This window comes from Streptomyces sp. CNH189, assembly GCF_000527195.1.
The window spans coordinates 110,132-167,802 of record NZ_AZUS01000019.1 but is presented as its reverse complement, the minus strand read 5'-3'; the positions used below and the strand labels follow the sequence as shown (position 1 = coordinate 167,802).

The window sequence follows — 57,671 nt, the reverse complement described above, 5'->3', positions numbered from 1 at the left end:
GCAGCGGGAGCGCCACCTGGAAGAAGGTGCGCGCCTCGCCGGCGCCGTCCATCCGGGCGGCCTCCAGCAGCTCGGCGGGGATCGCCTCGGAGGCGAACACCCACATCAGGTACAGGCCGAACGGTGAGACCAGCGACGGGAGGATGACCGCCCAGGGGGTGTCGGTCAGGCCCATCTTGCTGAACATCAGGAAGGTGGGGACGGCGAGCGCCGTAGCGGGCACCGCCACCGCGCCGATGACCGTGGCGAAGACGCCACGCTTGCCGGGGAAGTCGAACTTCGCCAGCGCGTACCCGCCGAGCACCGCCAGCAGGGTGGCGCCGCCGGCGCCCAGCACCACGTACAGCAGGGTGTTGAGGAGCCAGCGCGTGAACACGCCGTCGTGGTAGGTGAACGTGTCCCGGATGTTGTCCCACAGCGCGAAGTCGTCCGCGAACCACAGGCCGCTCGAGTCGGCCAGACCCGCCTGGGTCTTGGTGGCGTTGACGACCAGCCAGATCAGCGGGACCACGGTGTAGAGGACCACCAGCGACGTCAGCGCGGTCAGCAGCTTGCTGCGCCGGGGGCGGCCAGGGCGGTGCTGCTTGGCGCGCCGCAGACGCGGGGCGCTCTTCACGCTGCCGGGGGCCGTGACGGCGGGTGCGGGGGTGGTGACAGGGGTGGTCATCGGGTCACGCTCCCTTGCGCATGCCGCGAAGCTGCACGACGTAGGCGACCACCATCGTGATCAGGCCCATGATGATGGCCACGGTCGCGGAGTAGTTGTGCTGCTGGCCGCTGAAGGACAGCGAGTACGTGTAGAAGTTCGGGGTGTAGTCCGTGGTGATGGCGTTGCGGGCCAGCGGACGCAGGATGCTCGGCTCGTTGAAGAGCTGGAAGCTGCCGATGACGGAGAAGATCGTCGCGATCACCAGCGCGCCGCGGATCGCGGGCAGTTTGATCGCGGTGACCACCCGCCACTGGCCGGCGCCGTCGATCTCCGCCGCCTCGTACAGGGAGTGCGGGACGACCCGCAGCGCCGAGTAGAAGATCAGCATGTTGTAGCCGACGAACTCCCAGGTCACGATGTTGCCGATGGAGGCCAGCACCAGGTCGGCGGAGAGCGGGTCGGGCAGCGACCAGCCGAAGGCCGAGTTGAAGTCGCTGACCAGGCCGTACTTGGTGCCGTACATGAAGCCCCACATCAGGGTGGCGACCACGGCGGGCACGGCGTACGGCAGGAAGATCGTGATGCGGAAGAAGCTTCTGCCGTAGAGCCGGCCGCTGTCCAGGGCCAGCGCCACCAGCAGGGCGATGCCCAGCATGATCGGCACCTGCACCACGAGGAACAGCGCCACCCGGCCCAGCGAGGCCCAGAACAGCTCGTCCTTGAGCGCCTGCTGGTAGTTGTCGAACCCGACGAAGGTGTTGCCGCCGATGAGCTGGTCGCGGAACAGGCTCAGGTAGACCGAGTAGGCGATCGGTGCGAGGAAGACCAGGGCGAAGACGGCCACGAACGGGCCGATGAACCCCCAGCCCTTCCAGGAGCGCCGGTCCCGTCTCGCCGGAGGCGGGGCCGGCCGCGGCTCTGCGGCCGCCAGCGGATGCAGCGTCGTCATGGTCGTTCCTCGCTCGTCTGCGTTCCGGTCACCAGCGGCTCGGCACCCGGCACGGAGCCGGGCGGCAGGTCGCCCGGCCGGATGTTTACGCAAACATCTCTCGCCGCGGAAACGCTCTGAGCTGTTATGTTTACGTAAACATCCGGTGGCGGCATGTCTACACTGCCCCGAGGACGACGGTCAAGGGTCCTTTTACGGACCGTGACGCGCGAGACAGGAAGGCGGCGGACACCGAGTGGAGACGGTCGACGAAGCGGCGGCGGACCCGAGCGGCCCGCCCGTCGCGACGGCGGGATCGGAAGCGGGAGCCGGGGCGGAGGCGGGTACGGCCGGCGCTCCCGCCCCCCGGCACCGCGCCCGGGTCCGCGCCACCGCCTCCATGGCGGACGTGGCCCGGCTCGCGGGGGTCTCGGCGCAGACCGTCTCCCGGGTGTCCAACGGCTACCCGGGGGTCACCGAGGAGACCCGCCGCCAGGTCCTCGCCGCGATGAAGGAGCTCGGCTACCGGCCCAACAGCGCCGCCCGCGCGCTGAAACGGGGCGAGTTCCGGACGATAGGCGTCATCACTTTCACCCTCGCCACCACGGGCAACGTGCGCACGCTGGAAGCGATCGCCACCTCCGCCGCGCGCGAGGGCTACGCGGTGACGCTGCTGCCGGTCGCCGTGCCCACCCAGGACGAGGTGCGCGGGGCGTTCTCCCGGCTGGAGGAGCTCGCGGTCGACGCCGTGATCGTCATCATGGAGGTCCACCTCCTCGACGCGGCGACGGTCCAACTGCCGCCGCACGTCCAGGTGGTGGTGGTCGACTCCGACGCCGGCGACCGCTACACGGTCGTCGACACCGACCAGCACGGCGGCACCCGCGACGCCGTACGGCACCTGCTCGGCCTCGGTCACCGCACGGTGTGGCACCTGGCCGGCCCCGAGGACTCCTTCGCCGCCCAGCGCCGCACCGACGCGTGGCGCGCCGCGCTCGCCGAGGCGGGCCGGGAGGCGCCGCCGCTGGTCCGGGGCGACTGGTCGGCGGAGTCCGGCTACCGGGCCGGCCTGGACCTCGCCGCCCGCGAGGAGTGCACGGCCGTCTTCGCCGCCAACGACCAGATGGCGCTGGGGCTGTTGCGGGCCCTGCACGAGCACGGCCGTCGCGTTCCAAAGGACGTGAGCGTCGTCGGCTTCGACGACATCCCCGAGGCCTCCTCCTTCCTCCCCCCGCTCACCACGCTGCACCAGGACTTCGCCGAGGTGGGACGGCTCTGCGTGCAGGCGGTCCTGCGCAAGATGCGCCAGGAGGGCCCGGAACGCGGCACCACCCTGGTCCCGGCCCGCCTGGTACACCGCGCGAGCACGGCACCGCCGCCAAGGGGCTGAGCGCGGAGCGCTGACGCCGTCGCCGCGGTGCGACGGCCGGCGCCGCCCGCCCGCCGCCGGGGTGCGTCGGACAGTGAGCGGCCCCTGCTTGCCGCAGCGGTGTGATCGGCAGCGAGTCGCCTCAGCCCGCCGCCGTGGAGCACGGGCCGCGATCCTGTTCCGCTCACCGCCGTGGCGGGACGGAGCGCGAGCCGCCCCTCGCCGTTGAGCGGGCGGACCGAACCGCCCCTACTGGTGCGCCTGTTGGTGTGTCAGACTCGGTGATCGTCAGGGCTTCGGTCACCCCACTCGTCAGGACGGACGCGCATGTCGACGGGCACATCCCCCACCCCGCCGCGGACCGACACCAGCAGGGCGCAGCCGGCGCGGGTCTACGACTGGCTGCTGGGCGGCAAGGACAACTACCCGGTCGACGAGGCCGTCGGGCGGAAACTGCCGGCCGAGGCGAAGGACGCGGCGCGGCAGAACCGCGCGTTCATGCACCGCGCCGCCGCCTGGCTCGCGGACCAGGGCGTCGACCAGTTCCTCGACATCGGCACCGGCATCCCCACCGAGCCGAACCTGCACCAGATCGTCCAGCGCGCGGTCCCCGCGGCGCGGATCGTATACGTCGACAACGACCCCATCGTGCTGCGTCACGCCGAGGCGCTGCTCGTCAGCAGCCCCGAGGGCACCACGGACTACCTCCAGGCCGACGTGCGCGAACCGGGCGAGATACTCCGCCACGCGCGCCACGTGCTCGATTTCTCACGCCCCGTGGCCCTGTCCCTGATCGCCCTCCTGCACTTCCTCCCCGACGACCTGGACCCGCGGGGCATCGTCCGGGAACTGGTGGACGCGTTGCCGCCGGGCAGCCACCTCGTGCTGTCGCACGCCGCGTCCGACCTGCACTCCGACCTGGCGCGGCAGGTCACCGAGGAGTACGCCCGGGCCGGCATCCGTCTCGGCTTCCGCACCCGCGACGAGGTGGCCCGCTTCTTCGACGGCCTGGACCTGGTCGAGCCCGGCCTGGTGACGGCCCCCGAGTGGTTCCGCACGGAGCCGGCACCGCCGGCCGAGGACAGCGGGATCTACGCGGCCGTGGCACGCGTCCGCTGATGCGCCGTCCGTACCCGCAGGGGGAGTGATGACCAGCAGGTTCACGGAGCTGGTCGTCGACTGCCACGACCCGCAGCGGCTCGCGGCCTTCTGGTGCGCCGTCCTGGGCTTCGAGGTGATCGACCGTGACGAGGACAAGGTCGAGATCGGCTCCTGGGTGCCGACCGTCGAAGAGGTCCGGGCCCGCCAGATGCCGCCCACCCTGGTCTTCGTCCGGGTGCCCGAGGGCAAGACGGTGAAGAACCGGCTCCACCTGGACGTCAGCCCGGTCGACGGCAGCACCGAGGACGAGGTGGCCCGGCTGCTCGCCCTCGGCGCCGCACGGGTGGACGTGGGCCAGGGCGCCGGCCGGAGCTGGGTGGTCATGGCCGACCCCGAGGGCAACGAGTTCGACGTCCTGCGCACCCTGGCCCCCGGCCGGTAGCCGACGACAGGCGGTGAAAGGTACCTACCCCGACGTCGGCCGGCGGTCACGAGCCGACCCCGCCCACGCCGTCGCACGCAGGGGTGGCGCCCCGCATTCCCCCAGCCGGGGTGACCTATCTCCCGCACGGGCCGGGCACCCGCCGTGCTAGTGTCGATCTCTGTTGTAGTCGCGCGGTCATCGAACCCGCAGGGCCGGTAGGACCGTCCCTGCGCCACACCGGCGCCTGCTGCGCAGCTGGATCTCACACGGATCACACGGAGAGGTGCACACTCCGCTCGCTGCTTCTCATGGGTCGCGCCCCCCACAGGCGAAACCGCCCCGCGGCCCTTCACCCCGGCTCGTTCTTGCAATTCCCCGCGTCCCACAGCGGCGGACATTCCTTGACACGCGCCACATCAAGGAAGGTTCTCCGTGACACAGGCACGCGCGAACGATCGAACGTCCCGGACCCGCACCGCAGGCAAGGGCGGCCGCCGAGGCGGCTTCGCCGGCGGCCGCGGCGGTGCGTCGCGGCCGTCCAAGGGCTCCGGCAACCGCAGGAGCGCGCCGACAGGCGAGTTCGCCCTCCCCGTGACGACCACCCCCGCCCTCCCCGCCGTGGAGGCGTTCGAGGAGCTGGCCCTCCCCGCCGAGATGCTGGCCGCCCTCGGCAGCGAAGGCGTGACGGCCCCGTTCCCCATCCAGGCGGCCACCCTGCCGAACTCCCTGGCCGGCCGTGACGTCCTCGGCCGTGGCCGCACCGGCTCGGGCAAGACGCTCGCCTTCGGCCTGCCGCTGCTGGCCCGCACCGCGGGCCGCCGTGCCGAGCCCCGCAGGCCGCTCGCCCTGGTCCTCGTCCCCACCCGGGAACTCGCCGGGCAGGTCACCGACGCGCTGACGCCGTACGCCCGCTCCGTGCGGCTGCGGCTGGCCACGGTGGTCGGCGGACTGTCGATCGGCAAGCAGGCGTCCGCGCTGCGGGCCGGCGCCGAGGTCGTCGTCGCGACGCCCGGACGGCTGAAGGACCTCGTCGACCGGGGCGACTGCATACTCGAAGAGGTCGCCATCACGGTGCTCGACGAGGCCGACCAGATGACCGACATGGGCTTCATGCCCCAGGTCACCAGGCTCCTCGACCAGGTGCGGCCCGACGGACAGCGCCTGCTGTTCTCGGCCACCCTCGACCGCAACGTCGACCAGCTGGTCCGGCGCTACCTCAGCGACCCGGTGGTCCACTCCGTCGACCCGTCCGCGGGCGCGGTGACCACCATGGAGCACCACGTGCTCCACGTCGACGACGCCGACAAGCGCCGGACGACCACCGAGATCGCGGCGCGCGACGGCCGGGTCATCATGTTCCTGGACACCAAGCACGCGGTGGACCGGCTGACCAAGCACCTGCTGAGCAACGGCGTGCGCGCCGCGGGCCTGCACGGCGGCAAGTCCCAGCCGCAGCGCACCCGGACGCTCACCCAGTTCAAGGACGGGCACGTCACCGTGCTGGTGGCGACCAACGTCGCGGCGCGCGGCATCCACGTCGACAACCTCGGCCTGGTCGTCAACGTCGATCCGCCCGGCGACCCCAAGGACTACCTGCACCGCGGCGGACGCACGGCCCGCGCCGGCGAGTCCGGCAGCGTGATCACCCTGGTCACGCGGGACCAGCGGCGCGACGTCAGCCGGCTGATGGCGCAGGCGGGCATCACCCCGCGCATCACCGAGATTCGGCCGGGCGACGAGGAGCTGAACCGCATCACCGGCGCCCGCACGCCGTCCGGCGTGCCCGTCGTGATCACGGTGCCGGTCGTGGAGCGGCCCCGCCGCGCCGCCTCCTCGTCCTCCCGCCGCCGCGGCCGGGGCGCCCAGGGAGGCCGTACCCAGGGCGGTGCGGCCCAGGGCGGCCGTCAGGTCACCGGCGGCAAGGCCCAGGGCACCACGGCGCAGACCGCGTCGGCGCAGGACCGCTCCGGCCGGCCCCGCCGCGCCGACGGCGCGCAGCGCCGCAGGGCCCGTACTACACCGGCCGCGGACCGCGCGGCCTAGGCCGCCGGGCCCGCCGGGCGCGCAGCCAGGCGTCCGGTGACCGACGGCGTGTCCTCCGATCGGCGACGTCCCGTGACGCGACGCGTCACGGGACGATGTGACGGCATGACGAGAAGGCGACATGGTGACCTGTCGGCACCGCTGTGCAGCGGTCCCCGGCCGCCCTGTCACCCCCGTATCCCCGTACCGACCGAAGTTCTCCGTGGGCCGCTCGCCCCGCTCACCCGCCAGGGTGGACGGCCCGTCCTTCTTCCCCTGTGAGGCACCATGCGCTGTGTCATCGCCCGCTACCCCTTCGACCTGACCAAGGCCGGAGTGCTGGAGTCGATGAAGGGCATCACCCCCGAGGCGATCACCGGTGAGTCCGTGACCATCGGCCGCCGCCGCTACCCGGCGAAGCAGGTCGGCCAGGTCATCACCCGGCAGGACCGCCGTGACTTCACCACCGGCGAGGTCGTGCGGGCCATGGCCCGGCTCGGCTTCACCTGCCACCCCCACCCCGACGCCGTGCCCCCGGCCCCGCGTGCTCTCTCCCCGCTGGAGGCGGCCTCGGAGATGCTGGGCAGCTCCGCCGACCCCCAGAGCCAGAGCCCCGGCGCCTGACCGGCCGGGCCCTTCGGGCACCGACCTTTAGGCGGGCGCCGAAGCGTTAGCGGGCTAGCGTGCCCGTATGAACGTCTTTCCGGCACCCGCCCGCCCATCCGCGCCCCCGGACGCCCCCGCCGCGACCGGGGGCGTGGTGTGACGCCGCTCGAGATGCTCGGCGTGTTCGCGGCCGGGATCGGCGCGGGCGCCCTGAACGCCGTCGTCGGCTCGGGCACGCTCGTGACGTTCCCCGTGCTGCTCGCCGCCGGCCTGTCACCCCTCACCGCGACCGTCTCCAACGCCCTCGGGCTCGTACCCGGAGCCGTCAGCGGAGCCATCGGTTACCGCCGCGAACTCGCGGGGCAGGGGCGGCGCGTACGCAGGCTGGGCGTCGGCGCGGCGCTCGGCGGGATCACGGGCGCCTGCCTGCTGCTCACCCTGCCGGCCGAGGCGTTCGAGACGATCGTGCCGTGCCTGGTGGGTCTGGCCCTCGTCCTCGTCGCCCTGCAGCCCCTGATCAGCCGCAGGGTGCGGGACCGCCGCCCCGCGGACCGCCCCGTCCGGCGGGACGGGGGATGGCCGCTGTCCGCCGGCCTGACCCTGGCCAGCGTCTACGGCGGGTACTTCGCCGCCGCCCAGGGCATCATCTACATCTCCCTGATGGGCCTGCTCCTCGACGAGCCGCTGCAACGCCTCAACGCCGTGAAGAACGTCCTCGTCGCCGTCGTCAACACGGTCGCCGCGACCCTCTTCCTCTTCGTCGCCGACTTCGACTGGACGGCCGTCGGCCTCATCGCGGCCGGTTCCGCGCTGGGCGGCCAGCTCGGGGCGATGACGGGCCGCCGCTTCCGCCCCGCCGTGCTGCGGGCCCTCGTCGTCGCGGTCGGCACCGTCGCCCTCGTCCAGCTCCTGCTGCGCTGACCCGGGGGCGCGTTCCGGCGTGCGCGACAGCTTCGTCACCACCCTTGTCAACGGAGGGGAGCTGCAGTTCCATCACGTTAGGAAACTTTCCTAACCATCGCCCGGACGGAGTCCCCCACATGACACCGGCACGTCCTCGCACACGCCCCGCCGCCCTCGCGGCGGCTCTCGCCAGTGCCCTGCTCCTCGTCCTGACCTCGGCGCTCCCCGCCGCCTCCGCACCGGCCCCCACCCGGTACGGTGCACAGGTGCCGATCACCAGCCGCGCAGCCACCCCCGTCGACACCCACGGACTGCTCAGGGTCTGCGGTACGAAACTCTGCGACCGGCACGGCACCCCGGTCCAGCTGCGCGGCATGAGTACGCACGGCACCCAGTGGTACGCCCAGTGCCTGACCGACGCCTCCCTCGACGCCCTCGCCCACGACTGGCGCGCCGACGTCCTGCGGGTGTCCACCTACGTGCAGGAGGGCGGCTACGAGACCGACCCCGCGCACTTCACCGCCCTCGCCGACCGCCTGGTCCGGCAGGCGAGCGACCGCGGCCTGTACGTGATCGTCGACTGGCACATGCTGGAGCCGGGCGACCCCATGGCCAACCTGGACCACGCCCGGACGTTCTTCACCGACATCGCGAGCCGTCACAAGGACCGCGTCAACGTCCTCTACGAGATCGCCAACGAGCCCAGCGGGGTGAGCTGGTCACGCATCAAGGAGTACGCGGAGCGGATCATCCCGGTCATCCGCGCCGCCGACCCCGACGCGCCCGTCCTCGTCGGCACCCGGGCGTGGTCCTCGTTCGGGGTCTCCGAGAGCGCCGACGAGTCCGAGGTCGTCAACGACCCGGTCGACGCCTCGAACATCATGTACACCTTCCACTTCTACGCCGCCTCGCACCGGGACGAGTACCTCGCGGCCCTGTCCCGTGCCGCCGACCGGATCCCCGTGTTCGTCACGGAGTTCGGCACCCAGAACTACGAGGGTGACGGCGCCGACGACTTCCCGATGGCCCGGCGCTACCTGGATCTGATGGCGCGGAAGCAGATCAGCTGGGTCAACTGGAACTTCTCCGACGACCACCGCTCCGGCGCCGTGTTCCAGCCGGGCACCTGCGCCGGCGACGGCCCGTGGACCGGCACGGCGCCGCTGAAGCCCGCCGGCGTCTGGATCCGCGACCGCATCAGGACCCCGGACGGCTCCCGAGGCGCATGACCGGCAGGCCGGCACCTGTCCATCGGGTGCCGGCCCGCCCCTCACGGGAGGATCGAGTCCACGTACCCGCCGTCGACCCGCACCGCCCCTCCGGTCGTCGCCGACGCCTGGTCGGAGGCGAGGTAGACGACCATGTTGGCGATCTCCTCCGGCTCGATCAGCCGCTGCAGCAGCGACTGCGGCCGGTGCTTCCGCATGAAGGCGCGCTGCGCCTCGTCCCACGGCAGGTCGCGGTCCACCAGCTCGTAGACGAAGTCCTCCACGCCGCCCGTGTGGGTGGGACCCGCGATCACCGAGTTCACCGTGACCCCGGTGCCCGCGGCCTGCTTGGCGAAGCCACGGCCCACGGCGAGCAGCGCGGTCTTGGACATGCCGTAGTGGATCATCTCGGCCGGGATGACGATCGCCGAATCGCTGGCGATGTTCTGCACCCGCCCCCAGCCGCGCTCGGTCATCTGGGGCAGGAAGAGGCGGATCAGCCGCACCGCCGCCAGCACGTTCACCTCGAAGTAGCGGCGCCACTCGTCGTCGCTGATCTCCAGCGGGTCGGCGGCACCGAACACCCCGAGGTTGTTGACCAGGATGTCGACCCGGGGCAGCGCCTCGGCGACCCGCGCGGCACCCTCCTCGGTGGTCACGTCCGCCGCGACCGGCACCACCTCCGCACCCGGCACCTCCCGCTCCAGCGCGGCCGCCCCCTCGCGCACCCGCTCCCGCGAGCGTCCGTTGACCGCGACCCGGGCCCCCGCCCACGCGAGCCCGGTGGCGATCGCCGCCCCGATGCCCTGGGTGGAACCCGTGACCAGCGCTGTACGGCCCTTGAGATCGATCTGCACGTCCTCACCTTTCCCTGCCCGGATACGACGGCCCGGCCCGCGGACCACCGTCCGCGCGGGCCGCGCCTCCGACCCGCCCCGACTTCCCCCCGGGCCCGCCGCCGAATCACCGCCGCGTCACCGCGCTTCGGTCGCCCCTCGGCGGGCACCCGCCTGTGCATCACCGCGCACGCCCGTCGGGCATACGCTGCACAAGGGGGAACCCGGTGAGACGGGAACCGGAAAGGCGGGAGACGACGTGACGGCCGACCACCCGGACGCGCACGAGGGCCGTACGGACGCGGGGACGGACGAGTCCCGCGCGGCCGGTGGCGATCTGCTCCGTGGGCTGGAGGTGGACGTCCGGCGTCCGGAGCGCCCCGTGCTCCTGGACGCGGACGGCACCCCCATCGAGACCTGGCGCGAGAACCACCCCTACGACCGGAAGGTCCGCAGGTCGGAGTACGAGCGCACGAAACGCGTGCTGCAGATCGAACTGCTGAAGATGCAGCGCTGGGTGAAGGACACCGGCCAGCGGATGGTCGTGGTGTGCGAGGGGCGGGACGCGGCCGGCAAGGGCGGCACCATCCAGCGGTTCATGGAACGCCTCAACCCACGTGGCGCCCGCGTGGTCGCCCTGGAGAAGCCGACCGAGCGAGAAGCGGGGCAGTGGTACTTCCAGCGCTACGTGGCCCATCTGCCGGCCCGCGGCGAGATCGTCTTCTTCGACCGCTCCTGGTACAACCGGGCCGGTGTCGAGCGGGTCATGGGTTTCTGCTCGGACGACGAGTACCGGCTGTTCCTGGAACAGACCCCGCTGTTCGAACGGCTGCTCACCGACGACGGCATCCTGCTGGTGAAGTTCTGGTTCTCGGTTTCCCGGGCCGAGCAGCGCACCCGCTTCGCCATCCGTCAGGTCGATCCGCTGCGGCGGTGGAAGCTGTCGCCGATGGACCTGGAATCACTGGACCGCTGGGACGACTACACCAAGGCCAAGGTGGAGATGTTCCGCGCCACCGACACCCCGCACGCGCCGTGGACGGTCGTGAAGAACAACGACAAGCGGCGCGGGCGGCTGGAGGCCATGCGCAGTCTCCTCGACCGCTGCGACTACCCGGCCAAGGACCACGGGGCGCTCGGCAAGCCGGACCCGCTGATCGTCGGCGCGGCCGACACTCTGCTGGAGGCCGGCGAGGAGCCCGCGGTCCTCTCGCCGACCCCCCTCGCGGGACCGGGCCACGGCCCGGGCAGCCACCCGGAGAACGGCCGGCGACGCCCGGATCTCTGACCCGAACGCCGCGCCGCCCCGGCCCGGGTGCTCACGGCATCGGTGCCCGCGCCGCCCGCTCACCGCCCCGGAGGCGTTCCGCCCCCGCAAGGGTGTGGGTGGCGCGGGCACGGCACGGAGGTGCCACCGGCGGCGTCACACCCGGAGGTCACCGCCCCGGCAGCGGTGCGCCCCGCCCGCTGAGGGAACGAAGGCGCCACCGAAGCGGCACACCCGCGCCCTGCGCTCACCGCTCCGGAGGCGGGACCGCCTCGGCAACGGTAGGGCCCGGGCGCTCACCGCACGGAGGTGCCACCGATGCGGCACCCGCGCTGTCCGCGCGCGGCCCCCGAGGCGTCCCGGAGCGGGGCGGTCGTCCGGGCCGCCGGTGGACGCCGTCCGGGCGTACGCCCCGAAAGCACCGCGACGACCCGGCACCTACCGTCCCCGGCCCCGGTCACCGCGCCCGGGCACGGTCGGCGCGGCGTCACCTCGCCGTATCGGCAGCATCACCTCGCCCGTGCCCGTCGCCTGCGCCCCGCCGGGGACGCACCGTGAACGGGCGGCGGTCCGTGCCGTAGGCGTCCCTGCCCGGCGGCGGCGAGCGCAGCGGCCGCTCACCGCCCGGGAGACGCCCCCGACCTCGCACCGTCACCCCAGCGGCAGCGCGGCGTTTCACCGCAGCGGCAGCGTCACCTCGCCCGCGCCCGTCGCCTCCGCGCCGCCCGGGACGCGTACCGTGAACGGGCGGTTCGTGCCGGAGGCCGTCACCCGCAGCCGGTCCCCGTCCCGCCGCACCCGGAACGTCGCGGCCGGCAGTCCCGCCGTGTCCGGCACGCTGACCTCCGCCGCGTAGTCGGACGCGGTCGGCGGGTGGACCAGCAGCACCGGCGCTTCCAGCCAGTCACCGTCCGGCCGGGAGTCGTCGTCGGCCAGCGGCAGCACGGCGCCCTCCCGGACGTACAGCGGCAGGCTGTCGTAGCCGTGGCGCTCGGTGCGCCAGCAGGGGCCCGCCACCCGCTCGCCGCTGAGCAGATGCGTCCAGGTGCCTTCGGGCAGGTACACCTCCACCTCGCCGTCGGCGCTGAACACGGGCGCGACCAGCAGGTCGGGGCCCAGCATGTACTGGCGGTCGAGCGGGCGGCACGACGGATCGCGCGGGAACTCCAGCATCATCGGCCGCATCATCGGCACGCCCGTCCGGTGCGCCTCGGCCGCCGCGCCGTACAGGTACGGCATCAGCCGGTGCTTGAGCAGCGTGAACCGCCGGGCGACGTCCACCGCCTCGTCGCCGAACTCCCACGGCACCCGGTACGACGTGGAGCCGTGCAGCCGGCTGTGCGAGGACAGCAGGCCGAAGGCCAGCCAGCGCTTGAAGACCTCCGGGTCGGGCGTGCCCTCGAACCCGCCGATGTCGTGGCTCCAGAAGCCGAAGCCGCTCAGCGACAGGGACAGCCCGCCCCGCAGCGACTCCGCCATCGCCTCGAAGGACGACCAGCAGTCCCCGCCCCAGTGCACCGGGTACTGCTGCCCGCCGGCGGTCGCCGACCGGGCGAACAGGACCGCCTCACCCTGCCCGCGCTCCTTCTCCAGCAGTTCGAACACCGTGCGGTTGTACAGGTGCGTGTAGTAGTTGTGCATCCGCTCGGGGTCCGAGCCGTCGTGCCAGACGACGTCCGTCGGGATGCGCTCGCCGAAGTCCGTCTTGAAGCAGTCCACGCCCTGGTCGAGCAGCGCCTTGAGCTTGGACCGGAACCAGGCGCGGGCGTCCGGGCTGGTGAAGTCGACCAGTCCCATGCCCGCCTGCCACAGGTCCCACTGCCACACGTCGCCGTCCGGCCGCCGCACCAGGTGCCCGAGCGCGGCGGCCTCGTCGAACAGCGGTGACTTCTGCGCGATGTACGGGTTGATCCACACGCTGATGCGCAGGCCCTTGTCCTTCAGCCGGGCCAGCATGCCCTCCGGGTCCGGGAAGACCTCCGGGTCCCACTCGAAGTCGCACCACTGGTACTCGCGCATCCAGAAGCAGTCGAAGTGGAACACCGACAGCGGGATGCCGCGCTCGGCCATGCCGTCGACGAACGAGGTCACGGTGGCCTCGTCGTAGGAGGTGGTGAACGAGGTGCTCAGCCACAGGCCGAACGACCAGGCCGGCGGCAGCGCCGGGCGGCCGGTCAGGGCCGTGTAGCGGCCGAGGACCTCCTTGGGCGTGGGGCCCGCGATCACGTAGTACTCGAGCGACTGGTCCTCGACGCTGAACTGCACCTGTCCGACGGACTCGGAGCCGACCTCGAAGGAGACGGCGCCCGGGTGGTTGACGAAGACGCCGTAGCCGCGCGAGGACAGGTAGAACGGAACGTTCTTGTAGGCCTGTTCGCTGCTGGTGCCGCCGTCGGCCTGCCACACGTCGACGGTCTGGCCGTTCTTGACGAACGGGGTGAAGCGTTCCCCCAGCCCGTAGACCTGCTCGCCGACGCCCAGGGACAGCCGGCTCAGCACGTGGTGCGCCCCGTCACCGGTGGTGGCGTACGCGGTGCTCTTGGCGCCGGCCCGGGTCAGCTCCCGTCCGTCCGCGTCGAGGAAGGTCAGCCCGAAGGCGCCGTCCGCGTCCAGGCGCAGGGTCAGCGGACCGCTGGTCAGCTCCGTGACCGCGCCGTCCCGGCGCACCTCGCCCGCGCCCTCGGCCTCTCCCGCCAGGGCGAAGTCGGGGCCGGGGCGGCGCTTGCCCGCGTGGTGGGTGACCCGGACGCCGACCACGCCCTCGGCGGGGGAGAAGCACTCGACCGTGACCAGCGGGGCGTTCAGGGTGTCGCCCCGGCGCGTCACCTTCTTCGTCGACGCAAAGCTGGTGAAGCGCTTCGATTCCGCGCTGACATCTCGCACCTCGGTGGCGTACGAGATCTGGACGCCGTCGCGGATGCGCCAGAAGCCGTCGGTGAATTTCATGGTCTTCCTCGGAATCGGGAGGGCAGGGGGAGGTGCGAGAGAAACCTCTGACCAGGAACTATGTCAGGATTCGCAGAACCTGTCACGCCCTGGCGCAGGCAGATCGTGTCGCTGGGGGGCTAGCGCGACGGGCTCGCGCTGGCGTATTAGTAACCAGGCAAAACAAATTACACCCCGGTGCAGCGTCAGACGAGACCCCGCCTGCGGCGGTCCGTTGTCGAAGCGCTTCACCAGTCATCCCACAGAGCCGCCGGCCCGGCCCACGCCGAGCCGGTCCCACACAGGGGCACCCACCGTGACAGCACATCCAACGGTTGCCGCACGTCCCGCGCGCGGACGCGCACGCAGAGCCGTCACCTCGCTGGCCACCGCCGCGGTCCTCGTCGCCTCGGCCGCGCTGACGGCCGGCTGCGCCGAGCAGCGCGACGACGACGTGTACACCGTCCTCAACTCCTCGACCGACGAGACCTACCACCGCTGGGACGCCGAGGCGATGGGCCGCTGCGGCAAGCAGCTGGGGGTCACCGTCGAGCAGCAGAGCGTCCCCGCGTCCCAGGTCATGACGAAGGCGCTGCGCATGGCCTCGTCCAAGTCGCTGCCGGACGTCGTGCAGTTCGACGCCTCCGAGATGCCGACCTTCGCCGAGGCCGGCGGGCTGGTCGACCTGCGCTCCCTCGGCCTGTCCACCGAGCACGTCCCCGAGGGCATCGTCGACTTCGGCTCCTACCGGGGCACGTACTACGGCGCGGCCCGCTCCGTGAACACCCTCGCGCTCTTCTACAACAAGGACGTCCTGGACGAGGCGGGCATCCGGGTGCCCGCCACCTGGGACGAACTGCGGGACGCCGCACGGCAGCTCACCCGCGGCAAGCGGTACGGCGTGGCGCTCAGCGCGGGCGGCGCCGAGGACGGCGTCTTCCAGTTCACGCCGTTCATGTGGTCCAACGGCGGCGACGAACGGCACCTCGACAGCCCGGAGGTGGCGGAGGCGCTCGACTTCTGGAAGGCGCTGCTGAAGGACGGCTCGCTCTCCCGGTCCACGGTCAACTGGACCCAGGCCGACGTGAACGACCAGTTCATGGCCGGCAACGCCGCCATGATGATCAACGGCCCCTGGCAGGTCGAGACCCTCAACGGCGACCCGTCGCTGCACTGGGGCATCGCCGAGATCCCCGTGCCCGAGGCCGGCGCCGACTCGGTGGGGCCGCTCGGCGGCTCCGTGCTCACCGTCCCCCGCACCGGGGACACCGGGCGCGAGCGCATGGCCGGCAGAATCGTCGCCTGCCTGGCGAGCGAGAAGGAACAGCTCACCTACGCCCTGAACAGCTGGATGGTTCCCGCCGACGAACGCGCCGCCGCCGCGTGGCGGACGCGGGTGCCCGAACTGGACGCGCTGGCCGACCAGGTCGCCGCCGCCCGCTCCCGCACCGCACAGCTCGGCGCCGGCTGGCCGGCCGTCTCCCTGGCCCTGCAGAGCGCCTTCCAGTCCGCCCTGACCGGCCAGTCCAGCGAGGCCGCCCTGAAGCGCGCCCAGCAGCGGGCCACGAGCGGGAACTGAGGTACGCCCCCATGACCACGTCCACCGTCACCGTCCCGCCGTCCGCCGCGCCCGCGAAGGCCGCCGCGCCGGACCCGGGCCGCGCCCGCCGGCGCCGCAGGCTCGCCCAGTGGGGCTTCGTCGCGCCCGCCGTCGTCTTCATGCTGCTGTTCTTCGGCTACCCGCTCGTCCGCAACGTCGTGATGAGCTTCCAGCACTACACGCCGAAGACGTTCTTCACCGGCGAGGCCCCCTTCAACGGCGCCGACAACTGGTCGTCCGTGTTCCGCGACGCCCTCTTCGGCAAGGCCCTGTGGCACACCCTCGTCTTCACGGCGGGCTCCCTGCTCGGCCAGTTCTGCGTCGGCCTGGCCCTCGCCGTCTTCTTCAACCGCCGCTTCCCCCTCGGCGGCGTCCTGCGGTCGCTGATCCTGCTGCCCTGGCTGGTGCCGATGGTGGTGTCCGGCATCGTCTGGCGCCGCATCCTCGACCAGGACACCGGCGTACTGAACGGCTTCCTCGACACCCTCGGTCTCGCCGGGCACACCCCGTGGCTCACCAGCCCGGACATGGCGCTGCTCTCGGTGATCCTGGTCAACGTCTGGATCGGCATCCCGTTCAACATGGTCATCCTCTACGGCGGCCTCCAGGAGATCCCCAAGGAGCTGTACGAGGCGGCCTCCCTGGACGGCGCCTCGGCCTGGCGGGCCTTCCGCTCCGTCACCCTGCCGATGCTCAAGCCGGTGATCACGGTCGTGCTGGTGCTGGGCTTCATGTCGACGGTGAAGATCCTCGACCTGATCCTCGCCCTTACCGACGGCGGCCCCGCCGACGCCACCCAGACCCTGGGCACGCTCACCTACCAGAACTCCTTCGTGGAACTGGACTTCGGCGCCGGCGCGGTCGTCGGCAACGTCCTGATCCTGATCTCCGCCGTGTTCGCGGTGTTCTACCTGCGGGCCAACCGCACCGAGGGGAAGTGACCGACATGGCCGCACAGGCACCCACCGCGCCCCGCCGCCGCTGGAGCTCCACCGTCGCGGGTCTGCTCGTCCTCGCGGTGATGCTGTTCCCGCTGTACTGGATGCTCAACACCGCGCTCCAGCCCGAGTCCGGCCTGCTCCAGGTCGACCCGGTGCCCTCCGGCCTGGACCTGTCCGGGTTCTCCAAGGCCGTCTCCGACCAGGGCACCAACCTGCTGACCTCACTGCTGGTGTCCGTCGGCGCGGTCGCGATCTGCCTCGCGATCGCAGCCCCCGCCGCCTACGGACTGGCCCGCTTCGGCCTGCGCGGCTCGCGCACCATCGTCTTCGGCACCCTGATCACCCAGATGGTGCCGGGCATCGTCATCGCCAACGCGCTCTACAACTCCTACGTCGACCTCGGCCTGGTGAACTCCTACGCCGGCCTGATGCTCGCGGACGCCTCGCTCGGCATACCGTTCTCCATCGTGCTGATGCGTTCCTTCATGGTGTCCATCCCCGGCGAGGTGATCGAGGCCGCCGAGATCGACGGGGCGGGGCCGGTACGGGTGTTCCTGCGCGTGGTGCTGCCGATGAGCCGCAACGCACTGATCACCTCGGGACTGTTCGCCTTCCTGTTCGCGTGGAGCGACTTCATGTTCGCCCTCACCCTGAACACCACGGACGACGTCAAGCCGATCACCCTGGGCATCTACCAGTACATCGGCGCCCACGTCGGGGACTGGGGCTCGGTGATGGCCGCGGCCGTGCTCTCCGCCGTGCCCGCCGCGATCCTGCTCGTCCTCGCCCAGAAGTACATCGCCGCCGGGATCTCCGGGGGCTCAGTCAAGTGACCACCGCACACATCGAGACGGACCAGACCCGCATGAGCGACTTCCCCCGGTTCCCGCCCGGCTTCGTCTTCGGCGCCGCCACCGCCTCCTACCAGATCGAGGGAGCGGCTCGGGAGGACGGACGCGGCCCGTCGATCTGGGACACCTACAGCCACACCCCCGGCCGGGTGGCGAACGGCGACACCGGTGACGTCGCCTGCGACCACTACCACCGCTACCCGGAGGACGTGGCGCTGCTGCGCGACCTGGGCGTCGGCTCGTACCGCTTCTCCGTCGCCTGGCCGCGGATCGTGCCCGACGGTTCGGGGCCGGTGAATCCCAAAGGCCTCGACTTCTACTCCCGGCTGGCCGACGAACTCCTCGCGGCCGGCATCGAACCGGCCGTCACCCTCTACCACTGGGACCTCCCGCAGGCCCTCGAGGACCGGGGCGGCTGGCGGGTGCGGGAGACCGCGGAGCGGTTCGCCGAGTACACGGCCGTCGTCGCGGACCACCTGGGCGACCGGGTGCTCCGCTGGATCACCCTGAACGAGCCGTGGTGCAGCGCCTTCCTCGGCTACTCCGTCGGCCGCCACGCCCCGGGCGCGCAGGAGGGCCGGGGCGCGCTCGCCGCCGCCCACCACCTGCTGGTCGGCCACGGCCTCGCCGTACAGGCCCTGCGCGCGGCGGGGGTGCGCGAGGCGGGCATCACCCTCAACCTCGACCACCACCTCCCCGCGACGGACTCCGACGCCGACCGGGCGGCGGTGGTGCGCGCCGACACCCTGCACAACCTCGTGTGGACGGAGCCGATCCTCGCCGGGCGCTACCCGGACACCGAGGAGGAGACCTGGGGCGAGCTGATCACCGGGCAGGACTTCCGCCGCGACGGCGACCTGAAGCTGATCGCGCAGCCGCTGGACTTCCTGGGCGTCAACTACTACCGCCCGATCGTCGTGGCCGACGCCCCCCACCGGGAGAGCGACCCCGCCCTGCGGGTGGCGACCGACAACCGGTACACGGAGGAGCCGATGCACGGCGTCCGGCGTACCGCCATGGGATGGCCGGTGGCCCCCGCCACCTTCACCGACCTCCTGGTGGACCTCGAGAAGCAGTACGGGGACGCGCTGCCGCCCGTCCACATCACGGAGAACGGCTCCGCCGAGGACGACGAGGTGGCCGCCGACGGCGCCGTGCACGACGCGGCCCGCGTGCGGTACCTGCGCGACCACCTGACCGCGCTGCGGGCAGCGATCGACGCCGGCGTCGACGTGCGCGGCTACTACGTGTGGTCCCTGCTGGACAACTTCGAGTGGGCCTTCGGCTACGACAAGCGCTTCGGCATCGTCCGCGTCGACTACGACACCCAGCGGCGCACCCCGAAGGACAGCTACCACTGGTACCGGCGCATGATCGCCGCCCAGGGGGCCTGACGCGACGCGCCTCAGGCGGCCGTGGCGTCGTCCACGTCCGCCGCGGGGCGCACCGCGACGGACTCCCCGGCCTCCGTGACGGACTCCCCGGCCTCCGCGACGGCGGGTTTGCGCAGCAGGAGCAGCGCCGCGTCGTCGTGGAGCCGCCCGCCCACATGGTCCAGCAGGTCCTCGTGGAGCGCGGCCAGCGTACGGTCCGGCTCGTCGCACAGATTCCGGGTCAGCCCCTCGGACAGGGGGTAGAACGCGCGGTCGGCGTCCCGCGCCTCCGTGACGCCGTCGGTGTAGAGGAGCAGCTGGTCCCCGTCGCCGAAGGGCACCACCTGCAGGCGGGGGGTGTCGTCCGACAGGGCGCGCAGTCCGAGCGGCGGCGCGGGGTGTTCGGTCTCGACGGCGGCCACCTCGGCGTCGCGGATCAGCAGCGGGGGAGCGTGACCGCAGTTGACCATCTCCAGCGGGCCGGTCCCCGGGCAGCCGACGACCACGGCGGTGACGAAGTCGTCGCCGCCCAGGTTGCGGGCCAGGCTCCGTTCGATCCGGCACACCACGTCCAGCAGGTCCGGCTCGTCGTACGCCGCCTCGCGGAACACGCCGAGCACCAGCGCGGCCGTCCCCACGGCCGGCAGCCCTTTGCCCCGTACGTCGCCGACGATCATCCGCACGCCGTACGGGGTGGGGACGAGCGCGTACAGATCGCCGCCGATCCGGGCCTCGGCGGCCGCCGCGCTGTAGCGCACCGCGGCCTGGAAGGGGCCGACCGTCGCGGGCACCGGCTGCAGCAGGGCGTGCTGAGCGGTCTCCGCGACGGAGCGGACGGCGGCGAGCACCCGCTCACGGCGTGCGCGCAGCGCGCTGGCGAGCGTCCCCGCGAGGGTGACGGTCACCAGGGCGGCGAACACGACGGCCAGGTGCGCGAGCGCCATGTGGTGCCGGTAGGCGATGGTCGCGCCGAGCAGGGAGGCCAGGGCGCCCACGCCCAGCACACCTCGGGGGCTGCTGGTGGCGGCGGCCAGGGCGGGGCCGGTGGCGAGCAGCGGCAGCCAGATCCGGCCGGTCCCGGCGAGCATGTCGATGCACACGATGACGCAGACGATCAACAGGGGCAGCGCCGGCGTCTCGGCGGCCCAGTGCGCGAGGGCCCGGGTCCGGGGTGATCGAAGGCGCCTGACCACTCGTGCGTAGTCCTGTGTCGTCGAGCGGTCGCGTCCATGCTGGCGGGCGTGACTCATGTGGTGTCCGGTGTCCTCACCTTTGCGCTGCGCGTGTGTCCGAATTGCCTGCTTCTTCAAGAAAAGGTGATGGTGTCCGGTATCACAAGGGCATGATTTTCACATAGTGAGAGAAAGGGTGCGGGTGACCCGGCCGGCGGTGGGCACGAGCCGGTCGCGGACCTCGCCGAGCCGACCGAGCCGGCTGCGCGGCATGGACACGCCGATGGAGCCCAGCGTGCTGCCGCTGTAGACCGGCACCGCCACGCACACCGTGCCGAGCGCGTACTCCTCCAGGTCCGTCACGGCCGGGGGGACGTCGGCGGTGTCCAGGTGACGGACCAGCTCCGCGGCCGTGGTGACCGTGTGCGGGGTCAGGTCGTTCAGCGTGTGCCGGGACAGGTAGTCCTTGCGCTCCCCGTCGTCCAGCTCCCGCAGCACGGCCTTGCCGAGGGCGGTGGCGTGCCCGGCGTCCTCGAAACCCACCCACAGGTCGACCCGCGGGGCACGCGGACCGTCCACGATCTCGGAAACCCGGATCTCGCCGTCCTCGTACAGGGTGAGGTAGGCGGCACTCGACAGCTCGTCCCGCAGCGCGGAGAGGACCGGCCGCACCCGGCCGATCATCGTCTGGCCCCGGCCGCCCGAGTGCAGGGACTGCACCCGGTCTCCCAGGACGAACCCGCCGTCGTCGAGTTTCCGCAGGTAGCCGTCGTGCACCAGGGTCCGCAGCAGATGGTAGGCGGTGCCCAGGGGCAGCCCGGTCTCCCGCGCCAGCTGCTTGGCCGGCGCGCCGTTCTCGTGGGCGCTCGCCGCCTCCAGCAGCCGGAAGGCCCGCTGCACGGAGGAGATGAGTGTCGGGCTGGCACCCATGCGTACAGCCTGCGGCAGCGGCCCGCCGACGGCAAGGGAAGCCCCCGCTCCGATCGGAACGGGGCTTCCGCTCATGGGCCGGTCAACCGGTCCGTCAGCCAGTCGGACAGTGGGACAGTCGGCCGGCCGGTCAGCCGTCCTGCCCGGCCCTCGGCAGCGGCCGGTCGGTGAGCGCCACGTCGAAGACGTACGTCACCCCCCGGTCGGTGCCCGTCGGCAGCACGACGGCGGCCACCCGCTTCGCCGGGGCCGGCGCCACCGGACGCGTGCCGAACACCTTGGCCGGCGCGGTGTCCGAACCGCCCGCGGCCCGGTTGCGGCCGGTCGCCGGCACCAGCGGCTCGTTCCCGGACCGGTAGGCCGTCCCCGGCGTCCAGTCGGTGAACCCGACCGGCACCGCCCGCGTGGACCCGTCGGTGTACTCGACCACCGCGCTGCCCTGAGCTTCTCGCACACCCGGTGCTCGGGTAGCGGCCTACAGTTCAGCGCCTCGGCGTCGCGTGCGGAAGCCCCGGGAGACGGTCGAACGAAGTGAAGAGGGACATCCCACAGTCCGCCGGCCGGACCCGCGACGGGCGGCTCCGGCCGGACGGAACGGGCCGTCAGGGCGCGGGCACCTCGTCCACGAACGACGTCCCTGAGGCGCGGTACGCGTCGATCCTCGCCGCGACCTGGGCGGGCGTCAGCACCTGGTCCTTGACGTGCAGGACGTAGTCCACCTGCTGGTGGTAGGCGCGAGGTGTGGTCGACTGCTGTCCGTCCAGGTCGATCAGCCACTGGTTGAAGTTGATCGACATCGGCCGCTCGGGCAGGTAGACGGCGTCATGGGTGCCGAAGTGGGCGCCGTCGACGTAGTACGTGATGCCGGAGTCGTCGATGGTGACGACCAGGTCGTGCCAGCCCGTGAAGCTCCGGCGGCTCTCGCTGTGCTGGTTGACGGCCTGCCAGGGGTCGGGGTCGTACGTCTCCCAGGAGGTGGTGTACAGGATCGACGACGGCTCGCCCCAGCCACCGTTGGGCAGGTACTCGAAGTCGTACTCGGCGTAGTCGTCGGCCATCGGCGCCTTGAGGTCGTTGATGGTGAAGAACGTCTGTACGACGCGGTCGCCGTCCGGGCCGGAGACGGGGGCGTCGGAGAAGCGCACCCGGGCCGCGTAGGTGCCGTACGCGAACTTCGTGCTCCGGGTGAGGATCTCGGTGTGCGTGGTGGAGGTGCCCGTGCCGGCGGTGGACGTCTCCAGGTCCATCACCGAGTTCCCGCCCGAGGAGCTGAAGGTCACCTTGGACGGGTCCCAGGTCGCGCCCGGGACGCCGGGGCCGCCCGCGTTGGAGCGCACGCTCCAGCCGTGCGCCGGGAGGGCCGGGTCGGTGTGCGAGGAGTAGTCGAAGTCGTCGAAGAGCGTCTGACCGCTTTCACCGGGCGGGTCGGTGGGGTCCGTGGGGTCGGTCGGGCCGTCGCCCCCGGGTCCCGCGCCCCACACGGTGGCGCCCGCGAGCCGCGCGGTCACCTTGTCCCAGTCGGCGTACGACGTGCGCGTGGGGCCGAAGGAGTAGTCGTCGCTCTGCCGCAGCGACTGCCAGTCGGCCCGGTGGAACCGCAGTTGCAGGTCCCCGGTGTCGGCGCCGGGCGTGAGTGTGCCCGCGGACGGGGTGAAGCCGATCTCCAGGTAGCGGTCGGCCGTCGCGGTGGGCTCGGGGAGTGTGCCGAAGGTGCCGGTGACGGAGGAGCAGCCGACGACCGCCCAGGAACAGGCGAAGCGGTACGCGGTGTCGGGGGCGTCGGCCTTGAAGTAGTAGCGGATCTTCACCTGGCTCAACTGCACCGGCGCGGAACCGGTGTTGCGAACCTTGAACCAGGGTTCGCTCTGGTCGGCGGTGGCCCCGGCGGCGCCGGTGCGGTACTGCACGGCGAGTGGGCCGTCGGCGGCGGAGGCGGACGGGGCGGGCAGTCCGGTCAGGGCGGCGCCGCCCAGCAGGGCGGTGAGGGCGAGTGCCGCGCGGGCGCGGCGGCCGGTGGGACGAGTACGCATCCGTGGTCCTTTCACGGTGGGGGTGGCGCACGGTGGGTCGTCCGCGCGACAGGCGTGGGGTGCCGCACGGCGGGGGCTCGCGGTGACGGACCGGTCCTCGGGGCTGACCAGTTGTCCGCCGGGCCTTACCAGTCGATGTCGAGAGAAGGTGGCATAGACCAATGTGTGCGTCAACCCCGTGCACAGCAACGGGAATTGGCGATCCGCAGCCGGTGTCCGCAGTGACCGGACCAGTTAAGGTCAGGGGCATACCAGTGACCCGAGGTCCGCTCCCTCCGGGGCGGCCGACGAGGAGGGGAACCCCGTATGACCGTCGATCCCGCCGCCCCGGGTGCGATGCTCAAGCGGGAACGGGTACGTGACGCGCTCCTCGAACTGATCGAGGCCCGCCGCCCCGGGGACGCCATCCCCTCCGAGCGCACCCTCTGCGCCCGGCTCGGCGTCTCGCGCCCCACCGTGCGGGCCGCCGTCGACGAGCTCGTGGTCGCCGGGCTGCTGGTGCGCGAACACGGCCGGGGAATGTTCGTGGCAGCCGAGAAGATCACCCAGGAACTGCTCCCGGAGCGCAGCGCGTTCACCGTGCCGCCCGCCGCCGGCGAGTGGACCAGCCGGATCATCGAGTCCCGTACCGTGCCCGCCGGTGCCCGGACGGGCCGCCGGCTGCGCCTCTCACCGGCGGCCCCGATCCGGTACGTGGCCCGGCTGCGGCTGGTGGACGGGGTGCCGATGGCCGTCGAGCACCTGCACGTCCCGGCGGACCTGGTGCCCGGCCTGACCGACGCGGAGCTTGAACAGGGCGATCTGTACGAGCACTTCCGGGACCGGCACGGTGTGCGGGTCAGCGAGGCCGTGCAGTCCATCGAGCCGACCGTCGTGACCCGCGCGGAGGCGGACCTGCTCGACGTGCCCGAGCTGTCACCGGCGCTGCTGTTCGAGCGCCTCACCACCGACACCGCGGGGCGCCCGGTGGAGTACGTCCACTCCCTCTACCGGGGCGACCGCTACCGCATCGTCTCCCGGCTCACCCTGGGCCCGAGTGACCCGCGCCCGGGCGAGGCGGAAGGGGCTCAAGGGGACCACCACCCCGGCTTCCCGCCCGGCGACCTCGCCTCCCGCGGCCCGGTCAGCTTCTCGGCGCACGGCGTCGTCCAGTACGACTGAGCCCCACACCCCGGTGCGGGCGCGCACGAGATGCGGAACCTTTTCCTCCCCAAGTCTTGCTTGAACCGTTGACAGGTCCATACCAAGGCGAGACGCTCCCTGAGAGCGCTCTCACAGCCGTAGTCGGCCACTCGTCGAACGGAGAACGACCATGCTGCGCACCCTCAGACGCCGGGTCACCGCCGTGGCTCTGGGCATCGCCACCGCGTTGGGCGGCGGCTGGCTCGCCGCCGGGGTCCCGTCCCCCGCGCACGCCGCGGTCCCGGCCACCATCCCGCTGACCATCACCAACAACTCGGGCCGCGCCGAGCAGGTCCACATCTACAACCTCGGCACCGAGCTGTCGTCCGGCCGGCAGGGCTGGGCCGACGCCGGCGGCACCTTCCACCCCTGGCCCGCGGGCGGCAACCCGCCCACCCCCGCGCCTGACGCCTCCATCCCGGGCCCGGCCCCCGGTCGGTCCACCACCATCCGGGTCCCCAAGTTCTCGGGCCGCATCTACTTCTCCTACGGCCGCAAGATGGAGTTCCGGCTCACCACCGGCGGCCTCGTGCAGCCCGCCGTGCAGAACCCCACCGACCCCAACCGCGACATCCTCTTCAACTGGTCCGAGTACACGCTCAACGACGACGGACTGTGGATCAACAGCACCCAGGTCGACATGTTTTCGGCGCCGTACACGGTGGGCGTGCGGCGCGGCGACGGCAGCACGCTGAGCGCGGGCAGGCTCAAGCCCGGGGGCTACAACGGCGTGTTCAACGCCCTCGGAGCACAGTCCGGCGGCTGGGCGAACCTCATCCAGACCCGCTCCGACGGCACTGTGCTGCGCGCCCTGTCCCCGCTGTACGGCGTGGAGACCGGCGCCCTCCCGGCCTCGGTCATGGACGACTACATCAACCGCGTCTGGGACAAGTACACGGGCACGGACCTGACCGTCACCCCCTTCGCCGACCGCCCCGACGTCCGGTACACGGGCCGGATCTCCGGCGGCGTCCTGCGCTTCAGGGACGGCGCGGGCAACGAGGTCACCACCTTCCTGAAGCCGGACGCCTCGTCCGTCTTCGGCTGCCACCGCCTCCTCGACGCGCCCAACGACCAGGTGCGCGGCCCCATCTCGCGCACCCTGTGCGCGGGCTTCCACCGCACCACCCTGCTCGCCAACCCGAACCAGCCCGACCGGAGCGCGGCCGGGTTCTACCAGGAACCGGTCACCAACCACTATGCGCGGATCGTCCACGCGCACATGGCCGACGCGAAGGCGTACGCCTTCGCCTTCGACGACGTCGGCGCCCACGAGTCGCTCGTCCACGACGGGGACCCGCGCGGGGCGTCCCTGACGCTCGACCCGTTCGACTGACGGTTCCCGCACGCCGCCCCTGCCGGCCCGCCGGCCGGGGCGGCACACGCCTGACGGCCCGTCGGCGCCCGCCCGTTGTGCACCGCGATCACCGCACGTCCCCGCGGGCACCATAAGGTTCCACCATGTCTGCCTCGTTGAACGCCGGTAAAACCCGCGCCGCGCTGCGCACCTCGGCACGCATCTCGGGCGAGCTGCTGCTGGTCCTGGTGGCGACCGGAGTGGCCCTCTGGCTGCTGGGCCGGATGTGGTCGGTGGTCTGGCCCCTGGTGGTCGGCCTGCTGCTCACCACGCTCACCTGGCCGCCGACCCGCTGGCTGCTGCGGCGCGGACTGCGCCCCGCGGTCGCCGCCTCCCTGGTGACCGTGCTGTTCCTGCTGGTCGGCGCGGGCACCGTGGCGCTCATCGCCGTGCCCGTCGCGTCCGAGGCCGGCGAACTGGGCGACGGTGTCGTCGCGGGCGTGCAGAAGCTGCGCGACTGGGCGGAGGGCCCGCCGCTGAACATCGACGACGCGCAGATCTCCAGCGCGCTGGACGCGACCATCGCGCGCCTCCAGGACAGCGCCGGGTCCATCGCCACCACCGCCGTCACCGGGGTGAGCACCGTCGTCAGCGGCGTCGTCACGGCCGTGCTGGCGCTCTTCCTGATGTTCTTCTTCCTGAAGGACGGGCCGCGTTTCCTTCCGTGGCTGCGCCGCCAGCTGCCCGGGCGGCTCGCCACCGACGTGCCGGCCGTCGCCGCCCGCTGCTGGAACACCCTCGGCTCGTTCGTCCGGTCGCAGGCGCTGGTCGGTCTCATCGACGGCGTGCTCATCGGCATCGGCCTGTGGATCCTCGACGTGCCGTTGGTTCTGCCGCTCGCGGTCCTGACCTTCGTGTCCGCGTTCGTGCCCATCATCGGCGCCCTGTTCGCCGGGCTCGTCGCCGTGCTGATCGCGCTGGTGTCCAACGGGCTGGTCAACGCGTTGCTGGTGCTCGCCGTGATCATCGTCGTGCAGCAGCTCGAGGGGAACGTGTTCCAGCCGATCATCCAGAGCCGCGGTCTCGGGCTGCACGCCGCCGTGGTCCTGCTCGCGGTGACGCTGGGCGGCAGCCTGGCCGGCATCGTCGGCAGCCTGCTCGCCGTGCCGGTCGCCGCCCTGATCGCGGTCGTCTGGAACTACCTGCGCGAACAGCTCACCGACCCGCCCGCACCGCGGTCCCCGGCCCCCGAACCGTCGGCGCCCCAGCCTCCGCAGCCGTCGGCGCCGCAGCCCACGGCACCGCAGTCCCCGGCGCCCGACGCCCCCGCCGCCTGACCGCCCACCGACCTCCAGGAAGCCTCCGTGACGTACGACCTCACCGCCCTGCGCGCCGCCATCCCCGCGCTGGCCTCCGGCACCGCCCACTTCGACGGCCCCGGCGGCACCCAGACGCCGCGGCCCGTCATCGAGGCGATCGCCGACGCCCTGGCACGGCCGCTGTCCAACCGGGGCAGCCTGCTCCCCGGCGAACGCCACGCCGACACCCTCGTCGTCGAGGCGCGCCGCGCCATGGCCGACCTGCTCGGCGCCGACCCGGCGGGCATCGTCTTCGGCCGCAGCGCCACCCAGCTCACCTACGACTTCGCCCGTACCCTCGCCGCCGGCTGGCAGCCCGGTGACGAGGTGGTCGTCACGCGGCTCGACCACGACGCCAACATCCGCCCGTGGGCGCAGGCCGCCGAACGCGCCGGAGTCACCGTCCGCCGCGCCGACTTCGACCCGGCCACCGGCGAACTCACCGCCGACCACATCCGCGCCCAGCTCTCCGCGCGCACCCGCCTGGTCGCGGTCACCGCCGCCTCCAACCTCATCGGCACCAAGCCCCCGGTCGCCGAGATCGCGCGCCTCGTCCACGACGCGGGCGCCCTGCTGTACGTCGACGGTGTGCACCACACGGCGCACGCTCGGGTCGACGTCCGGGCGCTCGGCGCGGACTTCTACGTGTGCTCGCCGTACAAGTTCCTCGGCCCGCACCAGGGAGTGCTGGCCGCCGGCCCGGAGCTCCTGGAGACCCTGCGCCCGGAGAAGCTGCTGCCCTCGGCCGACACGGTGCCCGAACGGTTCGAGCTGGGCACGCTGCCCTACGCGTTCCTCGCCGGCACCCGCGCGGCCGTCGACTTCCTGGCCGGTCTCGGCGGGCTGCCGGACGGCGACCGCAGGACCCGGCTCGCCGCCGCCTACGAGGCGATCGAGGAGCACGAGGGGCGGCTGCGGGCCCGCCTGGAGAAGGGACTCGCCGCCCTCGACGGGGTGACCGTCCACTCCCGGGCCGCCCGGCGCACCCCCACCCTGCTGATCACGTTCGACGGACGCCGCACCGAGGACGCCTACCGCTTCCTCGCCGGGCGGAACGTCCACGCGCCCTCCAGCCACTTCTACGCCCTGGAGGCGTCCCGCCACCTCGGTCTCGGTGACACCGGCGGCCTCCGCGTCGGTCTCGCCCCCTACACCTCCGACGAGGACGTCGACCGCCTCCTCGACGGCCTGGCGGACTTCCTGCAGGAGACCCCGGCCGCGCACTGACGCCAGGGCCCGCCGGCGCCGTTCGTACGCAGGCGCCGGCGGACCGGGCGTGACATCGTGGGCCCATGAGCGTCCACGTCCGCCCGGCCACGGAGTTCGAGGACGTCCGTGCCGTACTCGGGCCCAAGTCGCCGCAGGCGAACGTCTGCTGGTGCCTGAGCTACCGCATCCCCTCCACGCTCAACCGGCAACTGAGGGGTCCCGCCCGAGGGAAGCACGTCGCCGGACTGCTCCGCTCCGGCACCCCGCTCGGCGTGCTCGCCCACGACGACGGCGTGCCCGTCGGCTGGGCCGCCGTCGCCCCGCGCGCCGACACCTCCTTCGCCCGCACCCGCAAGATCCCGCACGTCGACGACCTGCCGGTCTGGTCACTGTGGTGCGTCCGGGTCCGCCCCGGCCACCGCGGCAAGGGCCTCTCGCACGCCCTGATCGCCGGCGCCGTCGCGTACGCCCGCGCGCAGGGCGCCCCCGCCGTCGAGGCCTACCCCCTCGACAACGGTGACGCCCGCGTCGACCTGGCCATGGCGTACGCCGGGCTCCGCAAGAACTTCGAGCGGGCCGGCTTCACCCACGCCGCCGACACCACGTCCGTCCTGGCCGGCCACCCGCGCGTGCTGATGCGACTCGACCTGCGCTGACGGCCCCGGCCGCCCGGCTCACGCGTACAGCGCCGCGATCTCCTTCGCGTACGCCTCCTGCGCCGCCTTCCGCTTGACCTTCAGCGACGGGGTCAGCAGGCCGTTCTCCTCGGTGAACTCGCCCTCCACCACGGCGAACTTGCGGATGGACTCGGCGCGGGAGACGGCCTCGTTGGCGTAGTCCACGGCCTTCTGCACGTCGGCGCGCATCCGGGGGTCTCGGACCACCTCGGACAGCGGCGTGTCGGCGGGCATCCCGCGCACCGACAGCCAGTGCGCGACGGTCTCCGGGTCCAGGGTGACCAGCGCGGCCACGAAGGGCCGGTTGTCACCGACGACGAGGCACTGGGCGACGGGCGGCCGGCTGCGCAGCCGGTCCTCCAGCAGGGCGGGGGAGACGTTCTTGCCGCCGGAGGTGACGATGAGGTCCTTCTTGCGGCCCGTGATGGTCAGATAGCCGTCCTCGTCCAGCGCACCGAGGTCCCCGGTGGCGAACCAGCCGTCGTCCAGGACCTCTTCGGTGGCGTCGGCGTTGTTCCAGTACGCGCCGAAGACGATGCCGCCCTTGATGTGCACCTCGCCGTCGTCGGCGATGCGCACCGCCGTGCCCGGGACCGGGATGCCGACCGTGCCGGGGCGGGGACCCAGCGGCGGGACGATGGTGGCGGCGGCCGTCGTCTCGGTCAGGCCGTACCCCTCGTACACCATGACCCCGGCCGCGTAGAAGAACAGGTTGAGGTCGCGTTCCAGCGGGGAGCCGCCGCTGATCGCGTACCGCAGGCGCCCGCCGAGCTCCTTGCGGACCCGGCGGTAGACCAGCAGGTCGTACAGCGCCCACACGGCGTACAGGCCGGGGCCGGGGCCCTTGCCGTGGCCCAGGAAGCGGTCGAGGTGGGCCTGGCCGAACCGCACGGCGAGGCGGTGGGCGCGCTCGAAGGAGGCGCCGCGCCCGATCTTCTCGGCGGTGGCCCGGCCGGTGTCGTGGATCTTCTCGAAGAGATACGGCACGCCCACCACGAACGTCGGCCGGAACGCCTTGAGCGCGGGCCGCAGTTCGTCCGGCTTGATGCTCGGGCAGTGCCCGGTCTCGATGCGCGCCATCAGACAGGAGATCTGCAGGGTGCGGCCCAGGATGTGGGCGAGCGGCAGGAACAGCAGCGTCGAGGCGACCTGGTCGGTGACCGCCTTGAACACGGGGTGCAGCAGTTCGACCGTGTTCGCGGCCTCGGCGTACAGGTTGGCGTGGGTGAGGACGCAGCCCTTGGGACGTCCCGTGGTGCCGGAGGTGTAGCAGACGGTCGCCACGGTGTCCGGGGCGAGGGCGGTACGGCGCTTGGTGACCTCCTCGTCCGGCACGTCCCGGCCCCGCGCGACCAGGTCCGCCACGGCACCGCCGTCCAGCTCCCACACCCGTGGCGGCGAGGGCAGGGCGGCGGTGCCCGTGCGGACGGCAGCGGTGTTGCCGGCGGTCTCCGTGACGACGTACCGGGCGCCGGAGTCCCGGACGATCCACTCCACCTGATCCGGCGAGGACGTCGGGTACACCGGCACGGTCTGCCCGCCGGCCGCCCAGACGGCGAAGTCCAGGAGCGTCCACTCGTAACGCGTGCGGGACATCACGGCGACCCGGTCACCCGGCTCCAGGCCGGCGGCGACCAGCCCCTTGGCCACGGCGGTGACCTCCTCGGCGAAGGCCGCCGCCGTGACCGGGCGCCAGACGCCCTCCTCCTGCCTCCGCAGCACGACCGCGTGCGGGGCCTCGGCCGCGTTGGTGAACGGGATGTCGGCGGTGCTCCCCGTGGCGGGGCGCGCGGCCAGCACCTCGGTACGGGCCTCCCGGACGACTCCGTGCTCGTCCCTGACCGTCTCCACCCTGGTCCGGCCCGCCAGATCGGCCCGTCGCTTCGCCCGTTTCAGATCCTTGCGTACGCCCATGACGGCTCCCGGTCGCGGCTGATGCTGTGCTGGTGCTGTCCCCAATTACTTACTCAGGAGTAAACTTACCCGTGCGTAAGGACGAGTCAACGGGCCGGGGCGGATCAGTCCAGCCGGTCCGCCGTACGGATCGCTTCCGCCAGCTCACGGACGTCCGCGCCCTCGGTCCGGCCGGCCAGCGACTCGGCACGCTCGGTCAGCTCACCGAGCCCCGGGGTGCCGGGCAGGGCGCTGTCGCGGTGGCCGGGGGAGCGCAGCGCGTCGGCGAAGTAGGCGGCGGTGGCCGTGACCGTCAGCCCGCGCCGGGCCTCCCACACCGAGTCGACGAGTCCGCCGGTCTCCAGGTCGCCGGTCTCCTCGTGCGGCGTGCGGCTCTCGGGGTCCAGGTAGCGCACGGTCGCCGTGGCGAGGTGCCCCTCGGCGCCGGGGCGGGTGCGCACCGCGTACAGGGCGGTCACGGTGTGACCGGGGCCCACCTCGCCGCCGTCGACCCGGTCGTCGCGGAAGTCCTCGTCGGCGACCCGGCGGTTGTCGTACCCGACCAGGCGGAACTCGGCGACCGTCTCCGGGTCGAAGGCCACCTGCGCCTTGGCGTCGCGGGCCGTCAGCTCGATGTTGCGCGGCAGCTTTTCGCAGAACACCTCGCGGGCGTCCGCCTCGTCGGACACGTACACGGTGTGGCCGTCGCCCTCGTCGGCGAGCTGCTCCATGAGCGCGTCGCCGTAGTCGCTGCCGACGCCGACGCCGAACAGCGTGATGCCGTGCTCGCGGCGGGAGCCGGAGATGCGCTCCAGGATCGCCTCCGCCTCCGTCTCACCGGTGTTGGCGAGGGCGTCGGAGACCAGCACGACCCGGTTGGTGGCGCCCTTGCGCAGCCCGTCCACGGCGGTCTCGTACCCGGTCTCCACCCCGGCCTCGAGGTTGGTCGAGTCGGTGGGCTCCAGGCTGTCGACGGCGTCGTGGACCGTCCCCCGGTGGCCGCCGAGCCGGGTCATCGGCAGCACGGTCTCCGCCTCGTCGCTGAAGGTGACGAGGGCGACGGAGTCGTCGTCGCGCAGCCGGTCGGTCATGGTGCCGAGGGCCTCACGGGCCAGGTCGAGCCGGCCCGGTTCGGCCATCGAGCCGGAGATGTCGACGACGAACGTGAGGGCGGCGGGCGGCCGGTCGTCGTCCCGCTCGGCCGCCCGGGTGGCGAGACCCACCCGGACCAGTGACCAGTCGTCCTCGTCGGTGCGGGCGCCGTCCACGGTGACGGTGAAGCCGTCTCCGTCGGGGCGCGGGTAGTCCTGGCGGAAGCTGTTGACGAACTCCTCGGGACGCACGGTCGACGGGTCGGGCAGCCGTCCCTCGCCGAGGGTGCGGCGGGCGTAGCCGTAGGAGGCGGTGTCGACGTCCAGCGCGAAGGTCGACAGGTAGTCGGGTTCGGGCGCCATCTCGCGGGACTCCTGCTCGCCCTCGCGCTCACCGCCCTCGTACCGCCCTGGGCCGTCCATGGCGGGCCGGAGCACATCACCGGTGCGGCCGTGGTCGGCCGACGTGGCGCCCGTCCCGCCGTCCTCCCCGCTGCACCCGCTGAGCAGCAGACCGCTCACCGCGGTGAGCGCCAGCACTGCCCCGACCGGTCGTCGTGTCCCGTGCCACTTCATCCTGTGTACCCCCTGTGACGGTTGACGTCGTTTCACCGACTGTGACGTCGCAGTGGGCCGGAACGTGCGGTACGGGGTGTTGCAGGTGCGTCTCGAAGAGGGAACAGCGATGTCCCGGCGAGACCGGTCGGTGATCCTCCGTCGACCTGCGCGCGTCCCGCCGAAGGGAGCGGCCGGTGTGGTCCGGGGCGCGGGCCCCGGACCACACCGGCTGTGAACAGCGTTGCGTCTATGGGTAGTTCACCAGATTCGCCACGTTGCCGGCCGAGTCGGACGGACCGCCCCGGTCGTTGATCACGTGCCGGATGGTGCCGGTGCCGCCGAGGGAGACGGTCACCATGTTGCGGAAGCGCACACCGGGACGGTTCGGCGCCGCGAAGGCCCGCTCGGCGGTGACGCCGGGGTTCACGTTGAAGAAGCAGTAGCTGCCGAGCCCGTACGCCTCGTGGCTGGTCACGTGGTCGGCGACCTTGTAGGCGGCGTAGCCCTGCGTCGAACCGTCCATCCAGGCCGCCTGGTTCGGCGGGTCGTAGGGCATCTCGTTCTGGTAGAAGTACGTCCGGCCACCGTTGCCGTTCCAGACCGTCTGGTCCTTCTGGTAGTGCTCCACGAACAGGCCGTACATGGTCACGTCGTCGCCGTTGACGACGAGTCCGGTGTCGGCCGGGTTGGTGGTCCAGCCGATGCCGTTGCCGTGGTCACCGCGCCAGATCCACATGTGGTCGCCGATGACGTGGTCGCTGTTGACGACCAGGCTGGTGGTCGCCTTCCCCGCGTGCGCGCCGCCGACGCGGAAGTACACGTCGTGCAGCGAGGTCGGGTTCGCCGCGTGGTTCGCCGACGCCCCTTCGGGGCCGATCTCCACCAGCGTACGGGAGTTGGTGGTGCCCGCGTCGAAGAGGACGCCCGCGATCTTCACGCCGTCGACGTCGGCGACCGTCATGGCCGTGACCCCGTTGTCCGGGACGAACGTGGCGAGGCCCAGACCCAGCACCACGGTGTCGGGGCGGGTCACCTTGAGGGTCTGGTCCAGGTGGTAGACGCCCGGCGTGACCAGCAGGTTCTTGCCTGCCGCCAGGGCGGAGTTGATCTGGGCGGCGCTCGCCGTGCCCGGCTTCACGACGTAGAAGCTGTCCATGCCGAGCGAGGTGCCGGGCGTGTTGCCGTCCGCCCAGGTCGTCCCGGTGGAGTCGTCGCGCAGCGCGGGCACGAACACCCGGTAGGCGCCCGCCGCGTCGACGTAGAGGAAGGGCTTCTCCCGCACCTTCGGCGTCCGGTCGACGGTGGTGTACGGCGGCTGCGGGAAGGTGTTGGCCGGCACGCCGCGGCTGCCGACGAAGACCATGTTCCAGTTGGACCCGTTCCAGCTGCCCAGCTGGGAGTTGCGGGTCAGCCACTGCTGCTGGGAACCGGAGCGCACCTGGCCGTCGATCTTCGTGTCGGCCATGAAACCGCCGCTGGACCAGCCGCCGTCGCTGAGCTCCAGGTCGCCGCGCACATGCATGCGCCGGTATCCGGAGGCCTGCGACACCGCCCAGCGGTCCGTCCCGCCGGTCGGGTTCACCGACAGGTTCTCGGCGCCGCGCCAGAAGTTCTGCGTCGCGTTCTGCGGCGGGAACCAGTCCGCCTCGACGTGCACGGCGCCGTTGATGGTCACCGCGTCCGGCGACTGCCCGAGCCCCAGCACCTGCGTGTAGAAGCCGACGTTGACGTCGTTGCGGTACGTGCCCGGCTTGAAGAGGACGGCGTGGCGCTCGGTGCCGAACTGGTTGGTCTCCTGCTGCCGGAAGATCGAGTCCAGCCGGCTCTGCACGGCCGACGAGGACATCGACGGGTCGAAGACCGCCACGTTGGGACCGAGGTTCACGTCGCCGGGCGCGGTGCTCACCGGCGTGACCTGGAAGCGCTGCGCCGCCGTGCCGTTGCAGGCGTACTGCACCAGCTGGACGCCGTCGGCCGTCGAGGCGGACGGCACGTCGAGGCACTTGCCGCTGTGCCGGTTGACGAAGCGGTACGCGCCGCCGCCCTCGTCGACCGGCAGCCACTGCTGGTTGGCGCCGCCGCCGTACGTCCACAGGTGCACGGCCGCGTTGTCGGCCGCCGACACCTCGCTGACGTCCACGACCTGCCGCTCGTCGTTGCGGGTGGCGATGCGGACGTAACCGTCGGAGGTGGGGGTGAAGCCCCACTGCTGGGCCGTGGTGCCGTTGCAGGTGTACTGCTGGACGGCCGTGCCGTTGGCCGTTCCGGCGCCGCGGGCGTCCAGACACTTGCCGCTGCCGCTGCTCACCACCGTCGACCAGCCGGACGGAATTGCGGCGGCCGCCGCGTCGGCGGCGTCGGTGCCGGCGCGGGCCGACTGGGCGGCGACCAGCAAGGATGCGGCGGTGGCGGCGGCCGCGACGGTCGCGGTCCACCGGCGGCGGTCACGGAGCGTCGGGGGAGTGCCGGAGCGGCCACCGGGACGTGGTCGCGTGGATGCGGGCATCGTGTCTCCTGTTGTGTCATGCATATGACAGCTCAGCGCGCCGTCGCGGCCGTGCGACGAAGCGTCGGGTGGGGGAACAGGCAGGCGGAGCGGTACGCGGGCCGGCGGACGTGGCGAGCGCTTACTTCACTCCGTGATTTAAGGAGTGACGGAAAAGACTGTCAAGGGTTTGGTCCAGTCCAAAGGGGAAGGCGTGAGGGTCCCCCCGCCGCTCACACCGTTCCGGTGTCCAGGGCGGCGTCGGGGCGACGGTGCGCCGTCAGGTGCTCGGGCCGCACCCGCTCCCCGTCGGTGGTCACGAACGCCAGGCGCGCCGCTGTGCCGGAGTCCGCCAGTGCGAACTGCGGAGATGTCCCCTCGGGGTGCGGCCGGTGGGTGCGCCCCCAGGAGGCCAGGGCCGCGATGACCGTGGTCAGGCCGCGTCCCGCCTCCGTCAGCACGTACTCCGTGCGGGCCCGCTCCCCGGGCTGCTGGTAGCCGCGCCGCTCCATCAGGCCCTCGTCCACCAGGGACGCCAGGCGCTTGGTGAGGATGTTCGGCGCGATCCCCAGGGCGTCCCGGAACTCCTGGAAGCGGGTCGAGCCCGCCAGCATCGCCTCGCGCACGATCAGCAGCGTCCAGGCGTCGCCGAGCACCTCGAGGCTCCGCGCGATGGAGCAGGTCGAGTCCTTGCCGAGCGTCTTGGCCATACGGCCAGTGTACCGATGAGTTGCAAAACAATATCCAGGCGCTCTAGGTTTCTAAGAGCAACTCAGCAGGGCGGGAGTCCGCCCCTTCCTTCGTCACTACCCGGCTCCTCTCGGCATGCCACATCCCTCATCTCCCTCATCAACCTCGACCCCTGGAGGCCCTGTGCCATCCCTCGGCACCCGCGGCAGTTTCCGCGCGGCCGGCGCCGTCGTGGCCATCGCGCTGTGGACCAGCGCCTGCCCGACCATGACCTACCCGCTCTACCAGGCCGAATGGGGCATCTCGACGACCACCGTCACCTGGATCTTCGCGGCCTATCCGCTCACCCTGATCCCGGTACTGCTCCTGCTCGGTCATCTCGCCGACCACCTCGGCACCCGCCTGACCATGCTGCTCGGCCTCGTGGCGCAGCTGCTCGGCGTCCTGCTGTTCGCGGTGGCGGGCGGGGTGGCGTGGCTGCTGGCAGGACGGGTCCTGATGGGTCTCGGTGTCGGGCTGTCCATAGGTCCGGCCAGCCTCGCCATGGTCGAGCACAGCGCACCCGGCCGGGAGAAGCGGGCCGGTGCCGTCAGCACCGCCGTGTCGGCCCTCGGCATCGGCCTCGCCATGACGGTCGGCGGCGCCCTCACCGAGTACGCGCCCTTCCCCCTCCACCTCGGCTTCTTCGTCCTGGCCGGTGCCATAGCGGCCGTCGCCTGCCTCGTGGCGTGCATGCCACGGCACACCCCGCACCCGGCAGCCGGCTCCCGGCGGCGCACGCGCACCATCACCGTCCCGCGCGGCAGCCGGACGGTGTTCGTCGCGGGGGCGATCGCCTTCGCCTCGTCCTTCCTGATCGGCGCGATCGTCCTGCCGCTCGGCGCGAAGATCGCCCAGCAACTCGCGGGCTCCACCAACGCGCTGGTCACCGGCGCCCTGCTGGCCGTCTTCGCCGGCTGCATCACGCTCTTCGCGCTCCTCGGGCGCAACCTGCACGTCCGGCCGCTCGTGCTGCTCGGCGCCGGAGGGTCCGTCGCGGCCGTGTGGCTCTACGTCCTCACCGGCGCCACCCACTCGCTGCTGCTGTTCTTCCTCGCGTCGGCCGTCGCCGGAGCCGCCTACGCCTTCGACTTCGCCGGCGGGCTCACGGTGCTCAGCCGGTTCGCCCCCGCTCCGCACCGGGCGGGCATGGTGTCCGGCGGCTACCTCGTCGGCTACGCCGCCCAGGGCGTCGGGGCGCCGGCCCTCGGCGCCGTGGTGACCGCGCACGGACTGATGGCCGGCCTGGTGACCGGCGCCGCCGTGTTCGGCGCCTTCTTCGTCCTCGTCGCGGTCGTCGGCCTCGTGGTGCTGACGCCGGTGCACCGGGCCGACCGCGAGGCCGCACGCCCCCGGCCCGCACCGGGCCGGGGGGCGGCCCCTACGGAACCGGTCCGGGCCGCGGAATGACACCGCGCCGCCCGTCCCGCGGTGGGGGCGGGACGGACGGCGCGGCCGGCAGGGCGCTACGGATTCACGCAACCGATCGTGCCCACGGGGAAGTTGTTGCCCGTCGACGTGGCGGTGAAGCCGAACGTGGTGCTTCCGTCGGGATTGATCACGCGGTTGTGGGCCGCGTTCCGCACCGTCACCGTGCCGTCCGACCCGGTGCTGAGGGTGCCGTTCCAGGCGCTGCCGATCGTGGTGCCCTGACCGGGCTTCCACTGCACGGCCCAGCCGTTGAGCGCCGAGGTGCCGTGGTTCATCACCTCGACGGACCCCTGGAAACCGCCGTTCCAGGAGTTCACGACCTCGTACGTCGCCATGCACTCACCCGTGTGCGGCGGGTCGTCGCTCGGGTCGGGGGTCGGGTCCGTGCCGGGGTCCGGGTTCGTGCCCGAGCCGCGGATGCCGGTCACCTCGCCGTTGCCGCCGTCGAAGACGACGTCGGAGCAGGAGAAGAAGTTCTCCTGGCTGTCCGAACGCACCCACTGCATGAAGATCAGCGCGTCACCGGAGCGGCCGGAGGGCAGCTGCAGGTTCCAGTAGTAGTGGCCCCCGTTGGCGCCCGGGGAGCCCTGCTGGGGCGGGTCGGTCACGGTCTGGATCAGCTGCAGGTCGTTCCAGCCCAGCGCGGACGTGGGCGACCAGCCGGGCTTGGTGATGTAGACCCGGAAGTCACCCGGGTGAGCGGCCCAGTTGCTGTACTGCACCTTGACCGTCGCCCCGGACGTCAGGTGCGTGCGGGGCCAGTCGGAGCGGGCCGCGTTGTAGGCGGAGAAGTCGTACGGTGACCGGTCACCGGCACTGCACAGCTTCCCGTCCGGCACGTAACCCTGGCCGCGCCCGCCCGCGTTGGAGTCCAGCACGGCGAACCAGTTGTACAGGGCGGACGCGCCGCTCTGGCTCAGGGCGGCCTTGCAGGCGGGGTTGGTCGGGTCGAGCGCGCCGGTGCCGGTGACGGCGTCCAGCTGACAGAGGTAGGTGCGCGAGCCGGGCATCATCGCCACGCCGTGCGCCTGGGCGTCGTTCTGCCAGAGGAAACTGAGTCCGAGCCCTCCGAGGAGGGTCGCCAGTACCGCTGCCAGAGAGACCAGTCTGCTTCTCAGAGCCATGGAGTCTCCTGTCCCGATGCTGAGTTCTTCATGGGCGGTGCGAGGGGTGGAAAAGAGGAGGGTGAATTGGGTGTGGAACCCCCGCCCGGCCGGGGAGGGCGCCGACCGGCCGGGCGGGGGCTGGGGGGGGGCGGGGCCGTCCCGCGGCGGAACGGGTTCCGGCCGGGCGGCCGGTGCGTGAACACCGGCCGCCGGCGCGGCCGTTCTCGTGGTGCGGGAAGGTCACGGGCGGCGGTGTGCGGCTCCCACCGGTCCGCCTCGTGCTCGGTCGCCGGGGCCCGCCCTGTCGGCGCAGGGAGGGAAGAGCGGGCCCCGGCGCGAGGAGTCACGGCGGGGTACGGCCCGCCGTGCGCCTCACGCGGTCCGGCAGGCGGTGCCGTTCAGCCGGAACGCGTCGGGCTGTGCGAAGGTGCCGCTGTAGCTGCCCTGGAAGCCGAAGCTCTGGCTGCTGCCGGCGGCGATCCGGTTGTTGCCGGCCGGTGCGGTCGCCGTGACGGCGCCCGAGGAGGGGGAGACGGACGCGTTCCAGGCGTTCACGACGCTCTGTCCCGAGGGCAGCGTGAAGCCGAGCTGCCAGCCGTCCACGGGAGCCGAACCGTTGTTGGTGACGGTGACGTTCGCGGTGAACCCGCCCGGCCAGACGTTCGTCGCGTACGACACCGTGCAGGCGGCCGGGGTGCCCGGCTCGCCGGGACCGTTCGGGTCGCCCGAGCCGCCGGTGTTGACGCTGGAGGAGAAGGAGTTCACTGCCAGGCCGGCGCCGTTCTGCCAGGGCTCGAAACCGGCCTGGATGCTCGTAAGGTTCCAGTCGTCGCCCGCCAGTCCGCGGGCGACGGTCGCCCGGACGAAGTCCATCACGTCGAAGCTCCAGCTGCTGATCGCGGACGGCGCGACGAACGACAGCACGTCGTTGGTGCCGTTGCCGCCGGACCAGACCTGCCAGGTGCGCCCGGCCACGGTGGCCGTGCCGACCTGCGAGCCGATCGGCTGGATGGGGCCCACCTTGTTGAGCCAGATCATGATCTCGGTCCGGTTCACCCCGTCGGTACGGGGCGTCGGGTCCAGCCAGATGTCGTACGAGGCGTTGTACACGGCGTTGTCGACGTAGCCGTACGAGATGCTGGAGGGGGCGCTGGAGATGCCGCTGACGCGCGCGGGGAGGGCGGTTCCCGGCGAACAGTTGGTGTAGTGGCAGCCGTTGAACACCGACGGGTACGACTTCGGCGCGCCGTTCGTCGGCACCGAGCCGTCGGCCTGGGCGAGGCGGAAGCCGTTGTCCGTGGCGGTGACGCACTGCGTGGCGCCGGTGCCCCAGCGGTTGTTCTGTACGACGTAGCGGCCCTGGATGACCGTCGATCCGAACTCCTCGCAGACCGTGGTGTCCGCCTGGGCCGGCGCGGTCGCGGTCAGCAGTGCCGCGAGCGCGGCGAGAGCGGTGAGCAGCGCGGCCGACACGGCGCGCAGCGTGCGGGGTTGGTGCCGTAACCGTGGCATGTGGGGGACCTCTCCGGGAAAGGTGTGCGGGTTACCGGCGGGAGCGCTCCCGCCTCCCCATTGATGGGAGCGCTCCCAATGGTGTTCCGGGAGGGGACTGTAGAAGGCGCCCATGTCCCTGACAACCCTGCGCGCAACACCCCGTCGAATGTCTTTCGAAAGCGCAGGTCAGAGCGTTGATCAACTAGGGCTCGGGAGGACCGGGAGCGCTCCCGAAACATTCGACGGAGGGCGTACCGGCCGGCCCCGGGTCGCGTCGTTCCCCCGAACCTTGCCCGGCCGGGGCCTACCGCGGCCCGGCCCGGCTCGCCCCCCGGTCCGCCGGGGACGCGGCCGGCGGAGCGTGGGGAGGCACGGACCGGGCGTCGAGAGCGACTTGGGCAACCGGCACCGTGCATGAGCGGGTGCCTCGCCCGGAACGGTCCCGCACCGGTCCGCCGTTTCACCGGCCGGCAGCCCCCGAAGCCGATGTCGCAGTCGCAGTCCTAGTCGCAGCCGTAGTCGCAGCCCAGCCCGGCTGGCCGGCCGATGCCGACGTCCGCAGTGCCACGGACCGAGGCCGGCACTCAGGCGGAGCCGCGCAGTACCAGTTCCGTGCGGAGGATGACGTGGCGCCAGGCCACCGCCGGTTCCTCCATCTCCTCCAGGAGCAGCCGCACCATGGTGCGCCCGATCTCCTCCAGCGGCTGGCGCACCGTCGTCAGCCGCGGATCGGTGTGCTGCGCGAGCGGGAAGTCGTCGAAGCCGATCACCGCGACGTCGTCCGGCACCCGCCGCCCCGCCGCGCGCAGCGCGCCCAGCGCGCCCGCCGCCATGGTGTCGGACGCGGCGAACACCCCGTCGATCTCCGGCGCCCGCTCGATGAGTTCGGCCATCGCGCGGTACCCGCTGTCCCCGGTGAAGTCACCCTCGGCGGTCCAGGACGCCTTCCCCTCGACGCCCGCCCGCTCCAGCGCCTCCCGGTACCCGCGCAGCCGGCACTGGGCCACGTACATGTCGGACGGCCCGGTGATGGTGGCGACCGCACGGCGGCCGGTGTCCAGAAGGTGGGTCACGGCGCTGCGGGCCCCGCCGACGTTGTCCGCGTCGACGTAGGTGACGCCCTCGTCGCTGGAGCGCCGTCCCAGCAGGACGGTGGGCAGGCCGACTTCGGCCAGCATGTCGGGCAGCGCGTCCTCGGCGTGCACGGACATCAGCATCACGCCGTCGACCCGGCCGCCGCGCGCGTACTCCACGAGGCGCTGCCGCTCGGCGTCCGTGCGCACCAGGGTGAGCAGCAGCTGCACCTCGGTCTCGGCCAGCGCGTCCCCGACGGACCGTACGATCTCCGAGAAGAAGGGTTCACCGAACTGCCGCCAGTCCGGCTCCGTCATGACCAGCGCGACCGCGTCGGCACGCCGGCCGGCCAGCGTACGGGCCGCCAGGTTGGGGACGTAGCCCAGTTCCGCGATGGCGCGCTGCACGGCGCGCCGTGTCGTGTCCTTCACGCCCGCCGCGTTGTTGATGACGCGGGAGACGGTGCCCCGCCCCACACCGGCGAGCGCGGCCACCTCCTCGAGCGTCGGTGTCCCCGGACGCCGCCTGAGCATGCCCACCCCCACGAGATCACCTGATCCTACGGCCCCAGTCATGCCCGTATCGACCGTTCCCGCAACCCGCATGCGGCGCCGGCTGTTCGCATTCCGCACAGGCCGTCCCGGCGGACGTGACCGGACCCTGGACAGCGGCCCCGCTCCGTGCTGTCATCCCGACTGGGCCTTACAACGTTATACACACGCTCCGCACACCGACGGCGGGCCACCGCCCGTCCGCCCCGTCCTCCCACCCCCACCCCCCACCGACCCAGGACGTCGAACAGGAGCCCACGCATGCCCGTCACCAGACGCACCCTCCTAGGAGCCGGAGCCCTGGGGCTCGGCGCCGCCGCACTCGGCGGCCCCCTCACCCCCACCGCCGCAGCCGCCTCCCCCCGGTCGTCCGCCTTCCCGCCACCCGCCGCGGCTCCGCTCCCGGACGCCTTCCGCAGACTGCCCGCCGGCAGTGTCACCCCACGCGGCTGGCTGGCCGGACAACTGCGGCTCCAGCTCGACGGACTGTGCGGCCGGTACGAGGAGATCTCCCACTTCCTCGACTTCGACACCACCGGCTGGGTGCACCCCGAGCGCCCCGGCTGGGAGGAACTCCCTTACTGGCTGCGCGGCTACGTGCCGCTCGCCGTGGCCACCGGTGACCGGACCGCACTGGCCCGCGCACGCCGGTGGATCGACGCGGTCCTCGCCACACAGCAGCCCGACGGCTTCTTCGGGCCGCGCGCCCTGCGCACCTCGCTGGGCGGCGGCCCGGACTTCTGGCCTTTCCTGCCGTTGCTCCAAGCCCTGCGAACGCACGAGGAGTTCACGGGCGACGAACGCGTCCTGCCCTTCCTGCTGCGCTTCCTGCGGTACATGAACGCCCAGGGGCCTGGCGCCTTCGACACCAGCTGGATCTCCTACCGCTGGGGCGACGGACTGGACATCGCCGTCTGGCTGTACCGCCGCACCGGGGAGCCCTTCCTGCTGGACCTGGCCGCGAAGATGCACACCCTGGGCGCGGACTGGACGGGCGCGACGCCCTCACGGCACAACGTCAACATCGCCCAGGGCTTCCGCGAACCGGCCCAGTACGCCCAGGTGACGGGCTCGGCCGAACTCACCCGCGCCACCTACCGCGCCTACGACACCGTCATGGCGGAGTACGGGAGGTTCCCGGGCGGCGGCATGGCGGGCGACGAGAACTACCGGCCAGGCTTCACTGACCCCCGGCAGGGCTTCGAGACCTGCGGCGTCGTCGAGTTCATGGCCTCCCACGAACTGCTCACCCGCATCACCGGGGACCCCGTGTGGGCGGACCGCTGCGAGGACCTGGCGTTCAACATGCTCCCCGCGTCCCTCGACCCGCAGGGCAGGGCGATCCACTACATCACCAGCGCCAACGGTGTGGATCTGGACGACAGGACGAAGACGCAGGGCCAGTTCCAGAACGGCTTCGCCATGCAGGCCTTCCACGCCGGTGTCGACCAGTACCGCTGCTGCCCCCACAACTACGGCATGGGCTGGCCGTACTTCACCGAGGAACTGTGGCTGACCGGCGACGACGGCGGCCTGACCGCCGCGATGTACGCGCCGTGCACGGTCCGCGCGAGGGTCGCGGGTGGCACCACCGTCACCGTCACCGAGGACACCGGCTACCCCTTCACCGACACCGTCCGGCTCACCGTGTCCACCCCGCGCCCGGTCCGCTTCCCGCTCCGCCTGCGCGTGCCCGGCTGGTGCTCCGCGCCCGAACTACGGGTCGCCGGACGGCCGGTGACCGCGCCCGGCGGACCGGGCTGGGCGCACGTGACCCGCACCTGGCACGACGGCGACGTGGTCACGCTCCGCCTGCCGCAACGCACCGAGGTGCGCCGGCTGCCGGATCAGCACGGCGCCGTGGGCGTCCAGCACGGACCACTCACCTACTCCCTCAAGATCGGTGAGCGGTACGACCGTTACGCGGGCGACGACACCTTCCCCGCCTACGAGGTGCACGCCACCTCATCCTGGAACTACGGCCTGACTCCCACCCCCCGGCCGGAGGTGACCCGGACCGCCGGGACCGTCCCCGACAACCCCTTCACGCACGCCACCACCCCCGTCCGCATCACCGCCGACGCACGGCGCATCGCGGAGTGGACCGCCGACGACGAGCACGTCGTCTCCCCCCTCCAGGACGGCCCCGCCCGCAGCGAGGCACCGGTGGAGCGGGTCACGCTGATCCCGATGGGCGCGGCACGGCTGCGGATCACGGCCTTCCCCACGGCGTCCCCGGACGGGCGGCCCTGGACGCCCGAGCCGCCGTTCCGCCGCATCGAGAACCGGCACAGCGGCAAGGTCCTCGCCGTGGACGGCATGTCGACCGAGAACAGCGCCCGCGTGGTGCAGTTCGCCGACACCCGCACCGGCGACCACGCCTGGCAGCTGATCGACCGGGGCGAGGGCTGGTACCTGATCCGCAACGGTCACAGCGGCAAGGTGCTGGGTGTCGACGGGATGTCCACCGCGGACAGCGCGCGGGTCGTGCAGTACGAGGACAACGGGACCGCCGACCACCTGTGGACGCTGCTGGACGACGGGGACGGCTGGTACCGCATCCGCAACCGGCACAGCGGCAAGGTGCTGGGTGTCGACGGGATGTCCACCGCCGACAGCGCGCAGGTCGTCCAGTTCACCGACAACGGCACGGCCGATCACCTGTGGCGCTTCCGGTGAGTTGCTGAAGTCCGGCCGAGGCGGTCGGCGCGGCCGGACCGGCGGGCGTGGGTCGTTCTGCGGGAGCGCCGGGGCGCCGGGCGCCGGGGTGTCCGGGAGGAATCAGGAACGGCCCGGCGCCACGCCGCCCCGCGCCCGCCCGGCACCCGCACGCAGCCCGCCCCCGCGCGCCGCCCGTGCCCGGAGCACCAGGTCCGCCGCCGCTTCCTCCCACCCGGGCCGGGTGAACGCGAAGCCGGCCTCCCGCAGCCGTCCGGGGACCACCCGGCGGCTCTTGAGCAGCAGTTCGGTGTCCGAGCGCAGCGCGAGCGCCCCCAGCTCGGCCATCCAGCGGGTGGCGGGCAGGCCCACCGGAACGCCCCAGGCGGCCCGCAGCACCCGCATGAACTCGCGCTGGGGGAGCGGGCCGGGAGCCGCGAGGTTCACCGGCCCCTCCAGGTCCTCCCGTGCGACGAGGAACTCCACCGCCCGCACGAAGTCCTCGTCGTGGATCCACGACACGTACTGCGCACCGCCCGCGACCGGACCGCCCAGCCCCAGCCGGGCCAGCCGCAGCAACATGTCGAACACCCCGCCCCGGTCCGGGCTCATCACCATCGCCGCACGCAGAGCCACCTTCCGCGTCGCGGGCGTCCGCGCCTCGGCCTGCGTCCGCTCCCAGTTCCTGGCGATCTCGACGCTGTACGCCCAGTAGTCCGGAACGCCGTTCTCCGATCCGCCGACGAGCCCGGTGGCCTCGTCGTTCGCCGCGTCGAAGCGGTGTGCGTAGACGGTCGCGGTGCTCATCTGCAGCCACACCCGCGGCGGCCGGCGGGCCGCCGCGATCGCCTCGCCCACCACGCGCGTCGAAGTGACGCGGGAGTCCATCATGGCGCGCAGGTTCTCCGGGGTGTACCGGCAGGACACACTGCGGCCCGCGAGATTGACGACGACGTCCGAGCCGTCGATCTCCTCGGCCCACGGGCCGAGCGTCGCGCCGTCCCAGCCCACGTCCCGCGGGCGCTCCGGGCGCCTGGTCAGGACGACCACCTCGTGCCCGGCCGCGCTCAACGCACGGTCCAGGACCGTGCCCACCTGTCCGGTGCCCCCGGGCAGAACGATCTTCATGGGAACCTCCGGCCTCTCGCTTGCCCGCACTCTATCCCGGTTTTTTGAACGCGTTCAACAGTGGGGTGCCGAGTGGCTCGGAGGGGCCTTCGAGGCCGGTGTGCGCGGTGAGGGCGGTGCGTGAAGGGTGGTGCGTGAGGTCTGTGCGGTCAGGCCGCCTGCGTGGCGATCTGGATCAGGTTGCCGCAGGTGTCGTCGAAGACGGCGGTGGTGACGGGGCCCATGCTCAGCGGCTCCTGGGTGAAACGGACCCCGAGCCCGCGCAGGCGCTCGTACTCCGCCCGCACGTCGTCCACGGCGAACACGGCCAGCGGGATGCCGTCCTCGACCAGGGCGTCGCGGTACGGCTTGACCGCGGGGTGTCCGGCAGGTTCGAGGAGGAGTTCGGTGCCGTCCGGGTCCTGGGGTGAGACGACGGTGAGCCACCGGTCCTTCTCGCCCAGTGGGACGTCGTGCTTCTTCACGAAGCCGAGGATGTCGGTGTAGAAGCGCTCGGCCTTCGCCTGGTCGTCGACGAAGACGCTGGTCAGGTGGATCTTCACGAGGGGTCCTCCGGTGCCTGGGTGGTGGGGCCGAGCCAGCGCTCGGTGATCTGCCGCAGTGGCGTGACGTCGAGGTCGTGGAACTTGTAGCGGCCCTCGCGCCGGGTCCTGACGAGGCCGGCGGCCTCCAGGACGGCGAGGTGCTGGGACACGGCCTGGCGTGAGATGCCGAGCCCGTGCTTCATGCTCAGGCGCCCGCAGATCTCGAACAGGGTCTGCCCGGACTTCTCCGTGAGCTCGTCGAGGATCGTACGGCGGGTGCCGTCCGCCAGGGCTTTGAAGAGGTCGTCGTCGGCCACACCCCCACTATAGGCAAGTGTTCACTTGCCTATCAATGCGAACGTCACCCCCGATGCCGACGGGAAAGGGCCCCGCACCACGGTGAGGGTGGTGCGGAGCCCTGGGCCCGGCGGCGGACGGCGGCGGTGTCGGGCCCGCGCGACGACGCGTGCGGCTACTCCCGGCCCGAGGACGCGGGACCCCGGCGGACGAGTGACGACAGGGACAGCGCACCCGGCCCGAAGAAGACCAGCAGCAGGAAACCCCAGCAGAACAGCGCCGGCGACAGGCCGCCGTTCTGCAGGGGGAACAGGCCGTCCGGCTGGTGCTCGGTGAAGTAGGCGAAGGCCATGGCACCCGAGCTGAGGAAGGCGGCACCACGGGTGAGGATCCCGAGCAGGACGAGGACGCCGCAGACCAGTTCGATCACCCCCGCGTACCAGAACGGCCAGTCGCCGGCGGGCGTGGCCTTCCGGTCCAGCACGCCGAAGAGGGTGGCCGCGCCCTCACTGGTGAACAGCAGCCCGATGACGATGCGGAACAGACCCAGGACCAGGGACTGATGGCGGTCGAGCCGGTCGGTGATGCCCATGGTGGCGAAACTCCTTGCAGTGGCCGGTGCGCGAGGGAAGGGAAGGGGCCGGCCCGGAGGCCGTCCGCCCTCCATCAACGTGCGCGCCGGTCACGCCGTTCAGCCGTTTCCGCCCACGTAGGACACGGGTTGGCAACAGTCGCGTGGGCGACGGGTGCCAGACTCGACCACCATGAGCGACAGGACTTCCGGACAGGAACGGCCCGCAGGCCGGAGTACGGCACCCGTCACCACGACGACGGGGCGGACGCGGCTCGTGGCGGCCGCGGCGGCGCTGGTGACCGTCGGCGCGGGGCTGGGCCTGAGGGCGGTGGCGACGGGGGACGTGGCCAAGTACGGCGGCGACGCGCTGTACACGCTGCTGATCCTCATCCTCGTCGTCCTGCTGGCCCCGCGCACGACCCCGGCGCGGGCCGCGGGAATCGCGCTGGCGGTGAGCTGGGCGGTGGAACTGCTCCAGCTCACCGGCCTGCCCGCGGACCTGTCCGCCCGCAGCACCGCGGCGCGCCTGGTCCTCGGTTCCACGTTCAACGCACCGGACCTGTTCTGGTACGCGATCGGCGCGGCCGCCGGCTGGCTCGCCGCGCACGCACTGGCCGGCCGTCGGCGAACCAGGTGGGTCGCGCGGTCACATGTCGCCGGCGACCTCGGTGAGCGGGGCGACACCGTTGCCTGACGGCGTGTTTCAGGCCCGTCGGCCGTCCCGCAGCCGGAGGTGTCCGCCCGGGAAGCGGGTGCGGAAGCCGCGGTCGTGGGACACGGCCACCACCGCGCCCGGGTAGGCCGCGAGCGCCGCCTCCAGGTCCTCGACGAGGTCGAGCGCCACATGGTTGGTCGGCTCGTCGAGCACCAGCAGGTCGGCCGGCCGGGTCACCAGCCGGGCGATCTGCAGCCGCCGTTGCTGTCCCGCCGACAGCGCCGCGACCGGCACGCACAGGTCCTCCTCGCGGAACAGCCCCAGCGACAGCAGCGTTTCGCGGTGTTCCTCGGGCGCGCCTGGCCGCCGCGCGGCGAAAGCGGCGAGCAGCGGGAGCCGGCCGGAGCGGACGGGCAGCTCCTGGGGCAGGTAGCCGATGCCGTCCGGGCGGCGCACCACTCCCGCGTCCGGCTCCAGATCGCCCGCCAGGACCCGCAGCAGCGTCGACTTCCCGGCCCCGTTCTCACCCGTGACCAGCAGCCGCTGCCCGGCCCCGACGGACAACAACCCGTCCAGCCACAGCCGTTCACCGACGCATACCTCTTCCAGCTCCGCGAGCACCGTGTCGGAGGGAGGCCGCTCACCCGCCGTGGCCGGAGCGGCCGTGAACCGCAGCGGTTCGGGCGGCGCGGGCACCGGCGTACGCCGCAGCCGGGCCAGCCGCTCGCGCACCGCCCGCACCTGCCCGCCCAGCTTGGCCTCGTGCGAGCGGCGGTGCTTGCCGAAACCCTGCCGTGGGTCCCCGCCCGTGCCGGCCAGCCGACGCCCCGCGGTCTCCAGCAACTCCTCGGCGTGGGCCACCTCTTCCCGCCACTCCGCGTGCTCCTGCCCGGCGCGGCGGCGCGCGGCCGCCTTCGCCGCCCGGTAGCCGGCCCAGCCGTCGCCGTACCGGCGCACCGTGCGGGTGTCCCGGTCGACCTCCAGGATCGTCGTGGCGACCCGCTCGATGAACGGCCGGTCGTGGGTGACGGCCACGACGGTGCCGCGGTGTGTTCGCAGACGCTCCTCCAGCCAGTGCACCGCGGTCGCGTCGAGGTGGTTCGTCGGCTCGTCCAGCAGCAGCAGTTCCGGATCCGCGGCCAGCACGCAGGCGAGCGCCAGCCGGGACTGCTCGCCGCCGGAGAGCGAGCCGAGCAGCCGGTCACGGGTGACGCCGGCCAGCCCCAGCCCGTGCATCGCGGCGTCCACCCGGGAGTCCGCCCGGTACCCGTCGCGCTGCTCGAATGCGGTCAACAGGTCGCCGTAGGCGGCGAGGTCGGCATCCGATGCCTCGCCGAGACGCTCCTCCGCCGCGCGCAGACGGAGCTCCAGGGCGCGCAACGGGGCGAGGGCCCGGTCGACCGCTTCCCGCACGGTGCGGCCCGGGTCGAGCTCGGCGGTCTGGGTGAGGTGGCCGGTGCCGCCGGGGAAGCGGACGGTGATCTCCCCGTCGTCCGGTTCCTCGGCCCCGGCGAGGAGCCGCAGCAGGGTGGACTTCCCGGCGCCGTTCTCCCCGATGACGGCCGCCCGCTCGCCGGGGCGGACGGTGAAGGAGATCTGGTCGAGGACGGTGCGTGGGCCGTAGGACTTGGTGACGTCCTTGGCGGACAGCTGCGCCGCGCGGGCGGGTGCGACGGTGTGGGCGCGTTCGCGCATGAGACTTTCCCTGAGGTGAGACGTGTCGGTGGGCGGGAAGGGCGGCGTCGGCCGCGCCCGGACTCAGAGAAAGAAGAAGTGGCGCATGCCTCCCACTCTAACAAGACGAGTCGTCTCGTCTCTAGCTGTTTCCGTCGGCCCTGCGCCGACGGTGCGCCGCCGCTTTGGCGTTGTTGCCGCAGCGCCGCATCGAGCACCACTGGCGGGACCGGCCCGCGGCCGGATCGAGGTAGAGCATCCGGCACGTCTCCGACGCGCACATGCCCAGCCGCTTCCTGCGGGACGCGTCGGACACCAGCCCGATCAGGTCCCGGGCGACCACCGACAGCAGGGCGTCCTCGGTGAGCAGCAGGCTGTCCGGCGCCGGACACACCCCCTCCGGCCCCCACTCCAGCCGCGCGACCGGTGGCACGAGGGCGGCCAGCTCGTTGACCAGGGCGATCGACGCGGGGGAGGGGCGGTGCCCGTCCAGCACCGACGAGGCGATGTCGAACGCCGCGTCCCGCAGGGCGTGCAGCGAACGCAGCAGCGCTTCCCCCGTACACCCGGGGGCCGGGGCCAGTCCCACCCCGTGGCACCACGCGGCCAGCCGCTCGACGTCCCCCATCCGCTCCACCGGACCGGCGGGCCTGCGTCCCACGGTCGCCACGAGATTCAGCGACAGCGTTCCGGCGTCGAACCGGAGCTCCCGCACCCGGGCGGTGACTCTCGTACGCGGTGCTTGCGGCACGGCTCCCATGACGGAATAGTAACCTCTGAAACGGTTATCAAGGGAGACGGGTGGCCATGCGTATCGCGGTTGTCGGAGCGGGTGGGGTCGGGGGCTACTTCGGGGCGCGACTGGCCGCCGCGGGACACGAGGTGACCTTCGTGGCCAGGGGGCGTCATCTGGAGGCCGTGCGCGGCTCCGGGCTGCTGGTCCGCAGCCCTCTGGGGGACGTCCGTACCTCGCCGGGCTCCGTGGTGGGGGCGGCGACGGAGCTGGACTCCGCGGACCTGGTCGTCGTCGCCGTGAAGCTCTGGGACACCGAGGACGTCGCCCGTCAGCTGGCCGCGTCGAAGCTGGCCGGCACTCCGGTGCTGTCGCTGCAGAACGGCGTGCACAAGGACGCCGTCCTCGGCCGCCACCTGCCGCCGGAGTCCCTGCTCGGCGGCGCCTGCTTCATCTCCGCCTTCATCGAGGAACCGGGGGTCGTCCGGCACAACGGCTCCCTGCAGCGCATGGTCTTCGGCGCCCGCCGGCCCGGACAGGACTCCGTCGCACGCCAGTTGCTCGAAGCCTGCGTCGACGCGGGCATCGACGCCGAGCTCAGCGCCGACGTCGACCGTGTGATCTGGGAGAAGTTCGTCTTCCTCGTCGGCCTGTCCGCCACCACCACGGCCGTGCGGCAGCCCCTCGGTGTCGTCCGCTCCGACGAGCGGTCGCGCGTGCTGCTGCGGGAGGTCATGGAGGAGGTCGTGGCCGTCGCACGGGCGTCGGGGGTGGCGCTCGCCGACGACTTCGTCGAGCGGCAGCTCGCCTTCTGCGACACCCTCCCCGCGGACATGACGTCCTCCATGCACAACGACCTCGAACACGGCCACCGACTCGAACTGCCGTGGCTCAGCGGGGGAGTGGCCGACCTCGCCGCCGACCTCGGCGTCCCGGCACCCCGCAACCGCACGGTCACCGACGTGCTGTCCCCGTACGTCCTCGGCAAGCCGTCCGACGCGTGACCGCCCGTCGGTCCGTGGTGGGATCGCAGGCAGGCCGTCCGCCGCTCATCCGGCCGCCGCGCGGTTGCGGCGGACGGACGACCAGAAGGCCGCGCCGATGAGGGTGACACCGATCAGCCCGGTCACGATGTCGTTGATCTCGTACCGGATGCTGACCAGCAGGACCAGGGCCAGCGCGCCGATCGCGTAGTGCGCGCCGTGCTCCAGGTACACGTAGTCGTCCAGCGTGCCCTGCCGCACCAGATATACGGTGAGCGACCGGACGTACATGGCGCCGATGCCCAGGCCGAGCGCCATCAGCACGATGTCGTTGGTGACGGCGAAGGCGCCGATGACGCCGTCGAAGGAGAAGGACGCGTCCAGCACTTCGAGGTAGAGGAACGTGAAGAAGGCCGCCCGGCCCGCCAGGGCGACCACCGGACGGCCCCCGCCTCCGTCGCCCGCCTGAGCCGCGTCCTCGTCACCCTCCTCCTTGGCCAGCCGGCCCTCGAAGAAGCCCGACAGCCCGTGCACGACCAGATAGGTGATCAGTCCCGCGACACCTGAGATCAGCACCGTCTGCGCCTTGTCGGCGTGGCTGCCGCCGTGCTGATGGGCATGGGTCGCGAAGGTCATGGACGTCACCAGCAGCACGACCAGGGCCACGCAGACCGACAGCAGGTCGACCCTGCTGAGCTTCGCCAGGGGCCTCTCCACCGGGCCGAGCCACTTGATCTCCCGGTCCTCCAGGATGAAGTCGAGGAAGATCATGAGCAGGAACACGCCGCCGAACGCCGCGATCGACGGGTGCGCGTCGGTGACCAGTTCCTGATAGCGGTCCTTGTCGGTGAGCGCCAGATGGACCGCCCGGTGCGGCGCCAGCCGCGCGCTCACCGACACGATGAGCACGGGGAACAGCAGCCGCATGCCGAAGACGGCGATCAGGATGCCGATCGTGAGGAAGATCCGCTGCCAGAAGGCGTTGAGCTTGCGGAGGATGCCCGCGTTGATCACCGCGTTGTCGAAGGACAACGAGATCTCCAGCACGGCGAGGATGGCGACGATCCCGAGCGCCGCCCAGCCGTCGTACAGCACCCCGCCCGCCAGGCCGACAGCCGTCACGGCGAAGGCCCAGCGGAATGTCCTCAGCAGCACGCGGCACGCTCCCTTCTCCCCCGCCACACCACGGACGACGGATTCGGCTCCAGTGCCCCCTTCGCGGACGTCCGTAACGCGGACACCCCGGACTTCCGCCGATCACCGGCACATCGTCACCCCCACCAGGGCCCCGCACGTTCAGCCGGCGTCGGCGGACCCGGCGTACGACGTCCGGACGGCACGCAGGGTCCGCCGCGGCCGGGCGGGGGATCCGGCGCACGCCAAGATCCGCCCGGGGACACATCAGGGAGGCCAGGGGAGTACACCCCGGGCCTCCCTCGAAAGACGCCGTGCGGGTCAGCGCCCCCTGCGGCGCGCCAGTCGGCGGAACGCGCGGGCGCTGCCCGTGGGCGTGGGCAGACGGCCCGCCACCGCGTCGTCCAGCAGGGAACCGACCGTCTCGGTGGCACACACCCGGTTGGCGCCGATCCCGCCCGAGGCGCCCCGCTTGACCCAGCCGACGACGTACGTGCCCGGTCTGCCGGTCACCCTGCCCCGCTCGTTCGGCACGGTCCCGGAGGCCTCGTCGAACGGCAGCCCCGCGAGGGGCACCCCGCGGTGACCGACCGCCCGCAGGGCCAGGCCGGCCGGTATCTCCGCCTCACCGCTGTCGCCGGAGACACGCACGGCGCGGACCGCCTCGTCCCCGCACACCTCCGCGGGCGCGGAGAGGAAACGGAAGACGATGCGCCGCCGGCCGTCCGGGTTCGGGGACAGGGACCAGTCGACGGCCTCCCGCGGCATGCCCTCCAGCACCGCGGCCTTGTCGTGCGGTGCCGCCGCGTCGATCGCCGCGTCGACACGCGGATCGTGGTCGTCGACCAGCAGCTCCACGCCGGGCAGGTGCTTCAGGGCACGCAACTCGCTGCGGGTGTACGCCGCGTGCTCCGGACCGCGCCGCCCGAGCACCACCACCTCGCGCACCTTGCTGCGGCGCAGCTCGGCCAGTGCGTGGGGAGCGATCGCGGTCCCGGCGAGGGACCGCGGGTCGGACACCAGCAGCCGTGCGGCGTCGAGTGCCACGTTGCCGTTGCCGACCACGACGACCCGTGCCGCCGACAGCGTGAACGCGTCCGGGGCAAGGTCGGGGTGCCCGTTGCACCAGGCGACGAACTCGGTCGCGGACACACTGCCCGGCAGGTCCTCACCAGGAACTCCGAGCCGCCGGGCCTCCGTCGCGCCGACGGCGTAGATCACCGCGTCGTGGTGGGCGGCGAGTTCGTCCGCCGAGACGTCGGTGCCCACCTCCAGACCCAGGCACAGGCGGACCCGGGGATGCGTGTGGAAGCGGGCGAAGCTCTCGCCGACCTTCTTGGTGGCCGGGTGGTCCGGCGCCACCCCGTACCGCACCAGTCCGCCCGCCACCGGCAGCCGGTCGACCAGCGTGACCTCGGCGCGCGTGTGCAGCAGCAGGTCCCTCGCCGCGTACATCCCGGCCGGGCCGGTGCCGACGACCGCGACCCGCAGCGGCCCGAAGTCCGGCGGCAGCACCCGGTCGAACGACGGCGCCCCCCAGTCGTGGAAGACCGGACCCCGGCCGGTCCCCTCCTCCTCGGGGACGGGGCGGGCGTCCTCGCCCTCGAAGTACGCCGCGTTGATCCGCGCGTACTCCCGCTGCCCGCCGGTCAGCCGCTCGACGGGGTGGATGGCGTCCACCGGGCAGGCGTCCGCACAGGCACCGCAGTCGATGCAGGTCCTGGGGTCGATGTGCAGCATCTCCGTGCTGCCGAAGGCGCGTTCCTCCGGCGTGGGACGGATGCAGTTGACCGGGCAGACCGACACACAGGTGGCGTCGTTGCAGCAGGTCTGGGTGATCGCGAAGGCCATGGTCGTCCGCTCCGCTGAGGGCCCGGTGGGGGCAGGCTGTACGTGGTCAGATGAGGTGGGCGCGCCGGTAGAAGAACAGCGCGGGCCGGGTGAGCAGTCCGACGGAGGAGAGGAACTCCATCAGGCCCGAACAGCTCGCCCGGACCATGGACTTGTGGTGTTCGTTGGCCTGGGCCTCGCGCAGCGCGCGCTTCTCGTCCAGGCCGGCGTTCGCGTACACCTCGCGGTTCACCATGCTGGTGACGATGACGTACGCGGAGATCGCGATCATCACCGCGTGGATCCGGCGCCGCACGCGCCCGGCCCGGGCGAGGTGCTTGCGGGTCTCCTCGCGGGCGAACATCATGTGCCGCGATTCCTCGACGACATGGATGTTGTTGATGGTGCGCACGAACGGCACGACCCGCTCGTCGCGCATCCAGTCGCGCTGCATGACGTCGAGGACCTCCTCGGCGACCAGGATGGCCGCGTAGGCGGCCTCGCCGAAGGCGGTGGTCTTGAAGAGCCGCCCGAGCTCCACGGCGATCCTGCGCGGGCGGTAGGCCGGCGCGCCGAGCTTCTTGGCGCCGCGGGCGAACATGATCGAGTGCCGGCACTCGTCGGCTATCTCGGTGAGCGCCCACTGGAAGGTGTCGTCCGTGGGGTCCTTGGAGTAGATGTCCCGCAGGATCATCTGCTGCAGGATCATCTCGAACCATATGCCGGTGCAGGCGACGGACGCCGCCTCCTGCCGGGTCAGCTCCTTGCGCTGCGCGTCGGACATCTCGTCCCAGTACGCGGTGCCGTAGAGCGTGCTCCACTCCGGGCTGGCCCCGTGGAAGTCCTTGTCCAGCGGGGTGTCCCAGTCGACCTCGGTGAGCGGGTCGTAGGAGAGCTGCGCGGACGAGTCGAGCAGCCGACGGGCCACGTCGTCGTCCGCGGGCTGATCCGGGTGCTGTGCCCGGGAGGTGGTGAGAGCCATGCCGGGGCCTCCTCGAGTCGAGTCCGTACGCCATTACCACGGGTAACCCGCCCGCTTGCTGACGAACTGTATAGCAACACGCCCCGGGTTCCCAGCCCTCGGGGGCGCCCGCGAGACACGGCACACGGCACCGGCACGGGCTCCCGTCGGTATGGGCGGGGAGCGCGCGTGCGGTGCGCACGGATTCATTAGGACATGTCGCTCGGCCAGGGCTGCCTACGGGGCGACCTGGGCGGGCTCGCGCGGCCCGGTGAAGGCGCTGTGCCGGCGGAAGGGGCGGGCCTTGCTGACCGCCTGGAGGAGATTGGCCAGGGCGAGAGCCGTCCACAGCGCCGAAAGGGCCACCACCAGCGGCAGGAGCCGCGAGATCTGCGGCCGCAGACCCACGTCCTGGGTGAACAGAGGGACGACCTGTGAGCCGAGGACGACGACCGCCACGGCGAGGAACCCCACCACGGACAGGGCGATCCCCGTCCCCGCCCGGACACTGCGCCGGACACTCCTGCGGTCGTGCTCCGTCGCGTACCCCGAGACCAGGGGGACGGTGGCCTGGCCCACCGCGACGGCGGCCGTGAAGATCAGGTTGACCAGGGAGATCCCGACGCTGTGCACCGCGGCGCTGTCCGTCCCGACCCTGGCCGCCGCGAAGGTCAGGACACCCATGACGGCGGACTTGACGAGCACCGTGCCGGCCGGCGGAATGCCGACGGCGCACAAGGCCCGGATCTGCCGCACGTCGGGCCGGCCCGGACGCGACGCGAGCCCTTCGAGCTCCGGGCAGCGGCGGACGGCCAACTGGCTGGCGCAGGCGCTGATCACAGGGAGCGCCGTCGCCGCCACCCCCGCCCACGTCCCGCGGACGGCCGGGCCGCTTCCTTCCTTGCTCACCGGTCGCAGGCCACGCCCGTCACAGCCCGGCGACCTTGCTGCTCGCCGAGATCTCGTAGACCAGGGTGACCGTACGTCGGCCGCCCGGTGGGAGCGGGACGTCCCAGCGGGCGATGCCGTCCGGGTCCACCGCGGCCGGCACGGGGGAGCAGGCGTCCTCGCGCAGCCGCACCTCGACCGCCGAGACCTCCGACACCGGGATCCGTTCCCGGACGGCGACCACCCTGTCGTCCCGTTCGTCCGGGGCGGAGAAGCGGGACAGGTGCAGACGGACGGTCCGGGTGAGCACGGTGCGCTGGGTGAGGCCCGTGGTGTCGCGGGTCTCCTCCGTCTCCCGTACGACACGGTGGTCGTCGCGGCTGCCGAAGGCCAGCTCCACGGGCGCCCCGGGGGCGGTGAAGTCCAGCGTGCCGCGCCCCACGAAGCCGCTGCCCCGGATCAGGTCCACCGGGCCGGCCAGCAGCGCGTGCCCGGACCGGTTGTCGCACCGCACCACCTGGGTGACCAGCGGGGACAGCTCCGGCGCGCAGGCGTACTCACTGCGCGCGGTGGTGGTGAAGGAAGACACCGGCACGCGGTGCGCGCGGCCGTCGGCGGGCACCGAGACCGGGGCGGGCGCGTGCAGGACGCGTACCTCCCCGCCGTCGTCCACGCCTGGCAGCCCCCGCACGGGGACCGGCCCGAGCTCCGCGACCTCCTCCTCCCGCAGGTCCACCCGGACCGTGCGGCGCTCCTCGGCGGTGCGGTCCTGCAGGGTCAGCCGGTCCTCACCGAGGCGTGGCGGTTCCGTGGCCGCGGAGGAGCGGGCCGTGGACAGGGTCAGCCGTACGCCGGACCAGTCCTCGCCCGTGCGCTGCCAGACGATCGCCTCCGTGGCCAGGGTGAGGTCGTCCCCGTCGAGCACGGCCCGGTACGCGGGCCGCCACAGTGCGCACGGCGTGAGATGACTCAACCGCAGTCCGGCCCGGCCCGCGGCGGACGACTCGACGGTCAGCTCGACATGGCCGACCAGCTCGGCGGGCTCCGTCTCGGCCAGGGCGAGCGCCTGCTCCGCCTCTGCCATCTCGCCGGACACGGCCGTCAGCCGCGCCTCCGCCTCGCGCAGTTCCTCGGCCCGCGTCTCCCGTTCCTGGTCGACCCGGTCCAGTTCCCGTGACCAGCGGTCGCGTTCGGTCTCGCCGAAGCCCGCGCCCTCACCGATCTCCCGCAGCAGATCCGCGGCGAGCCGGCCGAGCGCGTCCCCGCGCGCCCGCAGCCGGTCGCGCCGCTGCTCCAGCTTCAGCCGCTCCTCCTTCAGGGCGGCGGCACGCCGGCGCAGCGGGGAGTCGCCGTCGGCGGGCCCCGGACCGCGCGGCGTCCACGCGCGCACGATCCGCGTGTCGAGGACCGTCACCGGGAAGTCGGCCGTCAGCTCCGCGTGCGAGGTCCGGTCGACGGCCAGGGCGCTGACGGGTCCGAGCCGCAACCGCTGTGTACCGGCGCGCAGTTCGAGCGTCGCCGTGCGCTCCACGTGCGCACGGTCCTCCGTGCAGGTGACGGCGGTGACGGGAAGGGGGATGGGGGCGAGCGGCTCCGATGACGTGGACATCTGTGTCAGCTCCTGCGGTTGCCGCCGGTCAGGGCCTTGCCGGCCGGGATCCTGATCTCATGGCCGCCGTCGAGGACGGCCGTACCGCCGGGCGGCAGGTCGACCCGCCAGATCCGGGTGCCCGGGGCGTGCCGTTCCGGGCCGGCGGTGTCCTCGGGCACCGTCCAGTCGGCCCGTTCCTCGATCCGTACGTCCGCCTCCGAGGTGACCGGCACGCGCTCGCGCACCTCCACGCGGACGGGCACCGGGAGCCGGTTGGCCAGCTCCACGTGGACGCGGTGGTCCAGCACGGTGACGTTGTTGCGCAGGCCCGCGGTCGACTCGGTGAGATGCGTCCGGCGGGTGACGCCGATGGCCTCGGCCGGCCCCAGCCCCAGCCGGCGCAGACCGCCCGGAGCGAGGGTCGGCAGCGCGGCGGTCAGCTGGTACTCCCCGTCGACGCTCACCTCGACCGGGCCGGCCAGCAGCGCCTGGTCCGTCGCGTTGGACAGCACCAGCGTCGCGTACACGGTCTGCTCCACCGCCGGCACACACACGTACTCGGTGTGCAGGCCGACCGGGATCTCGCCGACGGTGACGGTGTGCCAGGTGCCGTCCGAGGGGATGTCTGCGGGGGCCGCCGCGTCGTAGCGGTGGTCGAACGAACCCGCGGACTCGCGGGGCCGGACGGCGTGGCCGGGCAGCGGCAGCGCGGCCGGCTTCTCGGCGCGGCGGCGGTACTCGGCGGTCACCGGGTCGAAGCCCGGGCCGGGG

Annotated in this window: 48 protein-coding genes (2 of these 48 running past the window's edge); 21 read left to right on the top strand and 27 right to left on the bottom strand. The window is 72.5% G+C overall.

What is annotated here, in order from left to right:
* Both B100_RS0124795 and B100_RS0124790 read right to left on the bottom strand, forming a co-directional pair.
* On the bottom strand, window positions 1-667 hold the 5' portion of the coding sequence (locus B100_RS0124795; protein WP_024887111.1) for a carbohydrate ABC transporter permease. The gene continues 275 nt to the left of window position 1, outside the view; the window shows 667 of its 942 coding nt (coding positions 1-667); the start codon lies at window positions 665-667; its stop codon lies beyond the left edge, outside the window.
* 4 nt (window positions 668-671) lie between these two features.
* Entirely contained in the window at window positions 672-1,598 is a 927-nt protein-coding gene (locus B100_RS0124790; RefSeq protein WP_024887110.1) for a carbohydrate ABC transporter permease, read from the bottom strand.
* A 379-nt stretch (window positions 1,599-1,977) separates the two neighbouring features.
* Here B100_RS0124790 and B100_RS0124785 point away from each other — a divergent pair, with 379 nt between their 5' ends.
* The 7 genes from B100_RS0124785 (at window position 1,978) to B100_RS0124755 (ending at window position 9,231) form a co-directional block, all read left to right on the top strand.
* The gene (locus B100_RS0124785) at window positions 1,978-2,967 is read left to right on the top strand and encodes a LacI family DNA-binding transcriptional regulator (protein ID WP_024887109.1); all 990 of its coding nucleotides are present in this window, start codon (window positions 1,978-1,980) and stop codon (window positions 2,965-2,967) included.
* Between the two features lie 306 nt (window positions 2,968-3,273).
* Complete coding sequence (locus tag B100_RS0124780; RefSeq protein WP_024887108.1) at window positions 3,274-4,065, top strand: SAM-dependent methyltransferase; 792 nt, start codon at window positions 3,274-3,276, stop codon at window positions 4,063-4,065.
* Between the two features lie 28 nt (window positions 4,066-4,093).
* On the top strand, window positions 4,094-4,489 hold the full coding sequence (locus B100_RS0124775) for a VOC family protein (RefSeq protein WP_024887107.1): 396 nt from the start codon (window positions 4,094-4,096) through the stop codon (window positions 4,487-4,489).
* A gap of 414 nt (window positions 4,490-4,903) precedes the next feature.
* On the top strand, window positions 4,904-6,514 hold the full coding sequence (locus B100_RS0124770) for a DEAD/DEAH box helicase (protein WP_024887106.1): 1,611 nt from the start codon (window positions 4,904-4,906) through the stop codon (window positions 6,512-6,514).
* A 267-nt stretch (window positions 6,515-6,781) separates the two neighbouring features.
* A complete protein-coding gene (locus tag B100_RS0124765; RefSeq protein WP_024887105.1) occupies window positions 6,782-7,117 on the top strand; it encodes an SCO5918 family protein in 336 nt (111 codons plus the stop codon).
* 138 nt (window positions 7,118-7,255) lie between these two features.
* On the top strand, window positions 7,256-8,020 hold the full coding sequence (locus tag B100_RS0124760) for a sulfite exporter TauE/SafE family protein (RefSeq protein ID WP_024887104.1): 765 nt from the start codon (window positions 7,256-7,258) through the stop codon (window positions 8,018-8,020).
* A gap of 119 nt (window positions 8,021-8,139) precedes the next feature.
* Entirely contained in the window at window positions 8,140-9,231 is a 1,092-nt protein-coding gene (locus tag B100_RS0124755; protein ID WP_024887103.1) for a glycoside hydrolase family 5 protein, read from the top strand.
* Window positions 9,232-9,272: 41 nt separating this feature from the next.
* On the opposite strand, the gene B100_RS0124750 is transcribed toward B100_RS0124755, so the two are convergent.
* Window positions 9,273-10,067 (bottom strand): SDR family oxidoreductase, encoded by a 795-nt coding sequence (locus B100_RS0124750; protein WP_024887102.1) that lies wholly within the window; start codon window positions 10,065-10,067, stop codon window positions 9,273-9,275.
* Window positions 10,068-10,305: 238 nt separating this feature from the next.
* On the opposite strand from B100_RS0124750, the gene ppk2 reads away from it, so the two are divergent.
* Entirely contained in the window at window positions 10,306-11,334 is a 1,029-nt protein-coding gene (gene ppk2 / locus B100_RS0124745) for a polyphosphate kinase 2 (protein ID WP_024887101.1), read from the top strand.
* Between the two features lie 654 nt (window positions 11,335-11,988).
* On the opposite strand, the gene yicI is transcribed toward ppk2, so the two are convergent.
* The gene (yicI, locus tag B100_RS0124740) at window positions 11,989-14,259 is read right to left on the bottom strand and encodes an alpha-xylosidase (protein ID WP_024887100.1); all 2,271 of its coding nucleotides are present in this window, start codon (window positions 14,257-14,259) and stop codon (window positions 11,989-11,991) included.
* 295 nt (window positions 14,260-14,554) lie between these two features.
* Between yicI and B100_RS0124735 the strand changes: the two genes are divergently transcribed.
* The 4 genes from B100_RS0124735 to B100_RS0124720 are packed head-to-tail and all read left to right on the top strand — an operon-like array spanning window position 14,555 to window position 19,024.
* Window positions 14,555-15,817 carry an ABC transporter substrate-binding protein gene (locus B100_RS0124735; RefSeq protein ID WP_024887099.1) on the top strand — a complete coding sequence of 421 codons (1,263 nt, stop codon included), beginning with the start codon at window positions 14,555-14,557 and terminating at the stop codon, window positions 15,815-15,817.
* An 11-nt stretch (window positions 15,818-15,828) separates the two neighbouring features.
* Window positions 15,829-16,779 carry a carbohydrate ABC transporter permease gene (locus B100_RS0124730; protein ID WP_024887098.1) on the top strand — a complete coding sequence of 317 codons (951 nt, stop codon included), beginning with the start codon at window positions 15,829-15,831 and terminating at the stop codon, window positions 16,777-16,779.
* 5 nt (window positions 16,780-16,784) lie between these two features.
* Window positions 16,785-17,612: a carbohydrate ABC transporter permease gene (locus B100_RS0124725; RefSeq protein WP_024887097.1), complete on the top strand. Its 828-nt coding sequence runs from the start codon at window positions 16,785-16,787 to the stop codon at window positions 17,610-17,612.
* 32 nt (window positions 17,613-17,644) lie between these two features.
* Window positions 17,645-19,024 (top strand): GH1 family beta-glucosidase, encoded by a 1,380-nt coding sequence (locus B100_RS0124720; protein ID WP_024887096.1) that lies wholly within the window; start codon window positions 17,645-17,647, stop codon window positions 19,022-19,024.
* An 11-nt stretch (window positions 19,025-19,035) separates the two neighbouring features.
* On the opposite strand, the gene B100_RS0124715 is transcribed toward B100_RS0124720, so the two are convergent.
* From B100_RS0124715 to B100_RS0124700, 4 genes are all read right to left on the bottom strand, one after another.
* Window positions 19,036-20,253 (bottom strand): PP2C family protein-serine/threonine phosphatase, encoded by a 1,218-nt coding sequence (locus B100_RS0124715; protein ID WP_199785284.1) that lies wholly within the window; start codon window positions 20,251-20,253, stop codon window positions 19,036-19,038.
* Between the two features lie 99 nt (window positions 20,254-20,352).
* Complete coding sequence (locus B100_RS0124710; protein WP_024887094.1) at window positions 20,353-21,105, bottom strand: IclR family transcriptional regulator; 753 nt, start codon at window positions 21,103-21,105, stop codon at window positions 20,353-20,355.
* A gap of 130 nt (window positions 21,106-21,235) precedes the next feature.
* A complete protein-coding gene (locus B100_RS0124705; RefSeq protein ID WP_486585699.1) occupies window positions 21,236-21,559 on the bottom strand; it encodes a hypothetical protein in 324 nt (107 codons plus the stop codon).
* 148 nt (window positions 21,560-21,707) lie between these two features.
* Window positions 21,708-23,135, bottom strand: a complete 1,428-nt coding sequence (locus tag B100_RS0124700) for a cellulose binding domain-containing protein (RefSeq protein WP_024887092.1) — start codon at window positions 23,133-23,135, stop codon at window positions 21,708-21,710.
* Window positions 23,136-23,441: 306 nt separating this feature from the next.
* Between B100_RS0124700 and B100_RS0124695 the strand changes: the two genes are divergently transcribed.
* The 5 genes from B100_RS0124695 (at window position 23,442) to B100_RS0124675 (ending at window position 28,837) form a co-directional block, all read left to right on the top strand.
* On the top strand, window positions 23,442-24,296 hold the full coding sequence (locus B100_RS0124695) for a GntR family transcriptional regulator (RefSeq protein ID WP_024887091.1): 855 nt from the start codon (window positions 23,442-23,444) through the stop codon (window positions 24,294-24,296).
* Between the two features lie 151 nt (window positions 24,297-24,447).
* The gene (locus B100_RS0124690; protein WP_024887090.1) at window positions 24,448-25,653 is read left to right on the top strand and encodes a glycoside hydrolase family 64 protein; all 1,206 of its coding nucleotides are present in this window, start codon (window positions 24,448-24,450) and stop codon (window positions 25,651-25,653) included.
* Window positions 25,654-25,778: 125 nt separating this feature from the next.
* Window positions 25,779-26,951, top strand: a complete 1,173-nt coding sequence (locus B100_RS0124685) for an AI-2E family transporter (protein ID WP_024887089.1) — start codon at window positions 25,779-25,781, stop codon at window positions 26,949-26,951.
* Between the two features lie 27 nt (window positions 26,952-26,978).
* Window positions 26,979-28,199: a cysteine desulfurase-like protein gene (locus B100_RS0124680; RefSeq protein WP_024887088.1), complete on the top strand. Its 1,221-nt coding sequence runs from the start codon at window positions 26,979-26,981 to the stop codon at window positions 28,197-28,199.
* 65 nt (window positions 28,200-28,264) lie between these two features.
* A complete protein-coding gene (locus tag B100_RS0124675) occupies window positions 28,265-28,837 on the top strand; it encodes a GNAT family N-acetyltransferase (RefSeq protein WP_024887087.1) in 573 nt (190 codons plus the stop codon).
* 18 nt (window positions 28,838-28,855) lie between these two features.
* Here B100_RS0124675 and B100_RS0124670 read toward each other — a convergent pair whose 3' ends face one another.
* The 4 genes from B100_RS0124670 to B100_RS0124655 all read right to left on the bottom strand — a co-directional run bounded on the left by B100_RS0124670 (window position 28,856) and on the right by B100_RS0124655 (window position 35,595).
* Window positions 28,856-30,772, bottom strand: coding sequence for an AMP-binding protein (locus B100_RS0124670; RefSeq protein WP_024887086.1), 1,917 nt, complete (start codon window positions 30,770-30,772; stop codon window positions 28,856-28,858).
* Between the two features lie 104 nt (window positions 30,773-30,876).
* On the bottom strand, window positions 30,877-32,418 hold the full coding sequence (locus B100_RS0124665) for a YfbK domain-containing protein (RefSeq protein ID WP_024887085.1): 1,542 nt from the start codon (window positions 32,416-32,418) through the stop codon (window positions 30,877-30,879).
* 229 nt (window positions 32,419-32,647) lie between these two features.
* On the bottom strand, window positions 32,648-34,906 hold the full coding sequence (locus tag B100_RS0124660; protein ID WP_024887084.1) for an RICIN domain-containing protein: 2,259 nt from the start codon (window positions 34,904-34,906) through the stop codon (window positions 32,648-32,650).
* A 212-nt stretch (window positions 34,907-35,118) separates the two neighbouring features.
* Entirely contained in the window at window positions 35,119-35,595 is a 477-nt protein-coding gene (locus B100_RS0124655) for a winged helix-turn-helix transcriptional regulator (protein WP_024887083.1), read from the bottom strand.
* Window positions 35,596-35,758: 163 nt separating this feature from the next.
* Between B100_RS0124655 and B100_RS0124650 the strand changes: the two genes are divergently transcribed.
* Window positions 35,759-37,024: an MFS transporter gene (locus B100_RS0124650; RefSeq protein ID WP_024887082.1), complete on the top strand. Its 1,266-nt coding sequence runs from the start codon at window positions 35,759-35,761 to the stop codon at window positions 37,022-37,024.
* A gap of 56 nt (window positions 37,025-37,080) precedes the next feature.
* Here the strand turns inward: B100_RS0124650 and B100_RS0124645 are convergent, their stop codons facing one another.
* From B100_RS0124645 to B100_RS0124635, 3 genes are all read right to left on the bottom strand, one after another.
* Window positions 37,081-38,169, bottom strand: coding sequence for a lytic polysaccharide monooxygenase (locus B100_RS0124645; RefSeq protein ID WP_024887081.1), 1,089 nt, complete (start codon window positions 38,167-38,169; stop codon window positions 37,081-37,083).
* Window positions 38,170-38,523: 354 nt separating this feature from the next.
* On the bottom strand, window positions 38,524-39,663 hold the full coding sequence (locus tag B100_RS0124640) for a glycoside hydrolase family 12 protein (RefSeq protein ID WP_024887080.1): 1,140 nt from the start codon (window positions 39,661-39,663) through the stop codon (window positions 38,524-38,526).
* A gap of 566 nt (window positions 39,664-40,229) precedes the next feature.
* Window positions 40,230-41,252, bottom strand: coding sequence for a LacI family DNA-binding transcriptional regulator (locus tag B100_RS0124635; RefSeq protein WP_024887079.1), 1,023 nt, complete (start codon window positions 41,250-41,252; stop codon window positions 40,230-40,232).
* A gap of 279 nt (window positions 41,253-41,531) precedes the next feature.
* Here B100_RS0124635 and B100_RS0124630 point away from each other — a divergent pair, with 279 nt between their 5' ends.
* Window positions 41,532-43,949, top strand: coding sequence for an RICIN domain-containing protein (locus B100_RS0124630; RefSeq protein ID WP_024887078.1), 2,418 nt, complete (start codon window positions 41,532-41,534; stop codon window positions 43,947-43,949).
* Between the two features lie 102 nt (window positions 43,950-44,051).
* Here the strand turns inward: B100_RS0124630 and B100_RS0124625 are convergent, their stop codons facing one another.
* From B100_RS0124625 to B100_RS0124610, 4 genes are all read right to left on the bottom strand, one after another.
* On the bottom strand, window positions 44,052-45,056 hold the full coding sequence (locus B100_RS0124625; RefSeq protein WP_024887077.1) for a TIGR01777 family oxidoreductase: 1,005 nt from the start codon (window positions 45,054-45,056) through the stop codon (window positions 44,052-44,054).
* 149 nt (window positions 45,057-45,205) lie between these two features.
* Entirely contained in the window at window positions 45,206-45,598 is a 393-nt protein-coding gene (locus B100_RS0124620) for a VOC family protein (RefSeq protein ID WP_024887076.1), read from the bottom strand.
* A complete protein-coding gene (locus tag B100_RS0124615) occupies window positions 45,595-45,897 on the bottom strand; it encodes a metalloregulator ArsR/SmtB family transcription factor (RefSeq protein WP_024887075.1) in 303 nt (100 codons plus the stop codon). Before B100_RS0124615 ends, B100_RS0124620 begins: the two co-directional genes overlap by 4 nt.
* A gap of 155 nt (window positions 45,898-46,052) precedes the next feature.
* Window positions 46,053-46,469, bottom strand: coding sequence for a DoxX family protein (locus B100_RS0124610; RefSeq protein WP_037723403.1), 417 nt, complete (start codon window positions 46,467-46,469; stop codon window positions 46,053-46,055).
* Between the two features lie 172 nt (window positions 46,470-46,641).
* Between B100_RS0124610 and B100_RS37715 the strand changes: the two genes are divergently transcribed.
* Window positions 46,642-47,145, top strand: a complete 504-nt coding sequence (locus B100_RS37715) for a ribosomal maturation YjgA family protein (protein WP_486585698.1) — start codon at window positions 46,642-46,644, stop codon at window positions 47,143-47,145.
* 9 nt (window positions 47,146-47,154) lie between these two features.
* On the opposite strand, the gene abc-f is transcribed toward B100_RS37715, so the two are convergent.
* A complete protein-coding gene (gene abc-f / locus B100_RS0124600) occupies window positions 47,155-48,801 on the bottom strand; it encodes a ribosomal protection-like ABC-F family protein (RefSeq protein ID WP_024887072.1) in 1,647 nt (548 codons plus the stop codon).
* A gap of 121 nt (window positions 48,802-48,922) precedes the next feature.
* Window positions 48,923-49,540: a CGNR zinc finger domain-containing protein gene (locus B100_RS0124595; RefSeq protein ID WP_024887071.1), complete on the bottom strand. Its 618-nt coding sequence runs from the start codon at window positions 49,538-49,540 to the stop codon at window positions 48,923-48,925.
* Window positions 49,541-49,587: 47 nt separating this feature from the next.
* Here B100_RS0124595 and B100_RS0124590 point away from each other — a divergent pair, with 47 nt between their 5' ends.
* Window positions 49,588-50,517 carry a 2-dehydropantoate 2-reductase gene (locus B100_RS0124590; protein ID WP_024887070.1) on the top strand — a complete coding sequence of 310 codons (930 nt, stop codon included), beginning with the start codon at window positions 49,588-49,590 and terminating at the stop codon, window positions 50,515-50,517.
* Between the two features lie 45 nt (window positions 50,518-50,562).
* On the opposite strand, the gene B100_RS0124585 is transcribed toward B100_RS0124590, so the two are convergent.
* The 6 genes from B100_RS0124585 to B100_RS0124560 all read right to left on the bottom strand — a co-directional run.
* Window positions 50,563-51,651, bottom strand: coding sequence for a DUF475 domain-containing protein (locus B100_RS0124585; protein ID WP_024887069.1), 1,089 nt, complete (start codon window positions 51,649-51,651; stop codon window positions 50,563-50,565).
* A gap of 300 nt (window positions 51,652-51,951) precedes the next feature.
* Window positions 51,952-53,481 (bottom strand): FAD-dependent oxidoreductase, encoded by a 1,530-nt coding sequence (locus B100_RS0124580; protein WP_024887068.1) that lies wholly within the window; start codon window positions 53,479-53,481, stop codon window positions 51,952-51,954.
* Window positions 53,482-53,527: 46 nt separating this feature from the next.
* The gene (locus tag B100_RS0124575; RefSeq protein ID WP_024887067.1) at window positions 53,528-54,442 is read right to left on the bottom strand and encodes an AurF N-oxygenase family protein; all 915 of its coding nucleotides are present in this window, start codon (window positions 54,440-54,442) and stop codon (window positions 53,528-53,530) included.
* A gap of 216 nt (window positions 54,443-54,658) precedes the next feature.
* Window positions 54,659-55,330, bottom strand: a complete 672-nt coding sequence (locus tag B100_RS0124570; protein ID WP_024887066.1) for an MATE family efflux transporter — start codon at window positions 55,328-55,330, stop codon at window positions 54,659-54,661.
* 19 nt (window positions 55,331-55,349) lie between these two features.
* Window positions 55,350-56,918: a mucoidy inhibitor MuiA family protein gene (locus B100_RS0124565; RefSeq protein WP_024887065.1), complete on the bottom strand. Its 1,569-nt coding sequence runs from the start codon at window positions 56,916-56,918 to the stop codon at window positions 55,350-55,352.
* Window positions 56,919-56,923: 5 nt separating this feature from the next.
* Window positions 56,924-57,671: the final stretch of a DUF4139 domain-containing protein gene (locus tag B100_RS0124560; protein WP_051490052.1), read on the bottom strand. Its footprint extends 1,322 nt past the window's final position; only the last 748 of its 2,070 coding nucleotides appear in the window; the start codon falls outside the window, past its right edge — the gene reads right to left on this strand; it ends in the stop codon at window positions 56,924-56,926.

Coding starts and splice junctions, on each gene's coding strand:
- B100_RS0124790 (WP_024887110.1), bottom strand. CDS start 1,598: ATGACGACGCTGCATCCGCTGGCGGCCGCAGAGCCGCGGCCGGCCCCG.
- B100_RS0124785 (WP_024887109.1), top strand. CDS start 1,978: ATGGCGGACGTGGCCCGGCTCGCGGGGGTCTCGGCGCAGACCGTCTCC.
- B100_RS0124780 (WP_024887108.1), top strand. CDS start 3,274: ATGTCGACGGGCACATCCCCCACCCCGCCGCGGACCGACACCAGCAGG.
- B100_RS0124775 (WP_024887107.1), top strand. CDS start 4,094: ATGACCAGCAGGTTCACGGAGCTGGTCGTCGACTGCCACGACCCGCAG.
- B100_RS0124765 (WP_024887105.1), top strand. CDS start 6,782: ATGCGCTGTGTCATCGCCCGCTACCCCTTCGACCTGACCAAGGCCGGA.
- B100_RS0124755 (WP_024887103.1), top strand. CDS start 8,140: ATGACACCGGCACGTCCTCGCACACGCCCCGCCGCCCTCGCGGCGGCT.
- yicI (WP_024887100.1), bottom strand. CDS start 14,259: ATGAAATTCACCGACGGCTTCTGGCGCATCCGCGACGGCGTCCAGATC.
- B100_RS0124730 (WP_024887098.1), top strand. CDS start 15,829: ATGACCACGTCCACCGTCACCGTCCCGCCGTCCGCCGCGCCCGCGAAG.
- B100_RS0124725 (WP_024887097.1), top strand. CDS start 16,785: ATGGCCGCACAGGCACCCACCGCGCCCCGCCGCCGCTGGAGCTCCACC.
- B100_RS0124720 (WP_024887096.1), top strand. CDS start 17,645: ATGAGCGACTTCCCCCGGTTCCCGCCCGGCTTCGTCTTCGGCGCCGCC.
- B100_RS0124715 (WP_199785284.1), bottom strand. CDS start 20,253: ATGAGTCACGCCCGCCAGCATGGACGCGACCGCTCGACGACACAGGAC.
- B100_RS0124710 (WP_024887094.1), bottom strand. CDS start 21,105: ATGGGTGCCAGCCCGACACTCATCTCCTCCGTGCAGCGGGCCTTCCGG.
- B100_RS0124700 (WP_024887092.1), bottom strand. CDS start 23,135: ATGCGTACTCGTCCCACCGGCCGCCGCGCCCGCGCGGCACTCGCCCTC.
- B100_RS0124695 (WP_024887091.1), top strand. CDS start 23,442: ATGACCGTCGATCCCGCCGCCCCGGGTGCGATGCTCAAGCGGGAACGG.
- B100_RS0124690 (WP_024887090.1), top strand. CDS start 24,448: ATGCTGCGCACCCTCAGACGCCGGGTCACCGCCGTGGCTCTGGGCATC.
- B100_RS0124685 (WP_024887089.1), top strand. CDS start 25,779: ATGTCTGCCTCGTTGAACGCCGGTAAAACCCGCGCCGCGCTGCGCACC.
- B100_RS0124675 (WP_024887087.1), top strand. CDS start 28,265: ATGAGCGTCCACGTCCGCCCGGCCACGGAGTTCGAGGACGTCCGTGCC.
- B100_RS0124670 (WP_024887086.1), bottom strand. CDS start 30,772: ATGGGCGTACGCAAGGATCTGAAACGGGCGAAGCGACGGGCCGATCTG.
- B100_RS0124665 (WP_024887085.1), bottom strand. CDS start 32,418: ATGAAGTGGCACGGGACACGACGACCGGTCGGGGCAGTGCTGGCGCTC.
- B100_RS0124660 (WP_024887084.1), bottom strand. CDS start 34,906: ATGCCCGCATCCACGCGACCACGTCCCGGTGGCCGCTCCGGCACTCCC.
- B100_RS0124655 (WP_024887083.1), bottom strand. CDS start 35,595: ATGGCCAAGACGCTCGGCAAGGACTCGACCTGCTCCATCGCGCGGAGC.
- B100_RS0124645 (WP_024887081.1), bottom strand. CDS start 38,169: ATGGCTCTGAGAAGCAGACTGGTCTCTCTGGCAGCGGTACTGGCGACC.
- B100_RS0124640 (WP_024887080.1), bottom strand. CDS start 39,663: ATGCCACGGTTACGGCACCAACCCCGCACGCTGCGCGCCGTGTCGGCC.
- B100_RS0124635 (WP_024887079.1), bottom strand. CDS start 41,252: ATGCTCAGGCGGCGTCCGGGGACACCGACGCTCGAGGAGGTGGCCGCG.
- B100_RS0124630 (WP_024887078.1), top strand. CDS start 41,532: ATGCCCGTCACCAGACGCACCCTCCTAGGAGCCGGAGCCCTGGGGCTC.
- B100_RS0124625 (WP_024887077.1), bottom strand. CDS start 45,056: ATGAAGATCGTTCTGCCCGGGGGCACCGGACAGGTGGGCACGGTCCTG.
- B100_RS0124610 (WP_037723403.1), bottom strand. CDS start 46,469: ATGGGCATCACCGACCGGCTCGACCGCCATCAGTCCCTGGTCCTGGGT.
- B100_RS37715 (WP_486585698.1), top strand. CDS start 46,642: ATGAGCGACAGGACTTCCGGACAGGAACGGCCCGCAGGCCGGAGTACG.
- abc-f (WP_024887072.1), bottom strand. CDS start 48,801: ATGCGCGAACGCGCCCACACCGTCGCACCCGCCCGCGCGGCGCAGCTG.
- B100_RS0124595 (WP_024887071.1), bottom strand. CDS start 49,540: ATGGGAGCCGTGCCGCAAGCACCGCGTACGAGAGTCACCGCCCGGGTG.
- B100_RS0124590 (WP_024887070.1), top strand. CDS start 49,588: ATGCGTATCGCGGTTGTCGGAGCGGGTGGGGTCGGGGGCTACTTCGGG.
- B100_RS0124580 (WP_024887068.1), bottom strand. CDS start 53,481: ATGGCCTTCGCGATCACCCAGACCTGCTGCAACGACGCCACCTGTGTG.
- B100_RS0124575 (WP_024887067.1), bottom strand. CDS start 54,442: ATGGCTCTCACCACCTCCCGGGCACAGCACCCGGATCAGCCCGCGGAC.
- B100_RS0124565 (WP_024887065.1), bottom strand. CDS start 56,918: ATGTCCACGTCATCGGAGCCGCTCGCCCCCATCCCCCTTCCCGTCACC.